50 protein-coding genes and 1 pseudogene (2 of these 51 only partly in view) are annotated in these 56,593 nt (G+C 71.6%); 35 read left to right on the forward strand and 16 right to left on the reverse strand.

Annotated elements, in window-relative coordinates; all coding sequences use genetic code 11:
• On the forward strand, positions 1 to 441 hold the 3' portion of the coding sequence (locus ACFW47_RS08120; RefSeq protein WP_386305171.1) for a DUF4245 domain-containing protein. 96 nt of this gene lie to the left of the window's left edge; 441 of the gene's 537 nt are visible here — the last part of the coding sequence; its start codon lies beyond the left edge, outside the window; the stop codon is at positions 439 to 441.
• An 89-nt stretch (positions 442 to 530) separates the two neighbouring features.
• Here ACFW47_RS08120 and ACFW47_RS08125 read toward each other — a convergent pair whose 3' ends face one another.
• Complete coding sequence (locus ACFW47_RS08125; RefSeq protein ID WP_386286959.1) at positions 531 to 1,121, reverse strand: malonic semialdehyde reductase; 591 nt, start codon at positions 1,119 to 1,121, stop codon at positions 531 to 533.
• 342 nt (positions 1,122 to 1,463) lie between these two features.
• Here ACFW47_RS08125 and ACFW47_RS08130 point away from each other — a divergent pair.
• From ACFW47_RS08130 to ACFW47_RS08140, 3 genes and pseudogenes are all read left to right on the forward strand, one after another.
• A pseudogene (locus ACFW47_RS08130) lies at positions 1,464 to 2,129 on the forward strand (glycosyltransferase family 2 protein); the annotation flags it as partial.
• Positions 2,130 to 2,194: 65 nt separating this feature from the next.
• Positions 2,195 to 2,554 carry a hypothetical protein gene (locus ACFW47_RS08135; RefSeq protein WP_386305173.1) on the forward strand — a complete coding sequence of 120 codons (360 nt, stop codon included), beginning with the start codon at positions 2,195 to 2,197 and terminating at the stop codon, positions 2,552 to 2,554.
• Between the two features lie 107 nt (positions 2,555 to 2,661).
• The gene (locus tag ACFW47_RS08140; protein WP_386286957.1) at positions 2,662 to 2,877 is read left to right on the forward strand and encodes a DUF4287 domain-containing protein; all 216 of its coding nucleotides are present in this window, start codon (positions 2,662 to 2,664) and stop codon (positions 2,875 to 2,877) included.
• 31 nt (positions 2,878 to 2,908) lie between these two features.
• Here ACFW47_RS08140 and ACFW47_RS08145 read toward each other — a convergent pair whose 3' ends face one another.
• From ACFW47_RS08145 to ACFW47_RS08155, 3 genes are all read right to left on the reverse strand, one after another.
• A complete protein-coding gene (locus ACFW47_RS08145) occupies positions 2,909 to 3,154 on the reverse strand; it encodes an exodeoxyribonuclease VII small subunit (protein ID WP_386305175.1) in 246 nt (81 codons plus the stop codon).
• A 9-nt stretch (positions 3,155 to 3,163) separates the two neighbouring features.
• Positions 3,164 to 4,372, reverse strand: coding sequence for an exodeoxyribonuclease VII large subunit (xseA, locus tag ACFW47_RS08150; protein ID WP_386305177.1), 1,209 nt, complete (start codon positions 4,370 to 4,372; stop codon positions 3,164 to 3,166).
• Positions 4,373 to 4,972: 600 nt separating this feature from the next.
• Entirely contained in the window at positions 4,973 to 6,376 is a 1,404-nt protein-coding gene (locus ACFW47_RS08155; RefSeq protein WP_386287811.1) for an APC family permease, read from the reverse strand.
• 116 nt (positions 6,377 to 6,492) lie between these two features.
• Here ACFW47_RS08155 and ACFW47_RS08160 point away from each other — a divergent pair, with 116 nt between their 5' ends.
• Positions 6,493 to 7,524: a 4-hydroxy-3-methylbut-2-enyl diphosphate reductase gene (locus ACFW47_RS08160; protein ID WP_386287812.1), complete on the forward strand. Its 1,032-nt coding sequence runs from the start codon at positions 6,493 to 6,495 to the stop codon at positions 7,522 to 7,524.
• A 29-nt stretch (positions 7,525 to 7,553) separates the two neighbouring features.
• The gene (gene ppgK, locus ACFW47_RS08165) at positions 7,554 to 8,318 is read left to right on the forward strand and encodes a polyphosphate--glucose phosphotransferase (RefSeq protein ID WP_386287814.1); all 765 of its coding nucleotides are present in this window, start codon (positions 7,554 to 7,556) and stop codon (positions 8,316 to 8,318) included.
• A 28-nt stretch (positions 8,319 to 8,346) separates the two neighbouring features.
• Here ppgK and ACFW47_RS08170 read toward each other — a convergent pair whose 3' ends face one another.
• The gene (locus tag ACFW47_RS08170; protein WP_386305179.1) at positions 8,347 to 8,985 is read right to left on the reverse strand and encodes a DUF6542 domain-containing protein; all 639 of its coding nucleotides are present in this window, start codon (positions 8,983 to 8,985) and stop codon (positions 8,347 to 8,349) included.
• Positions 8,986 to 9,157: 172 nt separating this feature from the next.
• On the opposite strand from ACFW47_RS08170, the gene ychF reads away from it, so the two are divergent.
• The gene (gene ychF / locus ACFW47_RS08175) at positions 9,158 to 10,246 is read left to right on the forward strand and encodes a redox-regulated ATPase YchF (RefSeq protein ID WP_386287818.1); all 1,089 of its coding nucleotides are present in this window, start codon (positions 9,158 to 9,160) and stop codon (positions 10,244 to 10,246) included.
• A 132-nt stretch (positions 10,247 to 10,378) separates the two neighbouring features.
• On the opposite strand, the gene ACFW47_RS08180 is transcribed toward ychF, so the two are convergent.
• Positions 10,379 to 11,137, reverse strand: a complete 759-nt coding sequence (locus tag ACFW47_RS08180; protein ID WP_386287826.1) for a TetR/AcrR family transcriptional regulator — start codon at positions 11,135 to 11,137, stop codon at positions 10,379 to 10,381.
• Positions 11,138 to 11,226: 89 nt separating this feature from the next.
• Here ACFW47_RS08180 and ACFW47_RS08185 point away from each other — a divergent pair, with 89 nt between their 5' ends.
• A complete protein-coding gene (locus ACFW47_RS08185) occupies positions 11,227 to 12,192 on the forward strand; it encodes an ATP-binding cassette domain-containing protein (RefSeq protein WP_386305181.1) in 966 nt (321 codons plus the stop codon).
• Entirely contained in the window at positions 12,185 to 12,928 is a 744-nt protein-coding gene (locus tag ACFW47_RS08190; RefSeq protein ID WP_386305184.1) for an ABC transporter permease, read from the forward strand. Before ACFW47_RS08185 ends, ACFW47_RS08190 begins: the two co-directional genes overlap by 8 nt.
• Before the next feature lie 73 nt (positions 12,929 to 13,001).
• Here ACFW47_RS08190 and ACFW47_RS08195 read toward each other — a convergent pair whose 3' ends face one another.
• Positions 13,002 to 13,502 (reverse strand): DinB family protein, encoded by a 501-nt coding sequence (locus tag ACFW47_RS08195; RefSeq protein WP_386305186.1) that lies wholly within the window; start codon positions 13,500 to 13,502, stop codon positions 13,002 to 13,004.
• Between the two features lie 31 nt (positions 13,503 to 13,533).
• Positions 13,534 to 14,160 carry a class I SAM-dependent methyltransferase gene (locus ACFW47_RS08200; RefSeq protein WP_386287832.1) on the reverse strand — a complete coding sequence of 209 codons (627 nt, stop codon included), beginning with the start codon at positions 14,158 to 14,160 and terminating at the stop codon, positions 13,534 to 13,536.
• Positions 14,161 to 14,284: 124 nt separating this feature from the next.
• On the opposite strand from ACFW47_RS08200, the gene ACFW47_RS08205 reads away from it, so the two are divergent.
• Complete coding sequence (locus ACFW47_RS08205) at positions 14,285 to 14,860, forward strand: helix-turn-helix domain-containing protein (RefSeq protein ID WP_386305188.1); 576 nt, start codon at positions 14,285 to 14,287, stop codon at positions 14,858 to 14,860.
• Between the two features lie 603 nt (positions 14,861 to 15,463).
• Positions 15,464 to 17,059 (forward strand): S8 family serine peptidase, encoded by a 1,596-nt coding sequence (locus ACFW47_RS08210; protein ID WP_386287835.1) that lies wholly within the window; start codon positions 15,464 to 15,466, stop codon positions 17,057 to 17,059.
• A 7-nt stretch (positions 17,060 to 17,066) separates the two neighbouring features.
• Here the strand turns inward: ACFW47_RS08210 and ACFW47_RS08215 are convergent, their stop codons facing one another.
• Complete coding sequence (locus ACFW47_RS08215; RefSeq protein ID WP_386305190.1) at positions 17,067 to 18,272, reverse strand: serpin family protein; 1,206 nt, start codon at positions 18,270 to 18,272, stop codon at positions 17,067 to 17,069.
• 119 nt (positions 18,273 to 18,391) lie between these two features.
• Between ACFW47_RS08215 and ACFW47_RS08220 the strand changes: the two genes are divergently transcribed.
• From ACFW47_RS08220 to ACFW47_RS08250, 7 genes are all read left to right on the forward strand, one after another.
• Positions 18,392 to 19,609, forward strand: a complete 1,218-nt coding sequence (locus tag ACFW47_RS08220) for a DUF4190 domain-containing protein (protein ID WP_386305191.1) — start codon at positions 18,392 to 18,394, stop codon at positions 19,607 to 19,609.
• A gap of 147 nt (positions 19,610 to 19,756) precedes the next feature.
• A complete protein-coding gene (locus ACFW47_RS08225) occupies positions 19,757 to 20,509 on the forward strand; it encodes a GntR family transcriptional regulator (RefSeq protein ID WP_386287838.1) in 753 nt (250 codons plus the stop codon).
• Between the two features lie 369 nt (positions 20,510 to 20,878).
• A complete protein-coding gene (locus tag ACFW47_RS08230; protein WP_073724533.1) occupies positions 20,879 to 21,070 on the forward strand; it encodes an SPOR domain-containing protein in 192 nt (63 codons plus the stop codon).
• Between the two features lie 68 nt (positions 21,071 to 21,138).
• The gene (locus tag ACFW47_RS08235; protein WP_386287839.1) at positions 21,139 to 21,561 is read left to right on the forward strand and encodes a (deoxy)nucleoside triphosphate pyrophosphohydrolase; all 423 of its coding nucleotides are present in this window, start codon (positions 21,139 to 21,141) and stop codon (positions 21,559 to 21,561) included.
• Positions 21,562 to 21,698: 137 nt separating this feature from the next.
• Positions 21,699 to 22,109: an ATP-binding protein gene (locus ACFW47_RS08240; RefSeq protein WP_386287840.1), complete on the forward strand. Its 411-nt coding sequence runs from the start codon at positions 21,699 to 21,701 to the stop codon at positions 22,107 to 22,109.
• A gap of 253 nt (positions 22,110 to 22,362) precedes the next feature.
• On the forward strand, positions 22,363 to 24,951 hold the full coding sequence (locus ACFW47_RS08245; RefSeq protein ID WP_386305193.1) for a SpoIIE family protein phosphatase: 2,589 nt from the start codon (positions 22,363 to 22,365) through the stop codon (positions 24,949 to 24,951).
• A 241-nt stretch (positions 24,952 to 25,192) separates the two neighbouring features.
• Positions 25,193 to 26,368: a hypothetical protein gene (locus ACFW47_RS08250; RefSeq protein ID WP_386305195.1), complete on the forward strand. Its 1,176-nt coding sequence runs from the start codon at positions 25,193 to 25,195 to the stop codon at positions 26,366 to 26,368.
• Here ACFW47_RS08250 and ACFW47_RS08255 read toward each other — a convergent pair.
• From ACFW47_RS08255 to ACFW47_RS08270, 4 genes are read right to left on the reverse strand one after another with little or no spacing between them, the layout of a single operon-like run.
• Positions 26,365 to 27,132, reverse strand: coding sequence for a succinate dehydrogenase/fumarate reductase iron-sulfur subunit (locus tag ACFW47_RS08255; RefSeq protein ID WP_386305196.1), 768 nt, complete (start codon positions 27,130 to 27,132; stop codon positions 26,365 to 26,367). The genes ACFW47_RS08250 and ACFW47_RS08255 overlap by 4 nt on opposite strands.
• A complete protein-coding gene (locus ACFW47_RS08260) occupies positions 27,129 to 29,072 on the reverse strand; it encodes a fumarate reductase/succinate dehydrogenase flavoprotein subunit (RefSeq protein WP_386305198.1) in 1,944 nt (647 codons plus the stop codon). The genes ACFW47_RS08255 and ACFW47_RS08260 overlap by 4 nt, the downstream gene beginning before the upstream one ends.
• Positions 29,072 to 29,908, reverse strand: coding sequence for a hypothetical protein (locus ACFW47_RS08265; RefSeq protein WP_386305199.1), 837 nt, complete (start codon positions 29,906 to 29,908; stop codon positions 29,072 to 29,074). The genes ACFW47_RS08260 and ACFW47_RS08265 overlap by 1 nt, the downstream gene beginning before the upstream one ends.
• Before the next feature lie 28 nt (positions 29,909 to 29,936).
• Entirely contained in the window at positions 29,937 to 30,227 is a 291-nt protein-coding gene (locus ACFW47_RS08270) for a hypothetical protein (RefSeq protein WP_073724518.1), read from the reverse strand.
• A gap of 302 nt (positions 30,228 to 30,529) precedes the next feature.
• Here ACFW47_RS08270 and ACFW47_RS08275 point away from each other — a divergent pair, with 302 nt between their 5' ends.
• The 12 genes from ACFW47_RS08275 (at position 30,530) to ACFW47_RS08330 (ending at position 47,836) form a co-directional block, all read left to right on the forward strand.
• Positions 30,530 to 32,833, forward strand: coding sequence for an ABC transporter family substrate-binding protein (locus ACFW47_RS08275; RefSeq protein WP_386305200.1), 2,304 nt, complete (start codon positions 30,530 to 30,532; stop codon positions 32,831 to 32,833).
• Positions 32,834 to 32,988: 155 nt separating this feature from the next.
• On the forward strand, positions 32,989 to 34,896 hold the full coding sequence (gene typA / locus ACFW47_RS08280) for a translational GTPase TypA (RefSeq protein ID WP_386305202.1): 1,908 nt from the start codon (positions 32,989 to 32,991) through the stop codon (positions 34,894 to 34,896).
• 852 nt (positions 34,897 to 35,748) lie between these two features.
• The gene (locus ACFW47_RS08285; protein WP_386287853.1) at positions 35,749 to 36,780 is read left to right on the forward strand and encodes an ABC transporter permease; all 1,032 of its coding nucleotides are present in this window, start codon (positions 35,749 to 35,751) and stop codon (positions 36,778 to 36,780) included.
• A gap of 112 nt (positions 36,781 to 36,892) precedes the next feature.
• A complete protein-coding gene (locus tag ACFW47_RS08290) occupies positions 36,893 to 38,692 on the forward strand; it encodes an ABC transporter substrate-binding protein (RefSeq protein ID WP_386305203.1) in 1,800 nt (599 codons plus the stop codon).
• Positions 38,693 to 38,804: 112 nt separating this feature from the next.
• A complete protein-coding gene (locus ACFW47_RS08295) occupies positions 38,805 to 39,782 on the forward strand; it encodes an ABC transporter permease (RefSeq protein WP_382721888.1) in 978 nt (325 codons plus the stop codon).
• 10 nt (positions 39,783 to 39,792) lie between these two features.
• Positions 39,793 to 40,854, forward strand: a complete 1,062-nt coding sequence (locus tag ACFW47_RS08300; protein WP_386287857.1) for an ABC transporter ATP-binding protein — start codon at positions 39,793 to 39,795, stop codon at positions 40,852 to 40,854.
• Between the two features lie 27 nt (positions 40,855 to 40,881).
• Positions 40,882 to 42,021 (forward strand): ABC transporter ATP-binding protein, encoded by a 1,140-nt coding sequence (locus ACFW47_RS08305; RefSeq protein ID WP_386287859.1) that lies wholly within the window; start codon positions 40,882 to 40,884, stop codon positions 42,019 to 42,021.
• A 226-nt stretch (positions 42,022 to 42,247) separates the two neighbouring features.
• On the forward strand, positions 42,248 to 43,876 hold the full coding sequence (locus tag ACFW47_RS08310) for an ABC transporter substrate-binding protein (RefSeq protein WP_386287861.1): 1,629 nt from the start codon (positions 42,248 to 42,250) through the stop codon (positions 43,874 to 43,876).
• Between the two features lie 9 nt (positions 43,877 to 43,885).
• Entirely contained in the window at positions 43,886 to 44,809 is a 924-nt protein-coding gene (locus ACFW47_RS08315; RefSeq protein WP_386305205.1) for an ABC transporter permease, read from the forward strand.
• On the forward strand, positions 44,802 to 45,785 hold the full coding sequence (locus tag ACFW47_RS08320; protein ID WP_386287865.1) for an ABC transporter permease: 984 nt from the start codon (positions 44,802 to 44,804) through the stop codon (positions 45,783 to 45,785). The genes ACFW47_RS08315 and ACFW47_RS08320 overlap by 8 nt, the downstream gene beginning before the upstream one ends.
• Positions 45,786 to 45,792: 7 nt before the next feature.
• The gene (locus ACFW47_RS08325) at positions 45,793 to 46,776 is read left to right on the forward strand and encodes an ABC transporter ATP-binding protein (RefSeq protein ID WP_386287867.1); all 984 of its coding nucleotides are present in this window, start codon (positions 45,793 to 45,795) and stop codon (positions 46,774 to 46,776) included.
• Positions 46,769 to 47,836 (forward strand): ABC transporter ATP-binding protein, encoded by a 1,068-nt coding sequence (locus ACFW47_RS08330; RefSeq protein ID WP_386287869.1) that lies wholly within the window; start codon positions 46,769 to 46,771, stop codon positions 47,834 to 47,836. Before ACFW47_RS08325 ends, ACFW47_RS08330 begins: the two co-directional genes overlap by 8 nt.
• A 128-nt stretch (positions 47,837 to 47,964) precedes the next feature.
• Here ACFW47_RS08330 and ACFW47_RS08335 read toward each other — a convergent pair whose 3' ends face one another.
• Complete coding sequence (locus ACFW47_RS08335; protein ID WP_386305206.1) at positions 47,965 to 50,091, reverse strand: prolyl oligopeptidase family serine peptidase; 2,127 nt, start codon at positions 50,089 to 50,091, stop codon at positions 47,965 to 47,967.
• A gap of 207 nt (positions 50,092 to 50,298) precedes the next feature.
• Between ACFW47_RS08335 and ACFW47_RS08340 the strand changes: the two genes are divergently transcribed.
• From ACFW47_RS08340 to ACFW47_RS08355, 4 genes are all read left to right on the forward strand, one after another.
• Complete coding sequence (locus tag ACFW47_RS08340) at positions 50,299 to 50,493, forward strand: hypothetical protein (RefSeq protein ID WP_043380305.1); 195 nt, start codon at positions 50,299 to 50,301, stop codon at positions 50,491 to 50,493.
• A 65-nt stretch (positions 50,494 to 50,558) separates the two neighbouring features.
• Positions 50,559 to 51,452 carry an N-acetyl-1-D-myo-inositol-2-amino-2-deoxy-alpha-D-glucopyranoside deacetylase gene (mshB, locus tag ACFW47_RS08345; protein ID WP_386305208.1) on the forward strand — a complete coding sequence of 298 codons (894 nt, stop codon included), beginning with the start codon at positions 50,559 to 50,561 and terminating at the stop codon, positions 51,450 to 51,452.
• Positions 51,449 to 51,871, forward strand: a complete 423-nt coding sequence (locus tag ACFW47_RS08350; protein ID WP_386305209.1) for a DUF6113 family protein — start codon at positions 51,449 to 51,451, stop codon at positions 51,869 to 51,871. Before mshB ends, ACFW47_RS08350 begins: the two co-directional genes overlap by 4 nt.
• 155 nt (positions 51,872 to 52,026) lie before the next feature.
• Entirely contained in the window at positions 52,027 to 54,288 is a 2,262-nt protein-coding gene (locus ACFW47_RS08355) for a hypothetical protein (RefSeq protein ID WP_386305211.1), read from the forward strand.
• Positions 54,289 to 54,382: 94 nt separating this feature from the next.
• Here the strand turns inward: ACFW47_RS08355 and ACFW47_RS08360 are convergent, their stop codons facing one another.
• Positions 54,383 to 55,267 carry a transglutaminase-like domain-containing protein gene (locus ACFW47_RS08360; protein WP_386287878.1) on the reverse strand — a complete coding sequence of 295 codons (885 nt, stop codon included), beginning with the start codon at positions 55,265 to 55,267 and terminating at the stop codon, positions 54,383 to 54,385.
• A gap of 30 nt (positions 55,268 to 55,297) precedes the next feature.
• Entirely contained in the window at positions 55,298 to 56,305 is a 1,008-nt protein-coding gene (locus tag ACFW47_RS08365; protein WP_386287880.1) for a GNAT family N-acetyltransferase, read from the reverse strand.
• 141 nt (positions 56,306 to 56,446) lie between these two features.
• Here ACFW47_RS08365 and fdxA point away from each other — a divergent pair, with 141 nt between their 5' ends.
• Positions 56,447 to 56,593: the 5' portion of a ferredoxin gene (gene fdxA / locus ACFW47_RS08370; RefSeq protein ID WP_005480604.1), read on the forward strand. 171 nt of this gene lie beyond the right edge of the window; only the first 147 of its 318 coding nucleotides appear in the window; the start codon lies at positions 56,447 to 56,449; its stop codon lies off the right edge, out of view.

The raw sequence follows: 56,593 nt of genomic DNA on the forward strand, positions 1-56,593 counted from the left end.
CCGCACGACGACGACGGCGGTCCCGACCTGAAGCGGGTCGACTACACGGTCGAGCTGACCACCGCTCGCCGCGCCGCGCCGTACCCGGTGGCGGCGCCCGAGGGGCTGCCCCAGGAGTGGAAGCCGACCTCCGTCCGCTACCGCGGCGCCGAGGACAACGCCTGGCACCTGGGCTACCACGCCCCCGACGGGGAGTACGTGGCGGTCGAGCAGTCGACGCGGAAGCCGGCCGAGTTCATCGAGGAGGCCAGCCAGGGCGCGCGGAAGACCGGGACCACCGAGGAGATCGGCGGCCGGACGTGGACCCGGTACACGGGCGGCCGGTACGAGGCGCTGGTGCTGCACGACACCGACGGCGTGAAGAACGCGACGACGGTCGTGGCGGGCACGGGATCGTTCGAGCAGCTGGGCAAGATGGCGGCGGCGCTGAAGCTGGCCTGAGCCGGCGCCGTACTCCGCGCACCGCGCGGACACGACGAAGCCCCCGGTGGCGCACCGGGGGCTTCGTTCTGTCCGCGCCGGGGCCGGCCTCAGACCGTGGTGACGACCTGCTCGTACGCCAGCCGCGGGGAGCGCGGGAACCAGGCGTCCGGGCCGGGACGGCCGATGTTGACGACCATCAGCGGGGTGTGGTCGTCGTCCAGGAACTCCTTGCGGACGCCCTCGAAGTCCAGCCCCGTCATCGGGCCGGCGGCCAGCCCGGCGGCGCGGACGCCGACGATGAAGTACGCGGCCTGCAGGGCGGCGTTCAGGCCCGCGGCACCCTCGCGCACCGGGCGCTCGCTGAAGAAGGCGTCCTTGATCTGCGGAGCGTGCGGCATGAGCTGCGGCAGTTCCTCGTGGAACTCGTTGTCCGCCGACAGGATGGCGACCAGCGGGGCGGTGGCCGTCTTGGGCCGGTTGCCCTCGGCCATGTGCTGGACCAGGCGCTCGCGGGCCTCGGGGGAGCGGACCAGGGTGATGCGCAGGGGCGACTGGTTGAAGGCGGTCGGGCCGTACTTGACCAGGTCGTAGATCGCCTGCACCTGCTCGTCGGTCACCGGCTCGTCGGTGAAGGTGTTCGCGGTGCGGGCCTCGCGGAACAGCAGGTCCTGGGCGGCGGGGTCAAGGACGAGAGACATACGTGATCTTCCTCGGGGGGTGTGCGTCGGCTCCGCACGGCCGGCGGGGAGCCGTTGACGAGGACGACGCTACGCGAAAGAAGTTCAACATTCAACCAAACTCCCCGTGCGGTGATCCGCTTCACAGGGCCGCCCGCGTGACGGAGCCCCGCGAGTCGGGGGAGCGGTGGGCGTGTCGGGTGAGGGGTGAGCGCGAGGAGTGCGCCTATATGACGATGTGAAAATCACCGCACAACGTGACGTAACCGGACTCACCGTCGCGGTCGTGGGGCTCGGCTACGTGGGACTGCCCACCGCACCACCTTCCTCAGGCTGGACGAGAACCTCGGCAAGAAGGGCGCGCTGGTCCGCGCCTGCGCCGTCGCCGACGGGGACGTCCTGCTGTTCACCGACTCCGACTGCGTCGTCGCACCGGACGCCGTGCGGCACTGCGTCACCGCCCTGGTCCGTCATCCGGAGCTGGGCGCGGTCAGCGGCCACTGCCGGGCGCTCAACGCCGACGCCGGTCTGCTGGCCCGCGTCCAGGACGTCTGGTACGAGGGCCAGTTCCAGATCACCAAGGCCGCCGAGGCCGCCTTCGACTCGGTGAGCTGCGTCTCCGGCCCGCTCGCCGCGTTCCGCCGCGAGGCCATCTGGAACTACCTGCCCGCGTGGGCCGAGGACCGCTTCCTCGGCGCCCCGTTCCGCTTCGCCACCGACCGTCAGCTCACCGGCTATGTGCTCGGCCAGGCCTGGCACGGCCGCGCGCTCAAGGAGCGGCACGCCGACTCCCCGTTCGCCCGCGACCACGACCATCCCGAGCTGCGCTGGGAGGTCGGCTACAGCCGCGCCGCCCGCGTCCGGACCCGGGTGCCGTCCCGGCCGTCCTCCTTCCTGCGCCAGCAGATCCGCTGGAAGAAGAGCTTCATCAGGAACCTCTTCTTCACCGGCCGCTTCATGTGGCGCCGGGGCCCGGCCGCCGTCGCGCTGTACTACGGGCACGTCCTGTGGGTGATCGCGGCCCCGGTCCTGGTCGTACGGCACCTGCTGTGGGCACCGCTGCACCTGGCCGCTCTGCTGACCCTGCTCTACCTGTGCGGCGTCGTCCTCAAGGGCTGTGCCTGGGGCATCGCCTACCGGCTCGACCGCCCCGGGGACCGGTCCTGGCGCTGCCGGCTGTTGGTGAGGATCGCCGTGAAGCGTTCGCGCAGCAGCGTGCGCTGCCGTACGCCCTGCTCACCCTGCGCCGCGACGTCTGGTCGAGCCAGGCCGGAACGCAGCAGGACAGCAGGCTCATCAGGGGCGCGGACCGGCCACTGCCGCCGGACCCGCGGTCGGGCGCGGACGGGCGGATTCAGCGCCTGGAGGTCATGCGGAACACCACCCCGGCCGCCCTGCTGCGGGACGTCGCCCACTGGTCCGCGGAGCTGCCCTCCACCCGCCCCGGCCGCTGACCCGGAGGCGGTGACGCAGGTCACTCGCTGCGGGCGGTCACTTCTCCCGCGCACCGGGGTCGTAAAGGGCAGCACACCGTCAACGGCACCGAGGGAGCACACGGAACATGACCGGCAGCGCAGTCAAGGGACCGGCCTCCTACTTCCCGTCGATCGAGAAGAAGTACGGGCGTCCGATCGCGGAGTGGAAGGAGCTGATCCGCTCCTCCCCGCTCACCAAGCACATGGAGCTCGTCTCCTGGCTCAAGACCGAGCACGGTCTGGGCCACGGACACGCCAACGCGCTGGTCGCGCACACGCTCGCCGAGGACAGCGGGAAATGAGCCGCGCCCGGCACGGCCAGGGGGTGGCGGGCTAGGGGGCGTCCTCGTCCGCCTCCGCCTCCTCGGCCAGCGCCGCGTCCAGGCGGGCGCGGGCGCCGTCCAGCCAGCGGCGGCAGACCTTCGCCAGCTCCTCGCCCCGCTCCCACAGGGCGAGGGACTCCTCCAGCGTCGTACCGCCCGCCTCCAGCCGCCGTACGACCTCGATCAGCTCGTCCCGCGCCTGCTCGTACCCGAGCGCCTCGGACACGGCCGTCGGCTGCTCCACATCGCTGGTCATCCACTCACCTTACGCATCGACTCGTACGGAGAAATCGCCCTCGGACACGCGGGCGCGCAGGGGCTCGCCCGGCTCCACCTCGCCGGGGTCACGGACGGCGTGCCCGTCGGCCCGCTGCAGCACGGCGTACCCGCGCTTCAGGGTCGCGGCGGGGGAGAGGGCCACCACGCGCGCGTGCGTGTGCGTCAGCTCGGAGTCGGCCCGGTCGAGGTGGTGCCGGAGCGTGCGGCGGCCCCGCTCCAGCAGGGCCGCCACCTGTTCGGCCCGCTCGTCGATCATCCGGTGCGGGTCCTGTATCGACGGCCGGGTGAGCGCGTGGGCCAGCCCCCGCTCCTCCCGGTCGACGAACGCGGCCACGCACCGCCGCGCCCGGTCCCGCAGCTGCCGCACCCGCTCGTACTCCTCGCCGACGTCCGGTACGACCTTCTTCGCGGCGTCGGTCGGCGTGGAGGCGCGCAGGTCGGCGACCAGGTCCAGCAGGGGGCTGTCCGGCTCGTGCCCGATCGCCGAGACGACCGGCGTACGGCAGGCGGCGACCGCCCGCACCAGCTGCTCGTCGGAGAACGGCAGCAGATCCTCCACGCTGCCGCCGCCGCGCGCGACGACGATCACGTCCACGTCGTCGATCGCGTCCAGCTCCTTCACCGCCTGCACCACCTGCGGCACCGCGTGCACGCCCTGCACGGGGACGTTGCGCACCTCGAAGCGGACGGCGGGCCAGCGGTGCCGGGCGTTCTCCAGGACGTCCCGCTCGGCCGCCGAGGCCCGCCCGCACACCAGTCCGATCAGCTGCGGCAGGAACGGCAGTGGCTTCTTCCGTTCCGCCGCGAACAGCCCCTCGCGCGCGAGCGCCTTCTTCAGCTGCTCCAGCCGCGCCAGCAGCTCCCCAACGCCTACCGGCTTGATCGCGGCCGCCCGCAGCGACAGCTGCCCGCGCGGCGCGTACCACTCCGGCTTGGCGTGCACGACGACCCGCGCGCCCTCACCGACCACGTCCGCCACCGCGTCGAACACCTGCCGGTAGCAGGTCACGCTCACGGAGATGTCGTACGACGGGTCACGCAGCGTCAGGAACACGACCCCCGCGCCCGGCCGCCGCGACAACTGCGTGATCTGCCCCTCGACCCACACCGCGCCGAGCCGGTCGATCCAGCCCCCGATCAGCCGTGACACCTCACCCACGGGCAGCGGGCTTTCGGGGGTCGAGTTAACAGCCATGCGCCCGAGCGTAACGGCCGGGTACGACAACCCCGGCCGGACGGGACGACACCGGCCCGGGCGCCGTGCCGGTACCTGCTCGCAGCACTTCGGGACCCGTGCCCGGCCACCCCACGGCGCGCCCCGGGACGCCAGGCCCGAGCACGGGAGCCCGGTTGCCGTGCCAATCGGCCGCAGTCCTTTTCCGGGTGGTGCACGACCGCGTGTCCCGCCGCGCCTGCGCGGCAGGGCTCCCGCCCCTGCCGGCTGGAGGCGCCACCCGGCCTGGCGGGCTTGCCTCGCATCGGTCGCCGTCCTTCTCGGTGCGGTGCACTATGGCGTGTCCGTCCGCAGGGGGCCTGACTCGTCCTGTTGGAGGTGCCATTTCGGGGCCGACGGGCCGCAGCCCGTCCCGCGCGGTGCACGACCGCGTGTCCAGCCGCCCCTGCGCGGTCAGGCTCCCGCCCCCGCCCTGTCGGACGCGCCCCCGGTCTGGCGGGCCCGCCATGCGTCGGTCGCCGTCTCTCCCCGCGCGGTGCACGACCGAGCGGCCCGCCACCCCTGCCCGCAGCGCCCGCCCCCGCCGTGCCGGACGCGCCACACCGGCCGCGCCAGCCCGCCTCACACCCCCGCCGTACGCCTCCCGCGCGCCTGCGCCGCCAGTACCGCCAGCCCCACCGCCAGCCAGATCGCCCCCACCACCTGGGCCGTACTCGACGCCTCCACGATCACGGCGATGGTGATCGCCGCGCCGAGCACGGGCACCAGCGCGTGGCGCCACCAGCTCACCGGGCCCCCGCCGCGACGGACCACGAACCAGCCCACCACGCTCGCGTGGAGCAGCGTGAACGCGGTCAGCGCGCCGACGTCGACGACCGACACGAGGTGGTCGAGACCGTCGTCCCGGCGGGCCGCCCACACCGCCGCCGCCATCGTGATCACGGCGGACACCAGCAGCGCCACGCGCGGCACCCCGGAATCCGTGCGTGAGAGCACCCCCGGCAGCCGCCGGTCGCGGCCCATCGCGAACAGCAGCCGCCCGGCAGCCGCCTGCCCGGCCAGCGCCGCGAACGCCGCGCCGATCGCCTTGCTCACCGCCACCAGGTCGTGCAGCCACGTGCCGACCGACGCGTCCACGGCGTCGTAGAACGCCGAACCCTGCCGCTCCGGCTCCGCCGCCAGCTGCGCCGACGACACCGGCTCCAGCAGCGCCACCAGATACGTCTGCGCCACGAAGAGCACACCCGCCAGCGCCAGACAGAACAACAGCGCCCGCGCGACCTTCGCCGAGCCGCCGGTGACCTCCTCCGCGAAGGTGGCGATCGCGTCGAAGCCCAGGTACGACAGCACCGCCACCGACACCGCGCCCACCACCGCCGACAGCGCGAACGCCCCCTGCGTGCCGTCCCCGGACAGCGGCGACAGCCAGTCGCGCGCGGCCCCGTCCCGCGCGAGGACCACGATCGCCGCCACCACGAAGACGACGAGGACCACGATCTCCATGGCGAGCACCAGGAAGCCCACCCGCGCCGCCGCACGGACCCCCCACAGGTTCAGCAGGGTGGTGACGACCACCGCGAGCGCCGTCCACACCCACCGCGACACCTCGGGGACCAGCGCCTCCATCGCGATGCCGGAGAAGAGGTAGGCCACGGCCGGGATGAGGACGTAGTCCAGCATCGCCATCCAGCCGGCGATGAACCCGGCACCGTTCCCGAGCCCCACGCGCGCGTACGCGAACACCGACCCCGCCTGCGGGACCACCCGCACCATCTGGGCGTAGCTGAACGCGGTGAACGCCATGGCGATCGTGGCGACGACGTAGACGAGCGCCACCGCGCCGTGCGACTTGGCGTCCAGGGTGCCGAAGACGCCCACCGGGGCCATGGGCGCGATGAAGAGCAGCCCGTAGACGACCAGGTCCCGGAAGCCCAGGCTGCGCTTCAGCTGCTGCTCCTGGTGTTCCGGGCGGTGCCCATGGTGTTCGCCACCGGCCCCCTGGGCCGCCGTACCGGTCTCGGACATCGTGCCTCCGCCAGCGCCTCGGACTCCGCCTCGGAACGTTCCCGTCCACGTCCCCGTCAGTCTCTCCGGCGAACCCGCACCCACGCGATCTCTGACCCGCCGAACGCGGCCTTACGATGGGTGCCATGACTGCTTCGCCTGGCCGCCGTGTCCTGCTCGCCGCCCCCCGTGGTTACTGCGCGGGTGTGGACCGCGCCGTGATCGCCGTCGAGAAAGCCCTGGAGCAGTACGGGGCTCCGGTGTACGTCCGCCACGAGATCGTCCACAACAAGTACGTCGTCCAGACCCTGGAGAAGAAGGGCGCCATCTTCGTCGAGCAGACGGAGGAGGTCCCCCCGGGCAACATCGTGATGTTCTCCGCCCACGGTGTGGCCCCCGTCGTCCACGAGGAGGCCGAGCGCGGGAAGCTCGCCACCATCGACGCCACCTGCCCGCTCGTCACCAAGGTGCACAAGGAGGCCGTCCGCTTCGCAGGCGACGACTACGACATCCTCCTGATCGGCCACGAGGGCCACGAGGAGGTCATCGGCACCTCCGGCGAGGCCCCCGACCACATCCAGCTCGTCGACGGCCCCGAGGACGTGGCGAAGGTCGAGGTCCGCGACCCGTCCAAGGTGGTCTGGCTCTCCCAGACCACCCTCTCCGTCGACGAGACCATGGAGACCGTCGACGCCCTCAAGGACAAGTTCCCGCAGCTCATCTCCCCGCCGAGCGACGACATCTGCTACGCCACGCAGAACCGCCAGCTCGCGGTCAAGCAGATGGGCGCCGAGGCCGACCTCGTGATCGTCGTCGGCTCCCGCAACTCCTCGAACTCCAAGCGCCTGGTCGAGGTCGCCAAGCAGGCGGGCGCGCGCGAGGCCTACCTGGTGGACTTCGCCGACGAGATCGACGCGGCCTGGCTGGAGGGCGTGACCACGGTCGGCGTCACCTCCGGCGCCTCCGTCCCGGACGTGCTGGTCGAGCAGGTCCTGGAATGGCTGTCGCAGCGCGGCTTCGAGGACGTGGAGATCGTCAAGGCCGCCGAGGAGTCGATCACCTTCTCGCTGCCCAAGGAGCTCCGCCGGGACCTCCGCGAGGAGGCCGCTTCCCTGGTGGCGGAGCGGGGCGGCTCCGGTACGACCGCCTCCGGTACGGCCGGGGCGTGACTGTCAGTCGCAGGCCGTAACGTGGTGCCATGCAGATCTTCGGCGTGGACATCGGCGGATCCGGGATCAAGGGCGCCCCTGTGGACCTCGACAGGGGCGACCTGGCCCAGGAGCGCTGCAAGGTACTGACCCCGCACCCGGCGACCCCCGACGGCGTGGCCGACGGGGTCAGGCAGGTCGTGGAGCACTTCGGCTGGACCGGGCCGGTGGGGCTGACCTTCCCGGGCGTGGTGACGGGCGGCGCCACGGTCCGCACGGCGGCCAACGTCGACAAGAGCTGGGTGGACACCGACGCGCGGGCCCTGTTCGGCGAGCGGCTGGGCGGGCTCGACGTGACGGTCGTCAACGACGCGGACGCGGCGGGCGTCGCCGAGATGCACTTCGGCGCCGGCCGCGGCCGCAAGGGCACCGTCATCCTGCTCACCTTCGGCACCGGCATCGGCAGCGCGGTCTTCACCGACGGCGTCCTCGTCCCCAACAGCGAGCTGGGCCACCTGGAGCTGGACGGCCACGACGCGGAGAAGCGCGCCTCCAGCAAGGTCAAGGACGACCACGACATGTCCTGGGAGCACTGGGCGCACCGCGTGCAGAAGTACCTCGCCCACGTGGAGATGCTGTTCTCACCGCAGCTCTTCATCATCGGCGGCGGGGTCAGCCGCAAGTCGCACAAGTTCCTGCACTACATCGAGGGCGTCCAGGCGGAGATCGTCCCCGCCCAGCTGCAGAACAACGCGGGGATCGTGGGCGCGGCGATGCGTGCCGCGGAGGGCGCGGGCCGGCCGGTCGCGGGCTGAGCGGGTCGCCGCGGGTCCGAGCCGGCCGTCACGCGGGCGTACGACCCCGGGCGGCGACGGCGGCGGCCCGACGCCGCCGCAGCATCCGCACCCGGCGCACCAGCACCGTCGACCCGGCGACCAGGGTCCCGCCGTACAGCCAGCCGGCCTCCGTGGCCAGCGCGGTCACCAGCCCCATGAGCCGCCCGCCCACTCCCTTGCCGCTCTCGGCGACCGTCACCAGCCCCACGGCGAAGGCGATCGGCACCACGACGGGGGCGGTGAGCAGGTCCCCCCTGCGCACCCAGAGGGCGGTGAGCAGGCACACCGGCAGGAACAGCACGCCGTACACCGTCAGGGACGCACCGAACAGAGCCTGGTCGAGGAAGCCGAGCACCAGCATCACCGCCGCGCAGAACAGTCCGCTGCCCAGCCCGGTCAGCCGCGGGTTGGGCATCCGGCGCAGGGCCCGCACCGCCCGCACCACCGGAGAACCGGACCTCGGTGCCGGCCGCGCCGCCGGTCCACGTGCCGCCGCCGGACGTGCCGGGACCGGACGTGCGGAGGCGGGCCTGCGCACCCCGCCGCCCGCCGGTCCGCCGCCCGCCGGTCCCCGCCCTTGCGGGGGCAGCGGCGCCCGGCCCCGTCGCGGTCCGTACTGCGCAGGTCGCGTCCTGTGTTGCTCCACTGGACCAACTTAGGTCGGTTTATGTGCCGAATAGCCCGACAGACACGCCGTGGGGGAGGGCTTGGTCCAAGCGTTCGACAGGGCGCACCGGCCGTACCGGCCACCCCGTAGACTGGTGGATCGGCCCGCCTGGCCCGCCCCCTCCGCATCCTCACGTACGGGAAGTCGCAACGTGTCGCTCACGATCGGAATCGTCGGTCTGCCGAATGTCGGCAAGTCGACCCTGTTCAACGCCCTGACCAAGAACGACGTGCTCGCGGCCAACTACCCGTTCGCCACGATCGAGCCCAACGTCGGCGTGGTCGGCGTCCCCGACCCCCGTCTGGCGAAGCTGGCCGAGATCTTCTCCTCCGAGAAGGTCCTCCCGGCGACCGTCGACTTCGTCGACATCGCGGGCATCGTGCGCGGCGCGAGCGAGGGCGAGGGCCTGGGCAACAAGTTCCTGGCCAACATCCGCGAGTCCGACGCGATCTGCCAGGTCATCCGCGCCTTCAAGGACGAGAACGTCGTCCACGTCGACGGCAAGGTCTCGCCCAAGGACGACATCGAGACGATCAACACCGAGCTGATCCTCGCCGACCTCCAGACCATCGAGAAGGTCCTCCCGCGCCTCCAGAAGGAGTCGCGCATCAAGAAGGACGTGGCTCCCAAGGTCAAGGCCGTCGAGGAGGCCAAGGAGATCCTGGAGAAGGGCGACACGCTCTTCTCCCAGGGCATCGTCCAGGGCACCGAGCGCGCGGAACTCCTCCACGACCTCCACCTCCTCACGACGAAGCCGTTCCTCTACGTCTTCAACGTCGACGAGGACGAGCTGACCGACGACGACTTCAAGAACGAGCAGCGCGCCCTGGTCGCCCCCGCCGAGGCGATCTTCCTCAACGCCAAGCTCGAGGCGGACCTCGCCGAGCTCGACGAGGACGAGGCCCTCGAACTCCTCCAGTCCGTCGGCCAGGACGAGCCCGGCCTCGCCACCCTCGCCCACGTCGGCTTCCGCACCCTCGGCCTGCAGACCTACCTGACGGCCGGCCCCAAGGAATCCCGCGCCTGGACCATCAAGAAGGACGCCACCGCCCCCGAGGCCGCCGGTGTCATCCACACCGACTTCCAGAAGGGCTTCATCAAGGCCGAGGTCATCTCCTTCGACGACCTGGTCGAGGCGGGCTCGGTCGCCGAGGCCCGCGCGAAGGGCAAGGCGCGCATGGAGGGCAAGGACTACGTGATGCGGGACGGGGACGTGGTGGAGTTCCGCTTCAACGTGTAGCAGGCGACGCATCACCACGTCGCTCCGGCGTACTCGCAGGTCAGTCAGGGCCCGGCTCTTCGGAGTCGGGCCCTTTCCCCAGGTACTCCTCGACGGGCGCGGGGGCCGCCCCCGAGGAGACCGCACCGCCCCTCATTCCCCCAGGTACGCCGCCACCCCGTCCAGCGCCCGCGCGAGTCCGAAGGCGAAGTCGTCGAAGTCGTCGGCCGAAGGCGCCGTGTCCGCGTCCAGGTCGTCGAAGGCTCCGTCCGTGACCGCCTCCCGCAGTGCCGGGAGCCGACCGCTCTCCGTCACCCGGCGCAGGAACTTCCCGTAGCCCGCCATCCGCCGCGCCGACCCCTCCGGGTCCTGGTGCAGCAGCGACAGGATGGTCAGCTCGCTCCGCACCTGGCCGCTGATCAGCAGTGACACCGCGATCTTCTCGCCGTGGCCGAGGCGCGTGTCCGCCAGCACTGCCAGGCACTGGTCCAGCCAGGCCAGTTGGTTCGGCGTCACCGGCGGTCCGTGTGCCGCCACCAGCGGGACCGCCCACAGGTGCCTGAGCAGGCAGTCGCGCATCGCCGCCGCCCAGTGCTCCAGTCCTGCCCGCCAGTCGCCCCGGGCGGTCTCCGGCAGCGGCACCGGCGGGCCGATCGCCGCGTCGACCATCAGCATGACGAGCTCGTCCTTGGTCGACACGTACCGGTACAGCGCCATCGTCGAGGCGCCGAGCTCCTTGGCCACCCGGCTCATCGACACCGCCTCGATGCCCTCGGCGTCCGCGACCGCGATGGCCACCGTCACGATGCCGTCCAGGGTCAGGCCGCGTTTCGGGCCCTTGTGCGGGCGGTCGCGCAGGCCCCAGGCGACCTCGAGGCCGGCGGGGAAGGGGTCCGGGGTCTTGCTCTCCATGACAGGCGAGTTTATGGCATACGCAGTTCCGTGTATGGTCTACGCAGTAACGCGTATGGCATACGCAGAAGAGTCGGCAAGGAGTCAGCGTGGAGAGTTCATCCGCCATTGAGGCCCGCGGCCTCACCAAGTCCTACGGAGACGTCCGCGTCCTGCGCGGCATCGACCTCGCCGTCGCCCCCGGCACCGTCTTGGCCCTGCTCGGGCCCAACGGCGCCGGCAAGACCACCACCGTCCGGATCCTCGCCACTCTCCTCGCCGCGGACGCCGGCGAGGCCCGCATCGCCGGGCGGGACATCGTCACCGAGCGTTCCGCGGTCCGCCGGACGATCAGTCTCACCGGCCAGTACGCCGCCCTCGATCAGGAGCTCACCGGCGCCGAGAACCTCCGCATGACGGCCCGGCTCGCCGGCCTGCCGCGCGCCGCCGCCCGCACCCGCGCCGACGAACTGCTCGCCCGTTTCCGGCTCACCGACGCCGCGCACCGGCGCGTGGGCACGTACTCCGGAGGCATGCGACGGCGCCTCGACCTGGCCGCCTCGCTCGTCGGCGAGCCGGCCGTCGTCTTCCTCGACGAGCCGACCACCGGGCTCGACCCGCGCAGCCGGCAGGAGGTGTGGGAGCTGGTCGCCGGGCTGGCGGACTCCGGGGTGACGGTCCTCCTCACCACGCAGTACCTGGAGGAGGCCGACCGCCTCGCCGACCGGATCGCGCTGATAGACGGCGGGCTGATCGTGGCCGAGGGCACGGCCGAGGAGCTGAAGCGGCGAGTGGCGGACGAGCGGCTGGATCTGACTCTCGCCGGCCCCGAGGCGTACGAAGCCGCCGAGCGGTTGCTCGGCGACCTCGTCGTGCGGCGCGATCCGGACGGCCTGCGAATCGGGGTGTCCACCAGCGGTCGCGCCGACCACGTGCGCGAACTCCTCGACGCCGTCGACCCGGAGCACCGCCTCGTCACCCGCTTCGCGGTCCACGGCACCACCCTCGACGACGTCTTCATGGCCCTCACGGGCAGCACGCACCACGACGCAGCCGAGGAGGCCGCACATGTCTGACGCCCTCACCATGGCCGGCCGCTCCGTCCGTCTCAGCGCCCGTACGCCCGACGCGCTGTTCACCGCGCTCGCGATGCCGGTGATGCTGATGCTGGTCTTCGTCTACTTCTTCGGCGGGGCGATCGAGACCGGCGGGAAGTACGTGCAGTACGTGGTGCCGGGTGTGCTCGTGCTCTGTGCCGGCTTCGGTGCCGGCAACACCGCGATGAGCGTCGCGAACGACATGCGGGGCGGGATCGTCGACCGCTTCCGGTCCATGGACGTCAGCGGTACGGCGATTCTGGCCGGACATGTCGTGGCCTCGGTGGTCCGCAATCTCGCCGCCACCGCCGTCGTCTTCGGCGTGGCCGCCGCGATCGGCTTCCGCCCGCAGGCGTCGGCGTACGGGTGGCTCGCGGCGGTCGGGGTGCTGGTCTGCTACGTCGTCGCGCTGTCGTGGCTGTCGGCGGCGGTGGGCCTGATCGCCAAGTCCCCGGAGGCGGCAGGGGGGTTCACCTTCTTCATCGCCTTCCTGCCGTATCCGTCCAGCGGCTTCGTGCAGATCGGCACGATGCCGTCCTGGCTCCGCGGCTTCGCCGAACACCAGCCGCTGACGCCGGTGATCGAGTCCATGCGCGGTCTGCTCCTCGGCCGGCGAGTGGGCGACGACCCGTGGCTGGCGCTGGCGTGGTGCGCGGGGATCACGGTGGTGTCCGTGGCGGCGGCCGGGGTTCTGTTCCGGCGCCGCACGCACTAGACCAGCGGAACGCCGGCGTATCGGCGGGCGGCTGACGCGGCTGTCGGGTCGCAGCCGCGTCGCAGCCGCGGAGTCACCGCCCCGTCGAGCCGTCGATCAGCTCGCGCAGGATGTCCGCGTGGCCGGCGTGGCGGGCGGTCTCCTCGATCAGGTGGGTGAGGGCCCGGCGGACGCTGGGGGCGGGCCGGCCCGGGCGGGGGCGGGGGAGCGGTTCGCCGAGGTCGGTACACGTGTCGAGTGCCCGGTTGGCGTGCTCGACGGTCTCCCGGTAGCGGGCGACGATCCCGGCCACGGTGTGCTCCGGCGCCGCGCGGAACGTGGCCTGCCAGTCCCGCACCTCCTCCCCGAGGAAGACCGCGCGCTCGACGTGGGTCAGGTGGTTGAGCAGCCCGGGCAGATTCGTGCCGGACGGCACCGCGGCCGTGCGTACCCGCGGTTCCGGGGCGCCGTCGACCTTGGCGGCGATCGAGTCCCGGAGGTGGTCGAGGAACCCGCGCAGGGTCTCGGTCTCGCTGCTGCCGGTGCGGGGCGGAGGGGTGTCCCGGTGGTGGGTGCGAGGCGGAGTGCTGGACATGGTGGCCTCCTTGAGAGGGCGGGCGTACGCGTCAGCGGTCGCGGCGGACGATCAGGACGTGGTCGACGACCTCCGCGGTGCGTCCGCCCGGGCCGGTCGCGGTCCGGCGCGGTGCGTCCGCCCGCTCGGCCCGCCACGTCGCCGGGTCGAGACGGAGGTCCGCCGCGACCTCCCGCGGCGTGGGGTACCGGGCGTCCGGGTCCTGGTTCCACGACCACGGCGCGGTCGAGCCGTGGTCGACGACCAGCAGCCGCCCGCCGGGGCGCAGCGCGTGCGCGGCCGTGCGCAGGACCGCCGAACGGTCCAGCTCGAAGGGGGTGTGGAGGTAGTGCGCGCAGATCAGGTCGAAGCGGCCCTCGGGGAAGGAGGCGCGCAGGTCGTGAGGGGTCGCGTCGATCAGGTCGCCGAGACCGTGTGCGCGGGCCCGCCCGGTCAGCCGCTCGGCCGCCACCGGCGAGATGTCGACGGCGGTGACGCGCCAGCCGCGGCGGGCGAGCCACAGCGCGTCGCCGCCGTCGCCGCAGCCGAGGTCCAGCACGTCGCCGGGCGGCAGATCCGCGACGGTCTCGACGAGCCGGGCGTTGGGGCGGGGGTCGGTGGTCGCCGGGCGGGCCGCGTACAGGCCGTTCCAGAAGGCGACCGCGTCCGTCGTGCTCATGGGAACTCCTTCGGTCGGGAGGAAGGGGGGGAAGCGGCGAAGGGAAACGGGAGGAGGCGCGGCCAGTCTCACCACCCGTGGCGGAACCCGGCACGCGAACTTGCCGTTGTGGCAAGCTGACCCCATGGGTGACGCCGGAACGGAAGACGTGCTCGACGCCGTGGGCCCGCGCCTGCGCACCCTGCGCCGCGAGCGGGGCATCACCCTCGCCCACCTCTCGGCGGCGACCGGCGTGTCCGAGAGCACCCTGTCCCGGCTGGAGAGCGGACAGCGCCGGGCGACCCTGGAACTGCTGCTGCCGCTCGCCAGGATCTACGACGTCCCCCTGGACGACCTCGTCGGCGCCCCGCGCACGGGCGATCCCCGGATCCACCTCAAGCCGATCCGGCGGTTCGGAATGGTCTTCGTGCCGTTGTCCCGGCGGCCGGGCGGCACACAGGCCTTCAAGATGATCATCCCGAGCCGCCCGGCGCCGCTCGAACCGACCCCGCAGACCCACGAGGGCTTCGAATGGCTGTACGTGCTCAGTGGCCGGCTGCGGTTGCTGGTAGGAGAGCGCGATCTGACCCTGTCGCCCGGTGAGGCGGCCGAGTTCGACACGTCCCTGCCGCACTGGCTGGGCAGCGCCGACGGCGGCGCGGTCGAACTGCTCGTCCTCTTCGGGCTGCAAGGGGTACGGGCGCATGTGCGCAGCGGTTGAGCGGCGACGCCCTTCCCGGCACCCCCGCCCCGCCGCCCGCCGGCACGCCTCCGCATGCCCCCGCGCCGACGCCCGCCCCCCGTCCTCCCGGCGCCGGACCACGGCGTAGCGGCTGGGGCTCGGTCCGCGGACCGGACGCCAAGGTGGCCGAAACCCGCGGGCTCGTCGCCGTCGGCGGCGGGAGCCGGCCGGGCGCCCCGCCAAGGCGGCGGCCCCCGTCCGCGCGGCCCTGGCGGCCGGGCGCACCCGTTGCGCCCGCCCCTCGGCGGCGACGGGGCCGGCGCGGTTCTCGGCCACCCCGGCCCCGTCCGCGAGGACGCGAGGCGTGGGAGAAGCGCACCCGGTCCACCGCCTCCGGGAGCTGAACGGAGGGTCAGCAAGCGGGACGTGAGGCGCCCCGCTCAAACGGCACAGGTACCCGCACATCCGTGCAGGGCCCTTGTGCAATTCCTCTGGAAGCCTCAATCTTTCGGCTGACGCACCAAAGCCGCCCCACGTTGTCATGGGCATGACTTACCCGTGTCCTGTCCATGTCCTGACGGGCGGTCTGCTCGGCGTGCACGAACCCCACCATGCACCACCCCCACCGAGGAGGACCCCTCAATGGCAGTGCTGCGTCACCACCCCCACCGCACCACCCGGCGAAGACTGGCCGCCGTCGGCGCCGTGGCCACCGCGGCCCTCACCGCGAGCCTCGTCTCCGCGCTCCCCGCCGGCGCCGCCCCGGCCGCCGCGGAGGGCCGCATCCAGTACCAGGACGCGGCGAACGCGGTCGCCGGCAGCTACATCGTGACCCTGAAGGCGGAGGAGGCGAGGTCCGGCTCCGCCGAGGGCCGCGCCGTGGCCAAGAAGTACGGCGCCGACATCGAGCGGACCTACACCAAGGCCCTCAACGGCTACGCGGTCGAGGCCTCGGAGACGGAGGCGAAACGTCTCGCCGCCGACCCGGCCGTCGCCTCCGTCGTCCAGAACCGCACCTTCCACGTCACCGGCACCCAGCCGAACCCGCCCTCCTGGGGCCTGGACCGCATCGACCAGCAGAACCGCCCGCTGGACAGCTCGTACACCTACCCGGACAGCGCCGGACGGGGCGTGACGGCGTACGTCATCGACACCGGCGTCCGCATCACCCACAGCGACTTCGGCGGCCGCGCCTCCTACGGCTACGACGCCATCGACAACGACAACACCGCCCAGGACGGCCACGGTCACGGCACCCACGTCGCCGGCACCGTGGCGGGCAGTGCGTACGGTGTCGCCAAGCAGGCGAAGGTCGTCGGTGTCCGGGTACTGAACAACTCCGGTTCCGGCACCACCGCGCAGGTCGTCGCCGGCATCGACTGGGTCGCCCGCAACGCCGTCAAGCCCGCCGTCGCCAACATGTCTCTCGGCGGCGGTGCCGACAGCGCCCTCGACACGGCCGTCCGCAACGCCATCTCCTCCGGCGTCACCTTCGTCGTCGCGGCCGGCAACGAGTCCACCAACGCCTCCACCAAGTCCCCGGCCCGGGTGACGGAGGCGATCACGGTCGGCGCCACCACGTCGAGCGACGCCCGCGCCAGCTACTCCAACTACGGCTCGGTCCTGGACGTCTTCGCGCCGGGCTCCTCCATCACCTCCGCCTGGAACAGCGGCGACTCGGCCACCAACACCATCTCCGGTACGTCGATGGCGAGCCCGCACGTCGCCGGGGCCGCCGCGCTCCACCTGGCCGACAACCCCTCGGCCACCCCCGCGCAGGTCGCCTCCGCGCTGACGTCCGCCGCCACCAGCGGCGTCGTCTCCAACCCCGGCACCGGCTCGCCCAACCGGCTGCTGTACGTCGGCGACGGCGGCACCACGCCCCCGCCGACCGGCGACCGCTTCGAGAACACCGGTGACTACACCATCCGGGACAACGCCACCGTCGAGTCCCCGGTGACCGTCTCCGGCGTCTCGGGCAACGCCCCCTCGGCGCTCTCCGTTGACGTGAACATCGTCCACAGCTACATCGGCGACCTCCAGGTCCAGCTGGTCGCCCCGGACGGCACGGCGTACACGCTCAAGTCGTACGGCACCGGCGGCAGCGCCAACGACATCAACACCACGTACACCGTCAACGCCTCCTCGGAGACCGCCAACGGCACCTGGAAGCTGCGGGTCAGCGACAACGCCTCGTGGGACACCGGGCGGATCGACGCCTGGGCCCTGCAGTTCTGACGGCTGATCAGTCGTAGGAACCGATGACCTCGTCCTCGCGGAACGGCTCCGGGTCGGTGACCCAGCCCGCCGCGAGGACGAGGCGCGTGTGCCGGTGGACGGCGAGGAAGCCGAAGGGGCGGTCGAAGACGGCCCGGACGGTGGTGCGCAGCCACCGCAGCTCGGGTAACCCGGCCCCCGCCGCGCCCATCGCCGTGACGGCGGCGGCCTCGAACCCCCGGGCGTCGAACCGGGCCAGCGCGGACTGCCGGGCCGACTCGATACACAGCGGGTACGAGCTGACGCCGGGGAAGTGACCGTGCACCGGCAGCCGCGCCGTCGCCAGTCCGAACAGCTCCGGGCGTTCCAGCAGGTCGTGCTCGGAGGTGACCGCGTACGGCGGCAGCGTCACGTCCAGCACCGGCGGCTCGGGCCGCATCGTGGGCTCCCGTACGACCTCGACCCCCGGGCCCGCCTCCCCGTACGGCAGGCGCGAACCCGGCGTCACCGGGTGCCGGCGCGCGAGGACACCGATCCCCGCTTCGAGCACCTGACCGGGGGGCATTTCCGCCTCGCCGAGCAGCAGATGGACGTCCACGGCGGTGTCGCCCAGTACCTTCAGCTCGGTGACGTGGCCGTCCGGCGTGTCCGCCACGCCGATCCGGTCGAGCAGCGTGCTGTGGCGCCACAGGCCCGCCAGTTCACGCCCCTGCCAGGGGCCGGTCTCCGGGGTGAGCCACCCCTCCTCGAAGGGCTTCAGCCACCGGGTGCGCAGCGCCAGCGCGCTCGCCAGCACCATCTCGGTGTCCCGCGTCGTCCGCACCGGCATGCGCTCGATCAGCCCGTCCGTGCGCTTCGCCGCCCAGGCGTCCAGCGCCGCCCCGTCGGCCTCCGCGTCGCCCGTGAGCACGCCGTGCGTGTCGGCGGGCAGCCCGGCCTCCCACCGCTCGCGCAGTTCCAGGGTGCGCTTGGTCCACAGCCCCAGGGCGCTCTCCAGGCCGCGCACCGAGCCGAGGCCGGTGAGCAGTTCGCGGGCCGCCACGGCCGCCCGGCCGGCGGGCACGCCCACCGCCTCCTCCAGCTCCGACCGGGCCGCGCCCGCCGCGCCGTCGGCGAGCAGGGCCAGCAGGGGCCACACGCCCACCGCCGAGAGCACCGTGCTCCCGTCGGTGGCGGACGCCCAGCGTGCCGTGAGCCCGTTCACCGCCTGGACCGTCGTGCTCGTGACCCGCATGCCGTCCCCGCCCTCCGCACGCTTACCATCGCTCAGTGATCGGCCGGCCACCCGAGGGAAGGCCCGCCCCAGCCCCGCGGCGCCTCCGCGTCACCGCCCGAAACAGGAGCACGGTACACGTGTCCATACCGCCGCCGCCCGGCCCCCAAGAGCCCTTCCCTCAGGGGCAGTCCCCGCAGCAGCAGGCCCCGCAGCAGTATCCCCAGGGGCACCACTGCGCCCAGGGCCCGTACCCGCCGCCGCAGCCGCAGTACCCGGGCGGAGCCTGGGGTCGGCCCTACATGGCCCATCCCCGGCAGCCGCCCGTCAACGGGTTCGCCATCGCCGCCTTCGTGCTGGGCGTCCTCTGCTGCGTGCCCGCGGTCGGGCTGGTGCTGGGGCTGGTCGCGCTGGCCCGCATCAGGAAGCGGGGCGAGCGGGGCAAGGGCTTCGCGGTGGCCGGTTCCGTACTGTCCTCCGTGGGGCTGGTCCTGTGGGCGGTGACGCTCTCCACGGGTGCCGCCGCCGACTTCTGGGACGGCTTCCGGGACGCCGCGCGGGGCGAGGGCACCGCGTACGCGCTCGAGAAGGGCGAGTGCTTCACCACCCCCAGCGGCTCCCTGCAGGGCGTGACGTACGACGTCGACCAGGTGCCCTGCGCGCGGGAGCACGACGGCGAGGTGTTCGCCGTGTTCGACCTGCCCGGCGGCGCCTACCCCGGCGACGCGGAGATCACCCGGGTCGCCGACGAGCGGTGCTACGCCCTCCAGGACTCCTACGCCATGGACCGCTGGGCCCTGCCGGCCGACGTGGACGTGTACTACCTGACGCCGACCGCGCAGAGCTGGCGCGGCGGCGACCGCGAGGTCACCTGCCTGTTCGGGAACACGGACGAGCGGAGCACACTGACCGGCTCCCTGCGCATGGACGCCACGACCCTCGACGCCGACCAGCACGCCTACCTGTCGGCGGAGGGCCACCTCCAGCGCGCCATGGACGAGATCCCGGCCACCGAGACCGTCGAGGAGGACCTCCCCGGATACCGGGCCTGGGCGGGGAAGGTGTCGCAGGCGCTCGCGGAGGAGGCCGGGATGCTGCGCGGGCACGACTGGCCGGCGGAGTCGGAGCAGCCGCTCGCCGCGCTGGTCGAGGACCTGGAGGCGGCGACGCGGGAGTGGAGCCTGGCGGCCGGGGCCGCCGACGTCGACACGTACTACGAGCACCTCGACAAGGGCTACACGCTCATCGAGGGCGACACCACGGTCACCGCCCGCGAGTCCCTGGGGCTGGACACCACGCCGCCGGTCTACGACGAGTCCGGTGACGGTGGGGCAGAGGGCCCCGGCATGGAGGTGTGACGGCGGCTATAGCGGGGAGAAAGTGCCTGCGTAAAGCCCTCCGACGGCACAAGTCATCACTTCGAGTGATTCTCTGGCCTTTGCTTGCCTGGCACAACCTACGGTTGCCACGCTGTTGCTGTCTGTACAACCTGATGGGAGCGGCCAGTGACATTCGGTGAGCAGCCGGCGTATCTCCGCGTCGCGGGTGATCTCCGCAAGAAGATCACCGACGGACTGCTGCCGCCCCACACCCGCCTCCCGTCCCAGGCGCGGATCCGCGAGGAGTACGGCGTCTCGGACACCGTCGCGCTGGAGGCGCGCAAGGTGCTGATGGCCGAGGGGCTGGTCGAGGGCCGGTCCGGTTCCGGGACGTATGTGCGTGAGCGGCCCGTGCCCCGGCGCATCGCCCGGTCCGGGTTCCGGCCGGCGGGCGGTGCCACGCCCTTCAGGCAGGAGCAGGCCGACGGTGAGGCGCGCGGCACGTGGGAGTCGCGCAGCGAGCAGGCCGAGGCGAGCGGCGCCGTCGCCGAGCGGCTGGGGATCAAACCCGGGGACCGGGTGATGTGCACCCGGTACGTCTACCGGGACGGTGGCGAGGCCATGATGCTCTCCACCTCCTACGAGCCGCTGGACCTCACCGGCCGTACGCCGGTGATGCTGCCCGAGGAGGGGCCGCTCGGCGGCATGGGCGTCGTCGAGCGGATGGCCGCCATCGACGTCGTGGTCGACAACGTGACGGAGGAGGTCGGCGCCCGCCCCGGCCTCGCGGAGGAGCTGCTCGCCCTCGGCGGCGTCCCCGGGCACGTGGTGCTGGTCGTCCAGCGCACCTTCTACGCCTCGGGCCGGGCCGTCGAGACGGCCGACGTGGTCGTTCCCGCCGACCGGTACCGGGTGGCGTACCACCTGCCCGTCAAGTAGCGGCGCCGCCGGGGGAGTTCACGCGCCCCCGGTCGTGTGAGATGGCGCACGCCTCTCGTGCGCCTCCCGCGCCCCTTTTCCGTGTCCGTGCGGACGTCCGCCCCCTCGCCGACGTCGGCACGGTGCCGCGATCCGGCCGTTCCCGCAGGTCGTCTCCACGTCCTCGGCATGGCTCCGAACCGAAGCATCGGCGCGCGCACGGCGCACTCCGCGTCGTGCGCCCCCACCGTTCTGGCCGGTTGGGTACCTCTTTGTGTAAAGCCGTATTCGCTGCGTGAAGGTTAGGCGTAGGCTCGGGCATATGCGGATTGCGGTTTCCTTGGCAGGCGGGGCGCGGCGCGGGCCGTGGACGGGAAGTGGAGGGGCGCGATGAACGACGGCACGGTCACTCTTCCCTGGCTGGTCTTCCGGCAGGACGACAACGGCAACCGCTACCGCGTGGGCAGGTACGCGACCCGGGCCGAGGCCCAGAGGATCGCGGACACCCTCGACGGTCGCGGCCACCAGCAGCTCTACTGGGTCGAGAAGCTCGGCGCGGGCGGCACGGGCGCGGCGGACTGACCGCGCCGCGCGAGCGGCCGGCGGGACCGCTGGGCCGTCGCCCCGGGAAGAGCCGTAGGCTCCCGCGCATGACGGAACGGATCGTGGTGGGCGCCGCCCTGGTCGACGACGGACGCCTGCTCGCGGCGCGCCGCAGCGCGCCGGCCGAGCTGGCCGGGCGCTGGGAGCTGCCCGGCGGCAAGGTGGAGGCGGGGGAGAAGCCCGAGGCGGCCCTCGTGCGCGAGCTGCGCGAGGAACTGGGCGTGACCGCAGAGCCCGGTGAACGGGTCCCGGGGCAGTGGCCCCTGCGGGCCCCCTTCGTGCTCCACGTGTGGACCGCGCGCCTGCTCCCCGGTTCCGCGGCCCCCGCACCGCTCGAGGACCACGACGACCTGCGCTGGCTCACCCCCGCCGAGGTCTGGGACGTGCCGTGGCTCGACCAGGACGTACCGGCCGTCGAGCGGACGCTCGCCCACCTCGGACTGGAGGCGCCGGACGCGCGCGGCGCGTGAGAACGGCCCGGCGTGAGCGCCTTGTGCGCCGTGAGTGCAACTGTGCGCCCTCCTCGACGGTACCGGCGCCCGAGAACCGGGTATGTGCCCATTAACCCCACGAAACCGGACATGGGTGGGAGTCGCCGGCCGGGGAAGTGATCGGCGTGATCGACAGCGAAGGCGGCTGTGCCGAGTGGGTCTTTCCCGCGGTGCCGGACGCCGTGCGGACCGCTCGCTCCCGCGTCCGCGGCGCCCTTCGCGAATGGGGCCTCGACGACGTCGGCGACATCGCCGCCCTGCTGGTCAGCGAGCTGGTCACCAACGCCCTGCGGCACGCCACCGGGCCCATCGGCGTCCGCCTGGTGCGCCGCCGGGCCGGGCCGGACGGCATCCTGCTGGTGGAGGTCTCCGACCCGCTTCCGGACCCGCCCCGTGTCCGCGTCGCCCGGCCCGGCGACGAGGACGGCCGCGGCCTGCAACTCGTGGCCTCCTCCGCGCGCCGCTGGGGGACCCGGCCCGGGGAGGCGGGCAAGACGGTCTGGTTCGAACTCGCCGTGCCCGAGTGACGGAACGGCCGGGTGACGCTCCGTTTTCCGCCCACCAACTGGTTCAGGCCAGTGGCAGTTGTCGAACTGCGTGATTCGATGCCGTGTCCGCTGGTTAGAAGACTGGAAGTGTTGTCACGGTCCGGACCGAAAACCATCGGGACCGTGCTGTGATCGTGAACACCGTGTCGTGCGGCGCCGTAGTGCTGGATACTGCGGGCAGCCGCTGCCGGTGACCGGTGCCGGACGCGGTGAGCTGGAGGGGACGGTTCGCGTGAGCGAGATACCAGCGAGGGCCACGGGGTCCGAGGGCCCGTCGGGCGGCGCGCCGTTCGGTGACGCGGTGTGGCAGAGCAGCCCGCCCGGCTCCATCTACGACTACATCAAGGTCGCGTCCTTCTCCATCGGCCCCGACGGTTTCGTCGACCAGTGGAGCCTGCGCGCCGAGCAACTGCTCGGCATCCGGGCCGAGCAGGCCGTCGGCACCGACCCCATCGAGGCCTTCATCGACCCCGACCTGCGGGAGCGGGGCCAGCGCAAGATGGCCGAGATCCTCGACGGGCGGGAGTGGACCGGCGTGGTGCCCTTCCGGGTGCCGGACCGCGGTACCGAGGGCGGCGGCCGGCGCGGAGGCGGGCAGCGTGGGCTCGCCGAGGTGTACGTCATGCCGACGCGGACGGGCGACGGGGAGAAGGCCGCCGTCTGCATCGTCGTCGACGTCCGCGTGCTGCGCAGCATCGAGACCGACCTCGCCGCCTCGCAGGCCATATTCGGCCAGTCTCCGTTCGGCTTCCTCCTGATCGACCCCGACCTCAGGGTGCGCCGCGCCAACGAGCGGTTCGCCTCCGTCTTCGGCGGCACACCGGACGACCACCGGGGCAAGGGCGTCCACGACTACCTGCCGCGCGCCGAGGCCGACCGGGTCTCCGCGACCCTGCGCCGGGTGCTGGAGACCGGCGACTCCATCACCGACATGCACGTCACCGGCTTCACCCCGGGCACCGAGGACCGCCGCCACTGGTCGGTCAACCTCTACCGCGTGCACAGCGGTTCCGGGCGCCCCATCGGCGTCGCCTGGCTCGGCACCGACATCACCGCCCGCCGCGAGGCCGCCCGCGAGGCCGCTGCCGCCCGGCGCAACCTCGCCCTGCTCAACGAGGCGGGCGCCCGCATCGGCAACTCCCTCGACCTGGAGACCACCGCCCGCGAACTCCTCGACGTCGTCGTCCCCGGCTTCTGCGACCTGGCCACCGTCGACCTGTACCAGGGTCTGCTGGTGGGCGACGAGACCCCGCCCGGCCTCGCCGACGGCAGCGCGGAACTGCGCCGCGTCGCCTTCTCGAGCGCCGTCTCCGACGCGCCCTTCCACGGCACCGGCGAGCGGGTCAAGCTCGGCGCCGTCCACCACTACCCGTTCAACTCGCCCTGCGCGGACGCCCTGCGCACCGCCCGGCCACGCACGGTCCCCGCCGAGGACGGCGGCCTCGTGCAGTCCACGCTCGCCGTCCCGATGGTCGCCCACGACACCGTCGTCGGGCTCGCCCAGTTCGCCCGCACCAAGGGCAGCGAGCCGTTCGGCGACCGCGACCGCGACCTCGCCGTGGAACTCGCCGCGCGCGCCGCCGTCTGCATCGACAACGCCCGCCTCTACCGGCGCGAGCACGAACGCGCGCTGATACTGCAGCGGTCCCTGCTGCCGCCCGGCGACCCCGAGGCGTCCGGCCTGGACATCGCCTGCCGCTACCTGCCCGGCAACGCGGCCACCGGCCGGCCCAGCGAGGTCGGCGGCGACTGGTTCGACGTCATCGAACTGCCCGGTCACCGCACCGCGCTGGTCGTCGGCGACGTCATGGGCCGCGGCCTGCGCGCCGCCGTCGCCATGGGCGAACTCCGCACGGCCGTCCGCACCCTCGCCGGACTCGACCTCGAACCGGCCGAAGTGCTCTCCCAGCTCGACGAGATCGCCCGCGGCCTCGGTGCTCCCGGCGGCGTCCAGCAGGCCACCCGGGCCGCCCGCCGCCCCCGCGAGGCCGACCTCTCCGAGGTCTACCTGGCGACCTGCGTCTACGCCGTCTACGACTCGGTGACCCGGCGCTGCACCTTCGCCAACGCCGGCCACCTGCCGCCCGTCCTGGTCGAGCCCGGCGAGTCCGCGCTGATGCTGGACGTACCGCCGGGCCTGCCGCTCGGCGTCGGCGGCGAGCCCTTCGAGGAGGTGGAGGTCGAACTGCCCGAGGGCGCCCTGCTCGCCCTCTACACCGACGGTCTGGTCGAGAGCCGCGACCACCCCCTCGACGAGGGCCTCCAGGCGTTCGTCGGCGCGCTCACCGACCCCGCGCGCCCCCTGGAGGACGTCTGCGACCAGGTCCTCAACACCCTCGACAGCCATCACGGCGAGGACGACATCGCCCTGCTCATGGCCCGCGTCCAGGGGCTGCCCAGCGAGTCCGTCGGGGACTGGACCCTGCCCCGCGAGCCGCGCAGCGTCGGCCGGGCCCGCGAACTGGCCCGCGCCAAGCTGCTCGACTGGGACATGGAACCGCTGGTCGACACCACGGAACTGCTCGTCAGCGAACTGGTCACCAACGCCCTCAGGTACGGCGAGGGCGAGATCAGGCTCCGCCTCCTCCTCGACCGCACCCTGGTCTGCGAGGTCTGGGACTCCGGCCTGGTCCAGCCCCGCAGGCGCCGCGCCCGCGACACCGACGAGGGCGGCCGCGGACTGCAACTGGTCGGCCTGCTCAGCGCGGCCTGGGGCTCACGCCGTACGCCGCGCGGCAAGACGGTGTGGTTCGAGCTGCCCCTGCCGGGCGGCGACACCCAGCTCACGGACCCGGCGGAGGCGTTGCTGAGCCTGTTCTGACCCGGCCCGGAGTCGTACGGTTCCGGGCCCGCCGGGTGCGGCGCACACGGCCGTACCCCGCCAGCAGCAGGGCCGCCCCGGCCGCGACCAGGGGCGGCACCAGATCGGCGGAGATCACCGCCACGCACCCCTGACCGCAACCGGAACACCGGTTCGAGCCGTCCTCGCTGGCAACACGCAGCGAGCGTACGCACGTGAACCGGCCACCGCGACCGGGGACGGGCCACAGGGAGGGGACACCGTGGAGGACACGGAGCCGAGAAACACCGACCCGCACGAGAAAGCCGCCGGCGGCGATCACCCCCCACAGGGGCCACCCGCACCCGACGACGAAAGCCGCACGGGCAGTGCGGGTGGGAACCGGAACGCCGAAGGCGGGGCCGAGGCCACCAAGCGAACCCGAACCCGCACCCGCGTCCGCCGCGCCGCCCTCGCCGTCCTCCTGGTCCTGCTCCTCCCCCTCCTCACCGCCGAGACCGCCCTCCGCGTCAACTACATGGGCGACCCCGCCGACGGCACCCACACCAGGAACCGCGACGCGATGTGGCTCGGCCACGCCTGGGTCGACGGCCGCAAGGACGACGCGGACCTCGCCGCCTTCGCCGCCCGCCTGAAGACCACCGGCATCCGCGACCTGTACGTCCACACCGGCCCGCTGGAACACGACGGCACCCTGCCGAAGGCCCGCTACCCCAAGGCCCGCTGGCTGATCGACGCCGTCCACCGCGAACTGCCCGGCGTCCGCGTCCAGGCCTTCCTCGGCGACGTCCTCGTCACCGAGGGCCCCGACGGCATGCACCTGGACCGCGCCGACACCCGCGCCGCCGTCGTCGGCTCCGCCCGCCAGGTCCTGGACGCCGGCTACGACGGCGTCCACCTCGACCTGGAGCCCCTGCACTCCGGCGACCGGAACTACCTCTCCCTCCTGGACGACCTGCGCGCCGTCACCCGCGACGAGGACGCGCAGCTGTCCGTGGCCGCCCACCAGATCGACCCGCTGCCCGCCCTGCACACCGTCTTCGGTGTCTTCACCGAGAACCCCAAGTGGTGGTCGCAGGAGTTCTTCGGCCAGGTCGCCCGCCGCGTCGACCAGATCGCGGTGATGACGTACGACACCGCGCAGCCGCTGGAGGGCACCTACGGCGGCTACGTGGCCCAGCAGACGTCCCTCGCCCTGGAGGTCACCCCGCCCACCACCCACCTGCTGATGGGCCTGCCCTTCTACCACGAGAGCAACTTCGACCACTGGGGTCACGCCGAGACCGTGGAAGCCGCCGTACGCGGCGTCCGCCTCGGCCTCTCCCGGACGGACGCCGACCGGGAGCTCTTCGGCGTCGCCCCGTACATCGACTTCGCGGCGACCGAAACGAACTGGAAGGAATACCGCGAGGGCTGGGTCCGCCAGGACCCGAACTAGGACCGGCGCCGGATCTTCGACCCCAGCCACACCAGCGGGTCGTACCTGCGGTCCACAACCCGTTCCTTCAGCGGGATCAGCGCGTTGTCCGTGATCTTGATGCCCTCGGGGCAGACCTCCGTGCAGCACTTGGTGATGTTGCAGTAGCCGAGGCCGTGCTCGTCCTGGGCCGTGCGACCGCGGTCCAGGCCGGTGTCCCCGGCCGCGTCCAGCGGGTGCATGTCCAGCTCCGCGACGCGCATCAGGAAACGCGGGCCCGCGAAGGCCGGCTTGTTCTCCTCGTGGTCACGGACGACGTGGCAGGTGTCCTGGCAGAGGAAGCACTCGATGCACTTGCGGAACTCCTGCGAGCGGTCGACGTCCTCCTGCATCATCCGGTACTCGCCCGGCCCCAGGTCGGCGGGCGGCACGAAGGCCGGGACCTCCCGGGCCTTGGTGTAGTTGAAGCCGACGTCCGTCACCAGGTCCCGGATCACCGGGAAGGCCCGCAGCGGCGTGACGGTGATCGTCTCCTCGCGGGTGAAGACGGACATGCGGGTCATGCACAGCAGCCGCGGACGCCCGTTGATCTCCGCCGAGCACGAACCGCACTTGCCCGCCTTGCAGTTCCACCGCACGGCGAGGTCGGGGGCCTGGGTGGCCTGGAGGCGGTGGATGATGTCGAGGACCACCTCGCCGTCGTTCACCTCGACGCGGAAGTCCTCCAGGCCGCCGCCCTCCACGTCACCCCGCCACACCTTGAAGCGGGCCTCGTAGCCGCTCATTCGGACAGCTCCTCTTCGGCGAGGTACTTGACCAGCTCCTCCTTGTCGAACAGGGCGAGCAGGTCGGGACGGATGGGTTCGGCGGCCTCGCGGGTCAGGGCGATCTGGCCGCGCACCGGGTCGGTGGCCGCCAGACCCCCGGTCGGGTCGGTGAGGGAGCACAGCAGGTTGACGCCCCGCCAGGCGCGGTCCATCGCCGCGTGGTCCTCACGGGTGTGCCCGCCGCGCGACTCGGTCCGCTCCAGTGCGGCCCGCGCCACGCACTCGCTGACCAGCAGCATGTTGCGCAGGTCCAGGGCGAGGTGCCAGCCCGGGTTGAACTGCCGATGCCCCTCCACCCCGGCCCGGCGGGCCCGGAGCCGCAGCTCGGCCAGCTTCTCCAGGGCCTGCTTCATCTCCGGCTCGCGGCGGATGATGCCGACCAGGTCGTTCATGGTCTGCTGGAGTTCCTGGTGGAGGGTGTACGGGTTCTCCGGCGGGCTGTCGTCGGGTTCCGCCGGCTCCGCCTCCGCGGAGAACGGCCGCAGGGCCTCCGCGGCGGCGGCGTCGACCTGGGCGTCGGCCACCCGGGGTCGCGCCCCGTCGTCCTGCCCCGCCGCGTACTCGGCCGCGTGCCGGCCCGCCCGGCGCCCGAACACCAGCAGGTCGGAGAGCGAGTTGCCGCCGAGCCGGTTGGAGCCGTGCATGCCGCCGGCCACCTCACCGGCCGCGTACAGCCCCGGCACCCCGCGCGCGGCGGCCGTGTCGGAGTCGACGGCGATGCCGCCCATCACGTAGTGGCAGGTGGGCCCGACCTCCATCGGCTCGGCCGTGATGTCGACGTCGGCCAGCTCCTTGAACTGGTGGTACATGGACGGCAGCCGGCGCCTGATCACCTCGGCGGGCATCCGCGTCGACACGTCGAGGAAGACGCCGCCGTGCGGTGAGCCCCGGCCCTCCTTCACCTCGGCGTTGATGGCCCGCGCCACCTCGTCCCGGGGAAGCAGCTCCGGGGGCCGCCGGTTGTGGTCCGGGTCGTCGTACCAGCGGTCGGCCTCCTCCTCCGTCACCGCGTACTTGTCCTTGAAGACGTCCGGGACGTAGTCGAACATGAACCGCTTGCCGTCGGAGTTCCGGAGCACGCCGCCGTCGCCGCGCACCGACTCGGTGACGAGGATGCCCTTCACCGACGGCGGCCAGACCATGCCGGTCGGGTGGAACTGCACGAACTCCATGTTCAGCAGCGGCGCCCCGGCCAGCAGTGCCAGGGCGTGGCCGTCGCCCGTGTACTCCCACGAGTTCGACGTCACCTTGAAGGACTTGCCGATGCCGCCCGTGGCGATCACCACCGAGGGCGCCTGGAGCACGAAGAAGCGGCCCGTCTCGCGCTCGTAGCCGAAGACGCCGCAGACCTGGCCGCCCTCCTTGAGGACGCGGGTGACCGTGCACTCCTGGAAGACCTTCAGCCGGGACTCGTAGTCGCCGGTCTCCCGGAAGTCCTCCTGCTGGAGCGAGACGATCTTCTGCTGGAGGGTGCGGATCAGCTCCAGGCCCGTGCGGTCGCCGACGTGGGCGAGGCGCGGGTACTCGTGGCCGCCGAAGTTGCGCTGCGAGATCCGGCCGTCCTCCGTACGGTCGAACAGCGCGCCCCAGGTCTCCAGCTCCCACACCCGCTGCGGCGCCTCCTGGGCGTGCAGTTCGGCCATCCGCCACTGGTTGAGGAACTTGCCGCCGCGCATGGTGTCGCGGAAGTGGACCTGCCAGTTGTCACCGGAGTTGGCGTTGCCCATGGCGGCCGCGATGCCGCCCTCGGCCATCACGGTGTGCGCCTTGCCGAACAGGGACTTGCAGATCACGGCCGTACGGGCGCCCCGCTCGCGGGCCTCGATCGCGGCGCGCAGTCCCGCACCGCCCGCGCCCACCACGACGACGTCCCATTCCTGCCGGTCGACCACGGACATCAGAACAACCTCGGATCGTCGAAGGCACCGGACGCGACGAGATACACGTAGAAGTCGGCGAGCGCCACGCTCACCAGCGACGCCCAGGCGAGCTGCATGTGGCGCGCGTTGAGCTTCCCGGCCCACTGCCACATCCGGTAGCGCACGGGGTGCCGGGAGAAGTGCTTGAGCTTGCCGCCGACGATGTGCCGGCAGGAGTGGCAGGAGAGGGTGTACGCCCAGATCAGCACGATGTTGACGAGGAACACCAGGGTGCCCAGGCCCATGTGGCCCCACGCGTAGTCCTCGTCGCGGAAGGCGAGCACGGTGTCGTAGGTGAGGATCAGCGCGACCAGGAGGGCCGCGTAGAAGAAGTACCGGTGGACGTTCTGCAGGATCAGCGGGAAGCGGGTCTCGCCGGAGTACTTCTTGTGCGGCTCGGCCACCGCGCAGGCCGGCGGGGACGCCCAGAAGCCCCGGTAGTAGGCCTTGCGGTAGTAGTAGCAGGTCAGGCGGAAGCCGAGCGGGAAGACCAGGATGATGATCGCGGGGGAGATGCCCCACCAGCTGCCGAAGACCTCCCAGTTGGGCCCCGCGCGCATCGGCTCGCAGTTCTCCGCCAGGCAGGGGGAGTAGAAGGGCGAGACGTAGGGGGCCGCGTAGTAGTCCGCGCCCGCGAACGCCCGCCAGGTCGAGTAGACGACGAAGGCCAGCAGTCCGGCGGCGGTGGCGGCCGGTGCCAGCCACCAGCGGTCGGTGCGCAGGTGCGGGGCGCGGATGGCGGCGCGCGTCGGGCTGTGGACGCCGCCGCCCGGGGGATGGGGGTCGGTGGCTGGGGGTTCCGTGCCAGTGGCCACTGGGCGACTCCGGTCGGTCGGGTCGGGTTCAGGGAGCGCGGCGGTCGCGGGCGCCGAGGCCCTCGTCGTCCGAGTCCGTCCACAGCGAGCCGTCGTACGGCGTGTCGGGGATCGTGACGAGGTCCGGACGCCTGGGCGCGTCCGGCGCGGCTGCCGCCGCCCGCAGCAGCGCGACGCTGTCGCGCAGGTGGTCGGTGTCGGTGCGGACCCGGCGGACCTCCAGGCCGCCGCTGCCCAGCTGCTGCTCCAGCCGGGCCACCGACCGGGAGAGGTCGTCGAGACTGCGTTGGATCGATGACAGGTCGTCGTGCACGGACATGACGTGACCTCGCTTCCGCCGGCCGCGGCGCGGAACGGCCTTGGTGGTGACGTTCATGCGCCTGAGAGTGTCGCGCGTCACACCTGTCGCTGGGAAGGGACGTGCAGCGATTGGCCGGGGCGTGTCGGTGCATCGCGGGTGGCGTTGCGCCGCACGGGTGGGCTTGCGCACCGTCACCGCCGTGTCTCCCGGCATGGCCGAACCGTTTCCTCTTCAGTGGCCGCATCCCGTCCGAATACAAATGATCAACTCCAAATACCGCCAAAAGCGACAACGCCCGCGGCCTTCCGGAGGTAGCAGAGATGTCCCACGTCGGCGTCGGACCGCGCGCGGTCATGCGTTCGGTCGCCTTCCTCACCGCGGGCGCGCTCGCTCTCCCCGCGATGGCCGGCTGCACCTCCGAGGACCCGGCGGGCAAGCCGCTCGCCGAGCAGGACGTCGCCGCCGCGGCCCGGGCCCGCATCGCCGACGGCGGCACCCTGCGCTGGGCCGTGGACTCCGTACCGGAGACGCTGAACGCCTTCCAGTCCGACGCCGACGCCACCACCACCCGCGTCGCCCAGGCCGTGCTGCCCTCCATGTACCGGATGGACGAGCGGGGCCGTCCGGTGCGCAACCCCGACTACCTGGAGTCGGCCGAGGTCGTGGAGACCGAGCCCAAGCAGGTCGTCGTCTACAAGCTCAACCAGCAGGCCGTCTGGAGCGACGGCCGGGAGATCGGCGCCGCCGACTTCGCCGCCCAGTGGCGCGCCCTGTCGGGCAAGGACACCGCCTACTGGACCGCCCGCAACGCCGGCTACGACCGCATCGAGAAGATCGAGCGCGGGGCGAACGACCTGGAGGTCAGGGTCACCTTCGACCGGCCCTACGCCGACTGGAAGTCGCTGTTCACGCCGCTGTACCCGAAGGACGTCACCGGTTCCCCCGACGCCTTCAACGACGGCGCCCGGCGGGAGCTCGACGTCACCGCCGGACCCTTCGCCGTCAAGAAGGTCGACACCAAGGCCGACGAGGTGGTCCTCACCGGCAATCCCCGCTGGTGGGGAGAGCCGGCCAAGCTGGACAAGATCGTCCTGCGTGCCGTGCCGCGCGACGAGCGGGTCTCCGAGCTGGTCGCCGGCGAGCTCGACCTGGCCGAGATCGACCCGGACACCGCCGAACAGGTCGCCGTGGCCGCCGGCCCCCGGGACGCCGGCACCGGCACCCCGCTCATGGGCCCGGACGGCACCCCGGCCCCGGGCTCGGGCACCTCCGCGCTCCCGGGCCCGCAGGGCAGGTCCGCCGCCGAGGCGCTGCGCTCCTGGGCGGTCGCCAACGGCTCCGACGAGGAGGCCGCCGAGGAGGAGATCCTCGCCCGGGAGAAGCGGCGCAAGGCCGAGGCCAAGGCGGAACGCCGGCGCAAGGCCCTGAGCGGCTTCGAGGTCCGCAAGTCCCTGGAGCCGGCGTACACCCAGCTCGCCCTCAACGGCGCCGACGGCCCCCTCGCCGACGAACGCGTCCGCCGCGCGGTGGCCCGGGCCCTGGACCGGGAGAAGCTGGCCGCGGCGGTGCTGAAGCCGCTGGGTCTGCCCGCCGAGCCGGTCGGCAGCCACCTCGCGCTGTCCGGCCAGCCCGTCTACGCCGACGGCAGCGGCGCCCTCGGCGACCAGGACGCCAAGGAGGCCCGGGCGCTCCTCGCGGACGCCGGGTGGGTGCCCGGCGGACCGGTGAAGAAGACCGAGGACGGCGAGGAGGCGGCCGGCGCGGAGAAGTCCGCGGACGAGAAGGACGAGAAGGACGAGAAGAAGTCCGACGGCGGCGACGACGGCACGTACATCGTCGGCGAGGACGACAAGGCCACGGACGACAAGGCCACGGACGACAAGGCCACGGACGCCGGGGACCGGGGCGAGAAGGACGCCGACGACGCCGACGACGCCGACCAGGAGACCGGCGAGAGGCACAGCAGCGGCAAGAACACCGCGCAGGGCGGCGCCCCCGGCGCCTACGCCCCCAAGGGCACCGCCGCCCCGGCCGGCGCCGCGGCGGCCCCCGTCGCCAAGGACGGCAAGGCGCTCACCCTCAGTTTCGTGGTCCCCTCCGGCCCCGGCTCCAAGGCCCTGCGCACCGTGGCCGACCGCATCTCGGACATGCTGGAGAAGATCGGCATCGGTACCGAGATCACCAAGGTGCCGGACGAGAGCTACTTCAAGGACCACGTCGCCTCCGGCGAGTACGACCTGGCGCTCTACTCCTGGCCCGCCTCCGCCTTCCCCGCCACCGACGCCCGCCCCATCTACGCCAAGCCCGTCCCGGCCGCGGACGGCTCCCTGAACGTGGCGCAGAACTACACCCGGGTCGGCACCGACCAGGTCGACCAGCTCTTCGACCAGGCCATGGGCACGCTGGACCAGGACAAGGCACGGGATCTGCTGCGCAAGGCCGACTCGCGGATCTGGGCGGCGGCCGGCTCCGTCCCCCTCTACCAGCGCCCCCAGCTCGTGGCGGCCCGCGAGAACCTCGCCAACGCCGGCGCCTTCGGCTTCGAGACCCCGGTCTACGAGGACATGGGCTTCCTGAAGAAGGGCGCCCGGGGCGCCGAGGCCCCGGCGAGCCCCTCGAAGTGAGCGGGCGTCCCCGGCCCGTGCGCCCCCGCCCCGGCAAGCCGCAGCCCCCGGGGCCCCGTACCATGGGGTGAGGCCGTGGCATGTACCGCCCGGCAGGCCCGCGTGACACGGACGTGCGCGAGGCCGACCTCACACTTCCGGGAGTACGCCTCACTATGGCCACGCGCCACGACATCCGCAACGTCGCCATCGTCGCCCACGTCGACCACGGCAAGACCACCATCGTCGACGGAATGCTCAAGCAGGCCGGTGCCTTCGCCGCGCACCAGCTCGACTCCGTCGACGACCGCATGATGGACTCGAACGACCTGGAGCGTGAGAAGGGCATCACGATCCTCGCCAAGAACACCGCGGTGAAGTACCACCCGAAGGACGGCGGGGACCCGATCACGATCAACATCATCGACACCCCCGGCCACGCCGACTTCGGCGGCGAGGTCGAGCGCGGTCTGTCGATGGTCGACGGTGTCGTGCTGCTCGTGGACGCCTCCGAGGGTCCGCTGCCGCAGACCCGCTTCGTGCTGCGCAAGGCGCTGCACCAGCGGCTGCCGATCATTCTCTGCATCAACAAGACGGACCGTCCGGACGCCCGGATCGACGAGGTCGTCAACGAGACCTACGACCTCTTCCTCGACCTGGACGCCGACGAGGAGCAGATCGAGTTCCCGATCGTCTACGCCTGCGGCCGGGACGGCGTCGCCTCCCTCACCAAGCCCGACGACGGCACGGTCCCCGCGGACTCCACCAACCTGGAGCCGTTCTTCTCCACCATCCTGGAGCACATCCCGGCGCCGACCTACGACGAGGACGCCCCGCTCCAGGCGCACGTGACCAACCTCGACGCCGACAACTTCCTCGGCCGCATCGCCCTGCTCCGCGTCCACCAGGGCGAGCTGAAGAAGGGCCAGACGGTCGCCTGGATGAAGCGCGACGGCTCGGTCAGCAACGTGCGCATCTCCGAGCTGATGATGACCGAGGCGCTCACCCGCAAGCCCGCCGAGAAGGCCGGCCCCGGTGACATCTGCGCCGTCGCAGGCATCCCGGACATCATGATCGGCGAGACCCTGGCCGACCAGGAGAACCCGGTCCCGCTGCCGCTGATCACGGTGGACGAGCCCGCGATCTCCATGGTCATCGGCACCAACACCTCCCCGCTGGTCGGCCGCGGCGCCACCGGCAAGGGCGCGGACAACAAGGCGGCCGTCAAGGACCGCAAGGTCACCGCCCGTCAGGTCAAGGACCGCCTGGACCGCGAGCTGATCGGCAACGTGTCGCTCCGCGTCCTGGACACCGAACGCCCGGACGCCTGGGAGGTGCAGGGCCGCGGTGAGCTGGCGCTGGCCATCCTGGTCGAGCAGATGCGCCGCGAGGGCTTCGAGCTGACCATCGGCAAGCCGCAGGTCGTCACCAAGGAGGTCGAGGGCAAGACGTACGAGCCCGTCGAGCGGATGACGATCGACGTGCCCGAGGAGCACATGGGCGCGGTCACGCAGCTCATGGGCGTGCGCAAGGGCCGGATGGACAACATGTCCAACCACGGCTCGGGCTGGGTGCGCATGGAGTTCGTGGTGCCGTCCCGCGGTCTGATCGGATTCCGGACGGAGTTCCTGACCCAGACCCGCGGCACCGGCATCGCCCACTCCATCCACGAGGGCCACGAGCCCTGGTTCGGCACGCTGCAGACCCGCAACAACGGCTCGCTGGTCGCCGACCGCTCCGGTGCCGTCACCGCGTTCGCGATGACCAACCTCCAGGAGCGCGGCGTGCTCTTCACCGAGCCCGGCACCGAGGTGTACGAGGGCATGATCGTCGGCGAGAACTCCCGCGCCGACGACATGGACGTCAACATCACCAAGGAGAAGAAGCTCACCAACATGCGGTCGTCCACGGCCGATGTGACCGAGTCGATCGTCCCGCCGCGCAAGCTCTCGCTGGAGCAGTCGCTGGAGTTCTGCCGCGACGACGAGTGCGTCGAGGTCACGCCGGAGGCCGTCCGCATCCGCAAGGTGAACCTGGACGCCCGCGAGCGCGCCCGCGCCGCGAGCCGCGCCAAGCACGGCTGACACCCCGTTCCAAAACGGCACCGGGCCCCACGTGAACACGTGGGGCCCGGTGCCGTTTCGGGTCAACTCTAGGGAAAACCCTCGATTCGGAGGCGGAACGCCGCCCAGCGGCCGGAACCGCACTAACCTCCGCGGAAGCATTTCGCCCGGCCCGCCGGCGCGGCGTGCCGAACGCAGGACAGTCCTGCACGGGACTCTGCACTGCGGACGCGTTACGCGCAATCACTTTTCGTCACACCGGCGTTCGCTATGCGGACAGTGACCACCGCCAGATGTGTAACAAGTCCGTTTCGCAGTGATCTCTCACCAAACCCTTTGTCCGGATTTTGAAAGATCTAGCCCCTATCTGTGATCGAACCGAGACCTCAAGAGTGTGGTTCGTTCCCCTGCGGATGGCAGATAGTTAGGCGCGTAAAGCTCGAATGAACGGGTCACGCGCTGAGGGCGAAGACTCGCGAGCGCGGGGGCACCAGACGATTTCCGGCACCGCGAGGTGGCCGGGATGAGTCATGTGCTCCTCTTTGCGGTGAACCAGCGGATTCATGAGGAGGAACCCATGCGAGGTGCCACAAGCGCCATATGGGTCGCATCGTCCCCGATGGCGGCTGAAGGCCCCGCGGGCGCGTCCTGTGCCGTCACGGTGGTTGCGGTAGCGACGCGACGTCGCGAACTCCCTTGACGACTCGTTCCGTCGGTCGGTAGGCCCCGACCGCGAGCCAGGGTTCCCCAGGGGTGGTGACGCCGCCCCTCCGTCGTTGTTCCCCTCGCGCGCTGCGAATGACGTACGCCGTGCGAAGGCCGTCGGACCGCAGTGCGCCCCCGACGACCTCCAACCTGTGAAACGGACGAATCATGACGAGTCCAATCGAGCTTGAGGGTGCTGAAGCCTCTTCCGTCTTGGACAAGGAGAGCGCGCCCAAGGGCGACGCCGACAAGCCGAAGGAGCCGGTGGGGCAGAAGCCGGGGCAGTTGATGTGGGCGCGCTTCAAGCGCGACCGGGCCGGTGTGATCTCGGCATGCGTCGTCCTCTTCTTCTTCGTGATCTCCGCCGCGGCGCCCCTGATTTCTAAGGTCTACGGCAAGGACCCGTACACGCTCTACGGGCAGGAGCGGCCCGAGCTGCTCGACATGTTCACCATGCCGGCGGCGCCGTTCGGCGGCATCGACGGGGAGTTCTGGTTCGGCATCGAACCGGGCCTGGGCCGCGACGTGTTCACGCAGCTGCTGTACGGCATGCGCAACTCGATCGCCACCGCGCTGGCGGCGACCCTCATCATGACGATCCTGGGCGTGCTGATCGGTCTCACCGGCGGCTACTTCGGCGGGAAGATCGACTACTGGCTCGGCCGGGTGACCGACTTCTTCATGGCGCTGCCCAGCCAGCTGTTCTTCGTCGCCGCGATGCCCGTCATCACCACGGTCTTCGTCGCCCCGGACAAGGAGACGCCCACCTACGTGCGGGCCGCCGCCATCATCATCGTCCTGTCCTTCCTGGGCTGGATGAGCATGGCCCGCATCGTCCGCGGCGCCACCCTCTCCCTGCGCGACCGGGAGTTCGTCGAGGCGGCGCGCATCTCCGGGGCCTCGCCCTGGCGCATCATCCGCAAGGAGCTGCTGCCCAACATCGTCACCCCGACGCTGGTACAGGCGACGCTGACGCTGCCGAGCACCATCCTGAGCATCGCGTTCCTCTCCTTCGTGGGCGTCGGCTACGTCGAGCCCACGCCGGACTGGGGACGGATGTTCGCCATCGGCGCCAACATCGTCGAGCAGGACCCGTACTACATGCTCTTCCCCGGAGTGGCCATGGTGGTCTTCATGGTGGCCTTCAACCTCCTCGGCGACTCGGTGCGGGACGCCTTCGATCCCAAGTCGAGCCGCTGATCCCCCAGGGGAATCCCCCCACACCCCCGCCCGGCCGGACCGGCGCCGCTCAGCCCGCCCTCGGCCAAGTACCAGCAGTGTTCACTACTCACAGGCAGGTGGATTCGTCCCTATGAGCATCTTCCGTAACCGCACCGCCACGGCCGCGATAGTCGCGGTCGCGGCCGGCGCACTCACCCTCACCGCCTGCGGTGGTGGCGGCAGCGACAGCTCCTCCAAGGACAAGAGCAAGACCAAGGAGGACGCCAAGTCGCAGTCGAAGCCGGTCCAGATCGGTGACGCGCAGGCGTCGACCGGTCCGGCCCCCGAGGTGCCGGGCGCCAAGCCGGGCGGCACCGTGACGGTCTACCAGGAGGCGGACTTCTCGCACCTGGACCCGGGCCAGATCTACGTCTCGGACGGCAAGCTGCTCAGCCGCCTCATCTTCCGCGGCCTGACCCAGTACGACGAGGACGACCAGGGCAACCTGACCGTCGTGGGCGACCTCGCCACCGACGCGGGCAAGACGTCGGACGGCGGCAAGACCTGGACGTACACCCTGAAGGACAACCTGAAGGACGAGAACGGGAACCCGATCAACTCTGCGGACATCCGCAACACGGTCGAGCGCCTGTACTCGAACTACATCACCGACGGCCCGACGTACCTGCAGCAGTGGCTGTCCGGTGCCGGCACCACCTACCGCGACGCGTACCAGGGCCCGGACAAGGGCAAGCACCTGCCCGACTCCGTCCTGGAGACGCCGGACGACAAGACGATCGTCTTCCACTTCAAGGAAGCGCGCCCCGACCTCCCGCAGATGCTGACCATGCCCGGTTACAGCGTCGTCCCGGAGGAGACGGACACCAAGGCGAAGTACGACTCCGACCCGGTCTCCGTCGGCCCGTACAAGATCGCCGACTTCAAGCCGGGCAAGTCCATGCAGCTGGTCAAGAACGACCAGTGGGACCCGAAGTCCGACTCCGTGCGCCACCAGTACGTCGACGGCTTCAACATCTCGATGAACTCCGACGACGAGAACCAGACCAAGACCCTCCTCGCCGACCAGGGCGAGGCCAAGAACGCCATGATGTTCACGGGTCAGGTCGCCACCACCCAGCTCCAGAAGGTGGTGAGCGACAAGGAGGCGATGAAGCGCACCATCCAGGGTTACGCGCCCTACGTGTGGCAGCTCAACTTCAACATGGACCGCGTCAAGGACAAGAAGCTCCGTGACGCCATCACCATGGCGATGCCCTCCGACTCCGTCTTCAAGGCCGACGGCGGTGCCTACGGCGGTGAGGTCGCCAACTCGCTGATCTCGCCCACCACTCCGGGCTACGACGCGGAGTTCGACCCGTTCAACCGGCTGAAGAAGCCCAACGGCGACATCGAGGCCGCCAAGAAGCTGATCAAGGAAGGCGGCTTCGAGGGCAAGAGCCTGGTCTACGCCTACGCGAACACGCCGACCCGCCAGAAGCAGGCCGTGCTGATCGCCGACGCGCTGGAGAAGATCGGTCTGGACATCCAGAAGAAGGAGATCGACTCCGCCACCTGGTACGAGCAGGTCGGTAAGGTCAAGAACGGCTACGACCTGTACATGACCGGCTGGGGCCAGGACTGGCCGTCCGCCTCCACGGTCATCCCGCCGGTGTACGACGGCACGCAGATCCAGGACGGCGCGTCGAACTACTCGCACATCAACGACGACCACGTCAACTCCGAGATCAAGCGCATCGAGAAGATCACGGACACGGCCGAGGCCACCAAGGCGTGGGCCGAGCTGGCCAAGTACATCTCCACGGAGGTCAACCCGGCCGCCCCGCTGTACTACACCAAGGTCTTCCAGATCTTCGGTTCGAACATCGGCGGCATCCGCTACAGCCACGACTCCAGCTACGTGGACGTCACGCGGATCTTCCTGAAGAAGTAACCCGCTCGGTCGGGAATCCGGTGGTGGGCGCGCGGCGGAGCGCCCACCACCGGCCCCGGACCCCTCCCAGCCTCCCACCCGACTGCCGCCGTCCTGAGAGCAGCTGTCTGCCATGCTTCAATTCCTCATTCGCCGGACGTTCGGCGCGGCGCTGATCCTCCTGCTGATCAGTGCGTTCACGTTCTTCATGTTCTTCGCGATCCCGCAGGACCCGGCCATGCTGGCCTGTGGCAAGAACTGCACTCCGGACGCGCTGGCGATCATCCACAAGAACCTGGGCCTCGACAAGCCGGTCACCGTCCAGTACTGGGACTTCATGGTCGGGATCTTCGCCGGCCGTGACTTCGCCGTCGGGCACTGCCCGGCCCCCTGCTTCGGTGTGTCCTTCGCCAACGACCAGAACGTCTGGGACACCATCCTGGACCGCTTCCCGCTGACCATCTCGCTGACCGTCGGCAGCCTCCTGGTCTTCCTCACCGTCGGCCTCGGCGCCGGTCTGCTGGCCGCCAAGTTCCGCGGCACCTGGATCGACAAGACCTTCAGCTCCAGCTCCCTGGTCATCAGCTCCCTGCAGATCTACTTCCTCGGCCCGCTGGTGATGATCCCGCTGGTGTACTCCACCGGCTGGCTGGAGAAGCCGAAGTACGTGCCCTTCTCCGAGGACCTCGGCGGCTGGTTCATGGGTCTGCTCATCCCCTGGCTGGTGATGGCGACCATCTTCACCGCCAACTACACCCGGATGAGCCGCTCGTCGATGATCGAGCAACTGCAGGAAGAGCATGTGAGAGCGGCCCGCGCCAAGGGCATGTCGGGCAACTACACCTTCTTCCGCTACGCCTGGCGCGGCTCCCTCATCCCCATCGTCACCATCCTCGGCATCGACCTGTCGGCGCTGATGGGCGGCGGCATGGTCACGGAGATGACGTTCGGCCTGGCCGGCATCGGCCGGCTCGCCCTGGACTCCGTCACCAACAAGGACCTGCCGATGCTGATGGGCGTCATGCTCGTCAGCGCCGCGCTCATCATCGTCTTCAACCTGATCGTGGACGCCATGTACGCCGTCATCGACCCGCGCGTGCGCCTGTCCTAGGAGAACCACCGTGACCACTCAGACCAAGCCCGAAGAGGCCGCTGCCGCCGCCTCGGGGGACGCCTTCCTCTCGGTGCGCGACCTCAAGGTCCACTTCTCCACCGAGGGCGGCGTCGTCAAGGCGGTGGACGGGCTCTCCTTCGACCTGGAGCGCGGCAAGACCCTCGGCATCGTGGGCGAGTCCGGCTCCGGCAAGTCGGTGACCAACCTGGCCGTCCTCGGCCTGCACGACCGCCGGAAGACCGCCATCGACGGGTCGATCACGCTGGACGGCCAGGAGCTGACCGGCGCCGGTGAGAAGCAGCTGGAGTCGCTCCGCGGCAAGAAGATGGCGATGATCTTCCAGGACGCGCTGACCGCGCTGTCGCCGTACTACACGGTCGGCCGGCAGATCGGTGAGCCGTTCATGAAGCACACCGGCGCCTCCAAGAAGGACGCCCGGGTGCGCGCCATCGACCTGCTGGAGAAGGTCGGCATCCCGCACCCGCAGAAGCGGGTCGACGACTACCCGCACCAGTTCTCCGGCGGTATGCGGCAGCGCGCCATGATCGCCATGGCGCTCGCCTGCGACCCGGACCTGCTCATCGCCGACGAGCCGACCACGGCACTCGACGTGACGGTGCAGGCGCAGATCCTCGACCTGCTCAAGGACCTGCAGCAGGAGTTCGGCTCCGCCATCATCATGATCACCCACGACCTCGGCGTGGTCGCCAACATGGCCGACGACATCCTCGTGATGTACGCGGGCCGGGCCGTCGAGCGCGGGACGGTGCGCGAGGTGCTCAAGACGCCTCAGCACCCGTACACCTGGGGGCTGCTGGGCTCCATGCCGAGGCTCTCCTCCGACGTGGACGAGCCGCTGCTGCCCATCCCCGGGTCGCCGCCCTCGCTGCTCAACCCGCCCTCGGGCTGCGCGTTCCACCCGCGGTGCGCCTTCACCGACAAGGTGTCCGGGGACCGTTGCTCCGGTGAGCGGCCGACGCTCGCCGCCGGGCGGGCCGCGGCCTGTCACCTGACGGGGGAACAGCGGCAGCAGGCGTTCATCGAGAAGATTCAGCCCCGGCTGGGCTGAGCGGAAACCGGCGACTGGGGCATCACCATGAGCGACAACAGCAAGACCACCACGGCGGTGGCCGACCCGATCCCGCAGCAGCGGGACGGCGACGGCGGCCCCCTCCTCAAGGTCAGCGGCCTGACGAAGCACTTCCCGATCAAGGGCGGCTTCCCGATCAAGCGCACCGTCGGCCACGTCAAGGCCGTCGACGGCGTCGACTTCGAGGTCTACCCGGGCGAGAGCCTCGGCCTGGTCGGCGAGTCCGGCTGCGGCAAGTCGACCACCGGCCGGCTGCTGACCCGGCTGTACGAGCCCACGCAGGGCACCATCCAGTACAAGGGCCAGGACATCAGCCGGGCCAGCCGCAGGCAGCTGGCGCCGATCAGGTCCGAGATCCAGATGATCTTCCAGGACCCGTACGCGTCGCTGAACCCGCGGCAGACGGTCGGCACGATCATCTCGGGCCCGATGGAGATCAACGGGATCAACCCGCCCGGCGGCCGTGAGAAGCGCGTCCGGGAGCTCCTGGAGATCGTCGGTCTCAACCCGGAGCACTACAACCGCTTCCCGCACGAGTTCTCCGGCGGTCAGCGCCAGCGCATCGGCGTCGCGCGCGCCGTCGCCCTGGAGCCGAAGCTGATCGTCGCGGACGAGCCGGTCTCGGCCCTGGACGTGTCGATCCAGGCCCAGGTGGTGAACCTGCTGCAGGAAGTGCAGCGGGAGATGGGCATCGCGTTCGTCTTCATCGCCCACGACCTGGCGATCGTGCGTCACTTCTCGCAGCGCGTCGCGGTGATGTACCTCGGCAAGATCGTGGAGATCGCGGACCGGGAGTCGATCTACACGCGGCCCCGGCACCCGTACACCCACGCGCTGCTGTCCGCGGTGCCGGAAGCCGACATCGACGGCGACAAGAGGGAGCGCATCCGCCTGGAGGGCGACGTCCCGTCGCCGATCGCCCCGCCGTCCGGCTGCCGGTTCCGCACCCGGTGCTGGAAGGCGCAGGACAAGTGCGCGACCGAGGAGCCGCCGCTGGTCCGCATCGAGGGCAGCAGGGCGGGTCACCTGACCGCCTGCCACTTCCCGGAGGAGCCCACCATCGAGGCGCGGGCCGAGGACGTGGTGATGGACCCGGGGCTGAAGGCCCTGGAGGACGACGGCGGCAAGCGGGTCGCCAAGGGCTGAGCCGGCCACCGGCACGGCACCCCGGAACCGGGGCGGGAGCACGGGCTCCCGCCCCGGTTCCCGTGTGTCCGGCACCCCCGTCCGGAGCAGTGCCGTACCCGTACGGACCGGGCGAACGGGCGTTTTCGTGCCCGCCCCCTGATGCTGGCCGGTAATGGATCAGCGGAGAGATCAGCGGACGCGTCGGGGAACGAGCCGGACGGGTCAGGGCGCGAGGAGGCACCCCATGCGCGGAGTCAGGCACGCCAAATGGGCCGCTTGCGCGGCGGCGGCAGTCCTCGCGGCGGCGGGCTGCGGAGGCGGGGGCAAAAGCGGCGGGGGAGACGCCGGCGCCGTGCTCAGCTCCTCCTGGGGCGACCCGCAGAACCCGCTGGAGCCGGCCAACACCAACGAGGTGCAGGGCGGCAAGGTCCTCGACATGATCTTCCGGGGGCTGAAGAAGTACGACCCGGAGACCGGCGAGGCGCAGAACATGCTCGCCGAGAAGATCGAGACCTCCGACTCGCAGAACTTCACCGTCACCGTCAAGGACGGCTGGACCTTCTCCAACGGTGAGAAGGTCACCGCCCAGTCCTTCGTGGACGCCTGGAACTACGGGGCCAGCCTGAAGAACAACCAGCGCAACGCCTACTTCTTCGCGTACATCGACGGCTACGACAAGGTGCACCCCGAGAGCGGCGAGCAGAGCGCCGACACCCTCTCCGGGCTGAAGGTCACCGGGCCGCTCACCTTCACCGTCAGGCTCAGCCAGAAGTTCTCCACCTTCCCCGACACCCTCGGCTACCCGGCCTTCGCGCCGCTGCCCCGGGCCTTCTTCGACGACCACGACGCCTGGCTGAAGAAGCCCGTCGGCAACGGCCCGTACATGGTGGACAACTACACCCGCGGCTCCCAGATGTCCCTGCGCAAGTGGGAGGAGTACCCCGGCCCGGAGAAGGCGCAGAACGGCGGCGTCGACCTCAAGGTCTACACCGACAACAACACCGCCTACACCGACCTGATGGCGGGCAACCTCGACCTCGTCGACGACATCCCCGCCGCCCAGCTCAAGAACGTCAAGAGCGACCTCGGCGACCGGTACATCAACGCCCCCGCCGGCATCATCCAGACCATCGCCTTCCCGTTCTACGACAACGACTGGAGCAAGCCCGGCTCCGAGAAGGTCCGCAAGGGCCTGTCCATGGCGATCGACCGCAAGCAGATCACCGACACGATCTTCCAGCAGACCCGCACCCCGGCCACCGACTGGACCTCACCCGTCCTCGGTGAGGACGGCGGCTACAAGGCCGGTCTGTGCGGCGAGGCCTGCGAGTACAAGCCCGACGAGGCCAAGAAACTGATCAGGGACGGCGGCGGCCTCCCCGGCGGCCAGGTCAAGATCACGTACAACGCCGACACCGGCTCCCACAAGCAGTGGGTCGACGCGGTCTGCAACTCCATCAACAACGCCCTGGACAACGACCGCGCCTGCGTCGGCAACCCGGTCGGCACCTTCGCCGACTTCCGCAACCAGATCACCGACCAGAAGATGAGCGGCCCCTTCCGCGCCGGCTGGCAGATGGACTACCCGCTCATCCAGAACTTCCTCCAGCCGCTCTACTACACGGGCGCCTCCTCCAACGACGGCAAGTGGTCCAACGAGAAGTTCGACGACCTCGTCGACCAGGCCAACGCCGAGACCGACACCGCCAAGGCCATCGACCTCTTCCAGCAGGCCGAGGAAGTCCTGAGGGACGAGATGGGCGCCATCCCGCTCTGGTACCAGAACGGCAGCGCCGGCTACTCGGAGCGGCTGTCCAACGTGGAGCTCAACCCGTTCAGCGTCCCGGTCTACAACGAGATCAAGGTCGGCTGAGGGGGCGCCATGGGACGCTACGTCGTCCGGCGGCTGCTCCAGATGATCCCGGTCTTCATCGGGGCCACGCTGCTGATCTTCCTGATGGTCAACGTGATGGGCGACCCCATCGCGGGACTCTGCGGCGACCGGGAGTGCGACCCGGCGACGGCCGCGCAGCTGCGGCACGAGTTCGGCCTCGACCAGCCCGTGTGGCAGCAGTACGCCACCTACATGGGCAACCTCTTCACCGGCGACTTCGGCACCGCCTTCAACGGCCAGCCGGTCACCGAGCTGATGGGCACGGCCTTCCCGGTCACCATCCGGCTGACCGTCGTGGCGATCCTCTTCGAGATCGTCGTCGGCATCATCCTCGGTGTCGTCACCGGTCTGCGCCGCGGCCGCCCCGTCGACACCGGGGTGCTGCTCCTGACCCTCGTCGTCATCTCCGTCCCCACCTTCGTCACCGGCCTCCTCCTCCAGCTCCTGCTCGGCGTCAAGTGGGGGTGGATCGACCCGGCCGTCTCCACCGAGGCACCCTTCCGCGAGCTGATCGTCCCCGGCCTGGTCCTCGCCTCGGTCTCCCTGGCGTACGTCACCCGCCTGACCCGCACCTCCATCGCGGAGAACCGGCGCTCCGACTACGTGCGCACCGCCGTCGCCAAGGGCCTGCCGCGCCACCGGGTCATCACCCGGCACCTGCTGCGCAACTCCCTCATCCCCGTCGTCACCTTCATCGGCACCGACATCGGCGCCCTGATGGGCGGCGCCATCGTCACCGAGCGGATCTTCAACATCCACGGCGTCGGCTACCAGCTCTACCAGGGCATCCTGCGCCAGAACACCCAGACCGTGGTCGGCTTCGTCACCGTCCTGGTCCTCGTCTTCCTCGTCGCCAACCTCCTCGTCGACCTCCTGTACGCCGTACTCGACCCGAGGATCCGCTATGCCTGACCACCAGCAGCCCTACGAGCCCGAGCGCGCCGTCGCCGGCACCGGCATGGGCGGGCAGATGGACCTGGGCGCGAGCGAGGCGGTCACGCTGGAGCAGCCGCCGGAACCGGACGGGGCGGACCCGCGGGACAAGCCCCGCAGCCTCTGGTCCGACGCCTGGCACGACCTGCGCCGCAACCCCGTCTTCATCATCTCGGCCCTGGTGATCCTCTTCCTGATCGTGATCTCCATCTGGCCGTCCCTGATCGCCTCCGGCAGCCCCCTCAAGTGCGACCTGGCCAAGGCCCAGGAGGGCTCCCAGTCCGGCCACCCCTTCGGCTTCAACGGCCAGGGCTGTGACGTCTACACCCGCACCGTCTACGGCGCCCGTACGTCGGTGGCGGTCGGCGTCCTCGCCACGCTGGGGGTCGCCGTCCTCGGCAGCGTGCTGGGCGGGCTCGCCGGCTTCTTCGGCGGCGCGGGGGACGCGATCCTCTCCCGGATCACCGACGTGTTCTTCGCGATCCCGGTGGTCCTCGGCGGCCTGGTCCTGCTCTCCGTCATCACCAGCAACACCGTCTGGCCGGTCATCGGCTTCATCGTGCTGCTCGGCTGGCCGCAGATCTCCCGCATCGCCCGCGGCTCCGTCATCACCGCCAAGCAGAACGACTACGTCCAGGCGGCCCGCGCGCTCGGCGCCTCCAACTCCCGGCTCCTGCTGCGCCACATCGCGCCCAACGCGATCGCGCCGGTCATCGTCGTCGCCACCATCGCGCTGGGCACCTACATCTCCCTGGAGGCGACCCTGTCCTTCCTCGGCGTCGGCCTCAAGCCGCCCAGCGTCTCCTGGGGCATCGACATCTCCGCCGCCGCCCCCTACGTACGCAACGCCCCGCACGCCCTGCTCTGGCCCTCCGGAGCCCTCGCCGTCACCGTCCTCGCGTTCATCATGCTCGGCGACGCGGTGCGCGACGCCCTCGACCCGAAGCTGAGGTGAGCCCCGCATGCTGCTCGAAGTGCGCGACCTGCACGTGGAGTTCCACACCCGCGACGGCGTCGCCAAGGCCGTCAACGGCGTCAGCTACGGGGTCGACGCGGGCGAGACCCTGGCGGTCCTCGGCGAGTCCGGCTCCGGCAAGTCCGTCACCGCCCAGACCGTCATGGGCATCCTCGACATGCCGCCCGGCCGGATCACCGCCGGCGAGGTCCTCTTCGAGGGCCGGGACCTGCTGAAGCTGAAGGAGGAGGAGCGCCGGAAGGTCCGCGGCGCCGAGATGGCGATGATCTTCCAGGACGCGCTGTCCTCGCTCAACCCCGTCCTCACCGTCGGCGACCAGCTCGGCGAGATGTTCACCGTCCACCGGGGGATGTCGCGCAAGGACGCCCGCGCCAAGGCCGTGGAGCTGATGGACCGGGTCCGCATCCCCGCCGCGAAGGAGAGGGTGCGGCAGTACCCGCACCAGTTCTCCGGCGGCATGCGCCAGCGCATCATGATCGCCATGGCGATGGCCCTGGAGCCGAAGCTCATCATCGCCGACGAGCCCACCACCGCCCTCGACGTCACCGTCCAGGCCCAGGTGATGGACCTGCTCGCGGAACTCCAGCGCGAGCTGCACATGGGCCTGATCCTGATCACCCACGACCTCGGCGTCGTCGCCGACGTCGCCGACAAGATCGCGGTGATGTACGCGGGCCGGATCGTCGAGTCCGCCCCCGTGCACGACATCTACAAGGCGCCCGCCCACCCCTACACCCGCGGCCTGCTGGAGTCGATCCCGCGCCTGGACCAGAAGGGCCAGGAGCTGTACGCCATCAAGGGCCTGCCGCCCAACCTCACCCGCATCCCGCCCGGCTGCGCCTTCCACCCGCGCTGCCCAATGGCCCAGGACGTCTGCCGCACCGACGTGCCTCCCCTCTACGACGTCACGGAGTCCGACGCCGAGCGGGGCAGCGCCTGCCACTTCTGGAGGGAGTGCCTGCATGGCTGAGACCACCGAGCCGATCCTCGAAGTCCGCGGCCTGGTCAAGCACTACCCGCTGACCTCCGGCATCCTCTTCAAGAAGCAGGTCGGCGCGGTGAAGGCCGTCGACGGCGTCGACTTCACGCTGGCCCGCGGGGAGACCCTGGGCATCGTCGGCGAGTCCGGCTGCGGCAAGTCCACGGTCGCCAAGATGCTGGTCAACCTGGAGAAGCCGACGGCCGGCGAAATCCGCTACAAGGGCGAGGACATCACCCGGCTGTCCGGAAAGGCCCTGAAGGCCGTACGCCGCAACATCCAGATGGTCTTCCAGGACCCCTACACCTCCCTCAACCCGCGCATGACGGTCGGCGACATCATCGGGGAGGCGTACGACATCCACCCGGAGGTGGCCCCGAAGGGCGACCGGCGGGGGCGGGTCCAGCACCTGCTGGACGTGGTCGGCCTCAACCCGGAGTACATCAACCGCTACCCCCACCAGTTCTCCGGCGGCCAGCGCCAGCGCATCGGCATCGCGCGGGGTCTCGCCCTGCGCCCGGAGATCATCGTCGCCGACGAGCCGGTCTCGGCGTTGGACGTCTCCGTGCAGGCCCAGGTGATCAACCTGCTGGGCCGCCTCCAGGACGAGTTCGACCTCTCCTACATCTTCATCGCCCACGACCTCTCGATCGTCCGGCACATCTCCGACCGGGTCGGCGTGATGTACCTGGGCCGCATCGTGGAGACCGGCCGCGACGCCGAGATCTACGACCATCCGACCCACCCCTACACCCAGGCGCTGCTGTCCGCCGTGCCCGTGCCCGACCCGGAGGCCCGGGAGCACCGGGAGCGGATCATTCTGGCCGGTGACGTCCCGTCGCCGACCAACATCCCGTCCGGCTGCCGCTTCCGCACCCGCTGCTGGAAGGCGCGGGAGCGCTGCGCCCTGGAGGTGCCGGCGCTGGCGGTGCCCGCCGAGTTCCGGGGCGTCCAGGGCCCCGCCGCCCACGACTCGGCGTGCCACTTCGCCGAGGAGAAGCAGGTGGTGCCGGAGACGGAGGACGGCGGACACGGCAGCGGGCCGGGGTGACATGGCGCTCCCCGGCCCGCTCACGGCACCCGCACGGCCGTACGCCGATCAGCGTGCCGCGTCCGTATATCGGGACCGCGTCGGTGAAGTTGCCCGCGTGTTAAGGCGGTCGGCGCACACGGGTGACGTCAGGTGCGCGGCATGTTCAGCGACCGCTTGAGGAAGTCCACCTGGAGCAGCAGCAGGTTCTCGGCGACCGACTCCTGCGGGGTCATGTGCGTGACGCCGGACAGCGGCAGCACCTCGTGCGGGCGGCCGGCGGCCAGCAGGGCCGAGGACAGCCGCAGGGAGTGGGCGACCACGACGTTGTCGTCCACCAGCCCGTGGATGACCATCATGGGCCGGTGCGGCTCTGCGGCGTCGACGAGTCCCGCGTCGTCGATGACCGAGTTGCGGCGGTAGACCTCCGGTTGCTCGTCGGGGTGGCCGACGTAGCGCTCCTGGTAGTGGGTGTCGTACAGCCGCAGGTCGGTGACCGGGGCGCCGACGACGGCGGCGTGGAAGACGTCCGGCCGGCGCAGCGCGGCCAGCGCCGCCAGGTAGCCGCCGAAGGACCAGCCCCGGATGGCCACGCGGCTCAGGTCCAGCGGGAAGTCGGCGGCGAGGGCGTGCAGGGCGTCCACCTGGTCCTGGAGGACGACGGCGGCGATGTCGTCCTTGACGGCCTTCTCCCAGGCGGGGGAGCGGCCCGGGGTGCCCCGTCCGTCGGCGACGACCACCGCGAACCCCTGGTCGGCGAACCACTGCGAGGTGAGGTGGGCGTTGTGCGCGGCCACCACACGCTGGCCGTGCGGGCCACCGTACGGGTCCAGGAGGACGGGGAGGGGGGTGTCACCGTGGTAGTCCCTTGGCATAAGCACGGCGCACGGGACACGGCGTGCGCCCCCTTCGGTGAGCGTCACGCGCGGGGACAAACCGGGGTCTTCGGCATAAGTGGCGACGGTCGCCACCGGCTTCCCGTCCCGCAGGACCTGCACCCGGGCCCCCGGCCGGTCGAGCGTCGCCGAGACCAGAACGGTCACGTTGCCGGCGCGCACCGCGGAGTGCACGCCGGGCTCCTGGGAGACGCGCTCCACGCCGAGTTCGTTCACCCGGTAGACGTGCACTTCGCCCGTCTCGGGGCCCTCCGCCTCCTCACCGGCCGACGCGCAGACCAGCACGTCGTCGCCGGACACGTCGAGCACGGCCCGCAGGTGCAACTGGGCTCCGGTGAGCGGCCGTTCACCGACCGCCAGGACCCGCGCGCCGCCCTCGTCGGCGATCCGCACGAGCTGTCCGGAAGGGCTCCAGCAGGGGACGCCGGGGAAGAGTTCCAGCCAAATCGGATCTTCGTCGGCGTGCACCATCCGGGTCGCCCCGGACTCGGTGTCAACGGCCAGGAACAGCTGGCTGCGCTGGTCGCGCGCCTGTACGAGGAGGAGCGGGGCACCCGCCGCTGACCAGTGCACTCGCGCCAGATACGGGTACCGGGCCCGGTCCCACAGGACCTCCGTGCGCCCCCCGTCCAGCCCGACCACGAACAGCCGTACGTCCGCGTTGGCGGTGCCCGCCGCCGGATACGGCACGTGGTGTGGGTCACGGTCGGGGTGGGCGGGATCGGAGATCCACCACCGCCGCACCGGCGTGTCGTCCACGCGCGCCACCAGCAGCCGGTCCGACTCCGGCCCCCACCAGAAGCCCCGGCTGCGGCCCATCTCCTCGGCGGCGATGAACTCGGCGAGCCCGTACGTGACGCCCTCCGCCTCCGCCTCGGCCAGCGCCCGGTCCTCGCCGCCCTCGGCACCGACGACGCGCAGGGCACCCCGGGCGACGTAGGCGATGTGCCGGCCGTCGGGGGAGGGGCGCGGGTCGATCACCGGCCCGGGGACGGACAGTTCGCGGGCGGTCCCGGCCCGCAGCTCGGCCGCGAAGAGGCGCCCGGACAAGGCGAAGGAGGCCAGCTCCAGGGCCGCGTCGGTGGCGTAGCCGACGATGCCGGCGCCACCTTCGCGGCTGCGCTCCCGACGTGCCCGTTCCTCGGGCGGCAGATGCTCCTCGGCGCCGCCCAGGAGGGCGCGCGGGTCGGCGGCGACGCGCTCCCCGCCCTCGTCGACGTCGAGGATCCACAGCGAGTTGGCCCGGTCCGTACCGGAACCGGAGCGCAGGAAGGCGACCCGTGAACCGTCGGGCGCCACGGCGAACGAACGCGGCGCGCCGAGCGTGAACCGCTGGGTGCGGGCGTGCCGTTTGGGGAAGGAGTCGGACTCGGTCGTCATGCCTTGACCATATTGGCCATGCGCCCCCTTGTGCGGCCGTGCGCCGAGAGATGCGCGCGCACGGATAGTTATGATCACTAGCGCATAGTGGGTATCAACCGGGTGCCCGCTGCGTGGATTTATCTGCCCCAAGGTTCGACTGCGACCGATCGCGTTCGACTGCGTCCGACCCCCCCATGTCCCTGGGCTTATTGGAGGTGAGCCGCCGTGGCACTCTCGATTTCGGCGGTTGTGCTGCTGGCGATCATCGTCTTCCTGCTGGTCAAGAAGTCAGGCCTGAAGGCGGGGCATGCGGTCGTCTGCATGCTGCTGGGCTTCTACCTGGCCTCGTCGACCGTCGCGCCCACGATCAGTGAGCTGACGACGAACATCGCGGGGATGATCGGAAGCATCAGCTTCTGACGACGCCGGGCGGCCGCGGTCGGGGCGTGTCGTGGTCAGGGCGGCGGCCTCTTAGGGTGGAGCCCATGACGGAACTGCCCTCCCGGCGTCTGCTGCTGGTGCACGCGCACCCGGACGACGAGTCGATCAACAACGGCGTCACCATGGCCAGGTACGCGGCCGAGGGCGCCCACGTGACGCTGGTGACCTGCACCCTCGGTGAGCGGGGCGAGGTCATCCCGCCCGGGCTCGCGCACCTGACCGGAGCCGCCCTCGGCGGACACCGCGCTCAGGAGCTGGCGGCCGCCATGCGCGCGCTCGGCGTCGAGGACTTCCGGCTGCTCGGCGGGCCGGGCCGGTTCGCGGACTCCGGGATGATGGGCCTGCCCGACAACGACGACCCCGGCTGCCTGTGGCAGGCCGACGTCGACCGGGCCGCCGAGCTGCTCGTCGAGGTGATCCGCGAGGTGCGGCCGCAGGTCCTCGTCACCTACGACCCGGACGGTGGCTACGGCCACCCCGACCACATCCAGGCGCACCGCGTCGCCATGCGGGCGGTGGAACTGGCGGCCGAGACCGGATGCCCCGTCGCCAAGGTCTACTGGAACCGCGTACCGCGCTCCGTCGCCGAGGAAGCCTTCGCCCGGCTGGACGAGGAGCTGCCGCTCCTGCCCTTCGAGAAGGCGGCCGGCGTCGGGGACGTACCGGGCGTCGTGGACGACGAGCTGATCACCACCGAGATCCGCGGCGAGGGCTTCACGCACGCGGCCAAGGCCGCCGCCATGCGCGCGCACGCCACGCAGATCACCGTCGACGGCCCGTACTTCGTCCTCTCCAACGAACTGGCCCAGCCGCTCTTCACCACCGAGTACTACGAACTGGTGCGCGGCGAGCGCGGCCCCGGCGGCGGGGACGGCGGGCGCGAGAGCGACCTCTTCGCCGGAATCGAGAACGGCACCGGCATCCAGGAGGCGTCGTGAGCGGCCGCACCCAACCGACGAACTCCGCCCTGGCCCAGCCGCTGCGTCCGCCCTCCCTCGGGCGGGCCGCCCTCTACCTCGGGCTCTTCGCGCTCGGTGCCGTGGTCGGCGTGGCGGGCGCACTGGTGCAGCCGGCGTGGTTCCCGGGCGGGCTGCTGCTCGCGCTGGCCGCCGAGGCGGGCCTCTGCCTCGGCGCGGGCCGGGCCGTGGGGCGCCGGGGCGGAGCCGTCGCGCCCGCCGCCGGCTGGGCGCTCGCCGTGGTCCTGCTCACCACCAGCCGGCCGGAGGGCGACTTCCTCTTCGCCGCCGGCAGCGGCTCCTATCTCTTCCTGCTCGGCGGCATCGCCATCGCTGTGATGTGCGCCACCCTCGCACCGGTGCGGCGGCCGGACGGTGACGCCGTCCGGCTCCACAAGTGACGTACGGCTTCGCCGTGGCGCCGGCGTGCGAGTCCGGTGTGGGTTTCCCCAGCGGTCAAGGGATACACGCGAGAGGTGGCCAGTATGGTGGTGCGCGCCGCCGAGCCGCCCGCTGAAGGTGTGACGGGCGGCGGAGCCAACCGGGAGAACCTGCCTTGAGTCGTGAAACTGACAGTTCGTCCTCCGGGCCCCACGGGCGCGGCGGAGCCGCCTACCCGTCGGGCACCCCGCCCTACGGGACACCCACGGCTTCCGACGCCGGTGCGGACGCGGGCCGTTCGGCCTCGCGGCCCGAGGAGCGCAAGACCGAGACGACGCTGACGACCCGTATCAAAATCAACATCCCCGGGTCGCGTCCCATCCCGCCGGTCGTCGTGCGCAAGCCCGTCGCGGACGCCGGGACCGACGCCGGTGACACGGAGACGGCCGGGCGGTCCGAGCCGAGCGCCTCCGCGCCGGCCCCCGGCGTCGCGGAGGCTCCCGCCGAGCCCGAGCAGCACGCCGGGCCCGCCGAGGACAAGCCGACCAGCGACTGGTTCGCGCCGCGCAAGTCCGGTCCGGGCAAGGGTGCTCAGGGTGGTGGCTCCGTCAACGGTGCCGGTACGGCCGGTGGTTCGGGGACCGCGCCCGGTGCGCCGGGCGCCTCCGGCCCGGGAGCCGGTGCGGGTGCCGGTGCCGGTGCGGGTGTTTCCGGTGCGGGCGCGCGGCCGGGCGGCGGGAGCGGCCGTCCCGGTGGCGTCGTCGGCTCCATGAACGCCCCGGGCGGCTCCCGGAACGGTTCCGCGGGCGGCGCCGGCCGTTCCGGTGCGACCGGCGGTCCCGTGGCGCCCGGCCACGGCGGCGGCACGGGCTCCTTCGACGTCACCGAGGCACTGGCGGCGGGGCCGCTCGGCAACGGCAACGGCACCCGTCCGGGCGGCGACGACCTGCCGTACTTCGCGGGCGACGGGCAGGACGGCCGGGCTCCCGGCCCCCGCGAGCGGCAGCACGGACCGAACGGACAGTCCCCGTACGGCGGTCCCCAGGGCACCCAGGCCCCCGCGGGCCCGACGGGCGGCCCGGTCACCGGCGACAGCGCGCTGGCGTCGCCGGCCGGTGGTCCCGGTCTGCCCGGCGGCCCCGGCGTGCCGGGCGGCCAGCGCGGTCCCGAACCCAACGGCCTGCGCGGCCCGGGCAGGCCGCAAGGCCCCGGCGCCGGTCCCGGCAGCGCCCGGCTCGGTCCCGGCGGCGGGCTCAGCGACGACACCGCGATCCTCACTCCGCAGAAGCCCGCGCCGGAGCCCGGCACCCACGGCCACGGCAACCCGGACAACGTCTCCGGCAACACCGTCACCAGCGGCATCCCCGTCGTACCGTCGGAAGGCACCGCGCCGTTCCGGGGCGCTCCTGTCGACGGGACGTCGCCGCACACGCCCCCGAAGCTGCCCCAGCCCGTCTCCGCGCCCCCGGCGAGCTCCGCCAAGCCCGCCAAGAAGAAGGGACGCGGGAAGCTCCCGCTGCTCGTCGGCGGCCTGGTCGTCGTCGCCGGTGTCACCTACGGCGCCGGCCTGCTCATGAACCGCTCCGACGTGCCGAAGGGCACCACCGTGCTCGGCGTCGACATCGGCGGCAGCACGCGCGACGACGCCGTCGAGAAGCTGGACGAGGTCCTCGGGGCCCGCGCGGCCAAGCCGCTCAAGCTCGAGGTGGGCGGCGAAACCGTCTCCCTGAAGCCGGACCAGGCGGGGCTCCAGTTCGACACGCAGGCCACGGCCAGCAACGCGGCGACCAGCGACTACAACCCGGTCTCCGTGATCGGCTCGCTCTTCGGCCAGGAGCGGGTCGTCGAGCCGGAGATGCCCGTCGACGAGGAGAAGCTGCACGCCGCCCTGGAGGACGCCGCGGGCGGCGCCGGATCGGTGACCGAGGGCACGATCGAGTTCGAGTCCGGCAAGGCCGTCCCCGTGTACGGCAAACCGGGCCAGGGCATCGACGTCGCCAAGTCCACCGAGGCCGTGCGGGAGGCGTACCGAGCCCAGGTCGAGACGGGCACCGCCACCCCGGTGAACGTGCCGACCACGACCCAGCAGCCCACGGTCTCCAAGGCCGAGGTCGACCGGATGATGAAGGAGTTCGCCGAGCCGGCGATGTCCGCCAAGGTGACCGTGCAGACGGACCCGGCGCACAGCATCGCGTTCAGCCCCGAGAAGTCGCTGTGGAAGTTCCTCAGGGTCACCGCCGTCAACGGCAAGCTCGTCGACAAGCCCGACCTGAACGCCCTCAAGGGCCTGTACGGACAGACCTTCGACGGCGTGCTCATCGGCCGGGCCAACGGTGAGAAGACGGCCGTCACCCCGCAGGACGTCTACGGCGCCCTGCGGCAGGCCCTGAAGAGCGAGACCGACCGCGTCGCGGTCATCGAGACCAACCCCAGCTGACGGCCCACCGAGCAGGAGGAGGGCGGAGGGGCGCCCGGCACTCGCCGGGCGCCCTTCGCGTCGTACGACGCCGCCCCCAGTGCCTGTCCGGCGTTCAGTTCAGCATCGCCCGAGCCCCCCGAGCCTCTTCCCGGACCCGCTCCGCGGCCTCCTCGTCGACCGCCCCCACGACCTCCGCGTACGCCTCCAGCTCCCCGGCCCCCGCCGAGAACTCCCCCCGCTGCACCAGCAACCGCGCCCGCTCGTACCGCAGCCGCGCCGGATGCGCCGGCAGCAGCAGTGCCAGCTCGATCGCCCACAGCCCGACCGCCGACTGCTCCGGCCGCCCCGCCGCCCACGCCCGGATGTTGTTCAGGATCCGCGCCACCACGTCCAACGGCGCCGCGGGCTCCAGCATCGACGGCTGCAACCCCGCCCCCGTCGCCCCGGCGACCAGCACCTCCGCGTCGTTCCCCTCGAGCAGCCGGCCGCCGTCGAACGGATCGGCGAGCACCCGCTCCTCCTCCGACCCGAACGCCGGACCCAGCTCCGACCCGAAGCCGACCACGAAGTGCCCCGGCAGCGCGACCCCGTAGACCGGCGCCCCCGCCCGCCGGGCCACCTCCAGCCACACCACCGACAACAGGATCGGCAGTCCGCGCCGGCGCCGCAGCACCTCGTGCAGCAGCGACGACTCCAGCCGCTGGTAGTCGGCGGCGGCCCCGTGGAACCCGTACCGCTCGCCCAGCAGGTCCCGCAGCGCCACCGCCCAGGCCCGCGGCGAACCGGGCCGGAACGGCAGCTCGCCGGCCAGCCGGTCCAGCTCCACCTGCGCGGCGTCCAGACCCGCCTCGTCCAGCGCCCCGTCCGCCTCCGCCCCCACCAGCAGGCACAGCGTCGACAGGTCGGGCCGCTCGGAACGCGCCTCTTCGGCGAACCGCCGCCGCACCTCGGCGGAGCGTTCCGGCGACGGGGGCTGCGGAGAACGTGGGTGACGCATGACTGGCTCGTGCCCTTCCACGGCGATCGGTTACCGGTCCGTACCGGCGTCCGCCGGCTCCCGGTAGTGGTGGTACGCGTGGTGCGCCGCGAAGCCCATCCCGGTGTACAGCGCCCGCGCCGCCGGGTTGTCGGCCTCGACCTGGAGCCACGCCGCCGACGCGCCCTCGTCGAGCGCCCGCCGGGCCAGCGCGGCCATCACGGCGGTGGCGAGCCCCCGGCGCCGCTGCGCGGGATCGACCTCGACGGCCGCGAAGGAGGCCCACCGCCCGTCCACGACACAGCGGCCGATGGCCGCGGGTGAGTCGGTGCCGGGCACCGTCGCGAACCACACCGACGGACCGGAGCCCAGCACCCGCAGGGCCACGTCGCTCACGCCCTTGCGCTGGTAGCGCGACAGCCACCCCTCGTCCGCCTCCCGGGACAGGACGGCACCGGTGCCCTCCGCCCGGTCGGCGACCGGCGCGAGCCCGCCGGTCCACACCTCGGCCGTCACCTCCCGCACCCAGCCCCGCCGCTCCAGCTCCGCGCACAGCAGCTCCTGTGTGCCCTCGGCACCGGTGGCGGTCTGGACGTACGCGGGCAGGCCGCGGTCGCCGTACCAGCGGCGTACGGCCGTCAGCGCCTCGCCGAGCGGCATTCCCGGATCACCGAGCGGCAGCACGGAGTTGGCCCGCCGCGTGAACCCGCCGGCCGCCCGCAGCTCCCAGCCGCCGAGGCACTCGCTCTCCACCGGCCGCCAGGCACGCGAGGCGACGCGCGCCAGTTCCTCGTAGGAGGCGGCGGGACCGCGGCGACGCGCCGGAGCCGACGGCACCACTTTGCCCGCGACCAGCGAGGATTCGGGTATGCGGACGCTTTCGCCACTCTTCCGTGTGATCAGCAGCACACCGTTGTCCCATGATGTGAGAACACCAACCGTGTCGGTGAACTTCTCCGTCGCGGCACCGGCTTCGTTCAAGCGCCGTACGGAGACTCGTTTGCCCACGTCAGCAGCGGTGATGCGGACTTCGAGACGGCCTGCGGCAGAGATTTCCACGGGTCGGTGCACCCCTCCTGTTCGGATCATGCCCAAGAACGGAGATACTAGGGGCGGGCATCGACGACGCCGCGCTCCCGCGCGCCAGGCGGCGGAGCCTGAGGAGGCCCGCCAGCGCCCGTATCGAGGAGGAACGACAGCGTGACCTACGTCATCGCGCAGCCTTGTGTCGACGTCAAGGACAAGGCGTGCATCGAGGAGTGCCCGGTCGACTGCATCTACGAGGGCCAGCGGTCCTTGTACATCCACCCGGACGAATGCGTCGACTGCGGTGCCTGTGAGCCGGTC

The sequence above is a fragment of the Streptomyces sp. NPDC058796 genome (assembly GCF_042745235.1).
In the GTDB taxonomy this organism is placed as follows: Bacteria; Actinomycetota; Actinomycetes; order Streptomycetales; family Streptomycetaceae; genus Streptomyces.

What these genes read in the sequence shown, in the direction of transcription:
- ACFW47_RS08255 (WP_386305196.1), bottom strand. Translation starts at nt 27,132, where the DNA reads ATGAGCGGCTACGAGGCCCGCTTCAAGGTGTGGCGGGGTGACGTGGAG.
- ACFW47_RS08305 (WP_386287859.1), top strand. Translation starts at nt 40,882, where the DNA reads ATGAGCGACAACAGCAAGACCACCACGGCGGTGGCCGACCCGATCCCG.
- ACFW47_RS08160 (WP_386287812.1), top strand. Translation starts at nt 6,493, where the DNA reads ATGGGTGCCATGACTGCTTCGCCTGGCCGCCGTGTCCTGCTCGCCGCC.
- ACFW47_RS08140 (WP_386286957.1), top strand. Translation starts at nt 2,662, where the DNA reads ATGACCGGCAGCGCAGTCAAGGGACCGGCCTCCTACTTCCCGTCGATC.
- ACFW47_RS08145 (WP_386305175.1), bottom strand. Translation starts at nt 3,154, where the DNA reads ATGACCAGCGATGTGGAGCAGCCGACGGCCGTGTCCGAGGCGCTCGGG.
- ACFW47_RS08180 (WP_386287826.1), bottom strand. Translation starts at nt 11,137, where the DNA reads ATGGAGAGCAAGACCCCGGACCCCTTCCCCGCCGGCCTCGAGGTCGCC.
- ACFW47_RS08230 (WP_073724533.1), top strand. Translation starts at nt 20,879, where the DNA reads ATGAACGACGGCACGGTCACTCTTCCCTGGCTGGTCTTCCGGCAGGAC.
- ACFW47_RS08335 (WP_386305206.1), bottom strand. Translation starts at nt 50,091, where the DNA reads ATGACGACCGAGTCCGACTCCTTCCCCAAACGGCACGCCCGCACCCAG.
- ACFW47_RS08260 (WP_386305198.1), bottom strand. Translation starts at nt 29,072, where the DNA reads ATGTCCGTGGTCGACCGGCAGGAATGGGACGTCGTCGTGGTGGGCGCG.
- ACFW47_RS08270 (WP_073724518.1), bottom strand. Translation starts at nt 30,227, where the DNA reads ATGTCCGTGCACGACGACCTGTCATCGATCCAACGCAGTCTCGACGAC.
- ACFW47_RS08215 (WP_386305190.1), bottom strand. Translation starts at nt 18,272, where the DNA reads ATGCGGGTCACGAGCACGACGGTCCAGGCGGTGAACGGGCTCACGGCA.
- ACFW47_RS08330 (WP_386287869.1), top strand. Translation starts at nt 46,769, where the DNA reads ATGGCTGAGACCACCGAGCCGATCCTCGAAGTCCGCGGCCTGGTCAAG.
- ACFW47_RS08285 (WP_386287853.1), top strand. Translation starts at nt 35,749, where the DNA reads ATGACGAGTCCAATCGAGCTTGAGGGTGCTGAAGCCTCTTCCGTCTTG.
- ACFW47_RS08190 (WP_386305184.1), top strand. Translation starts at nt 12,185, where the DNA reads ATGTCTGACGCCCTCACCATGGCCGGCCGCTCCGTCCGTCTCAGCGCC.
- ACFW47_RS08320 (WP_386287865.1), top strand. Translation starts at nt 44,802, where the DNA reads ATGCCTGACCACCAGCAGCCCTACGAGCCCGAGCGCGCCGTCGCCGGC.
- ACFW47_RS08200 (WP_386287832.1), bottom strand. Translation starts at nt 14,160, where the DNA reads ATGAGCACGACGGACGCGGTCGCCTTCTGGAACGGCCTGTACGCGGCC.
- ACFW47_RS08360 (WP_386287878.1), bottom strand. Translation starts at nt 55,267, where the DNA reads ATGCGTCACCCACGTTCTCCGCAGCCCCCGTCGCCGGAACGCTCCGCC.
- ACFW47_RS08295 (WP_382721888.1), top strand. Translation starts at nt 38,805, where the DNA reads ATGCTTCAATTCCTCATTCGCCGGACGTTCGGCGCGGCGCTGATCCTC.
- ACFW47_RS08275 (WP_386305200.1), top strand. Translation starts at nt 30,530, where the DNA reads ATGTCCCACGTCGGCGTCGGACCGCGCGCGGTCATGCGTTCGGTCGCC.
- ACFW47_RS08195 (WP_386305186.1), bottom strand. Translation starts at nt 13,502, where the DNA reads ATGTCCAGCACTCCGCCTCGCACCCACCACCGGGACACCCCTCCGCCC.
- ppgK (WP_386287814.1), top strand. Translation starts at nt 7,554, where the DNA reads ATGCAGATCTTCGGCGTGGACATCGGCGGATCCGGGATCAAGGGCGCC.
- xseA (WP_386305177.1), bottom strand. Translation starts at nt 4,372, where the DNA reads ATGGCTGTTAACTCGACCCCCGAAAGCCCGCTGCCCGTGGGTGAGGTG.
- typA (WP_386305202.1), top strand. Translation starts at nt 32,989, where the DNA reads ATGGCCACGCGCCACGACATCCGCAACGTCGCCATCGTCGCCCACGTC.
- mshB (WP_386305208.1), top strand. Translation starts at nt 50,559, where the DNA reads ATGACGGAACTGCCCTCCCGGCGTCTGCTGCTGGTGCACGCGCACCCG.
- ACFW47_RS08315 (WP_386305205.1), top strand. Translation starts at nt 43,886, where the DNA reads ATGGGACGCTACGTCGTCCGGCGGCTGCTCCAGATGATCCCGGTCTTC.
- ACFW47_RS08310 (WP_386287861.1), top strand. Translation starts at nt 42,248, where the DNA reads ATGCGCGGAGTCAGGCACGCCAAATGGGCCGCTTGCGCGGCGGCGGCA.
- ACFW47_RS08325 (WP_386287867.1), top strand. Translation starts at nt 45,793, where the DNA reads ATGCTGCTCGAAGTGCGCGACCTGCACGTGGAGTTCCACACCCGCGAC.
- ACFW47_RS08290 (WP_386305203.1), top strand. Translation starts at nt 36,893, where the DNA reads ATGAGCATCTTCCGTAACCGCACCGCCACGGCCGCGATAGTCGCGGTC.
- ACFW47_RS08155 (WP_386287811.1), bottom strand. Translation starts at nt 6,376, where the DNA reads ATGTCCGAGACCGGTACGGCGGCCCAGGGGGCCGGTGGCGAACACCAT.
- ACFW47_RS08210 (WP_386287835.1), top strand. Translation starts at nt 15,464, where the DNA reads ATGGCAGTGCTGCGTCACCACCCCCACCGCACCACCCGGCGAAGACTG.
- ACFW47_RS08235 (WP_386287839.1), top strand. Translation starts at nt 21,139, where the DNA reads ATGACGGAACGGATCGTGGTGGGCGCCGCCCTGGTCGACGACGGACGC.
- ACFW47_RS08125 (WP_386286959.1), bottom strand. Translation starts at nt 1,121, where the DNA reads ATGTCTCTCGTCCTTGACCCCGCCGCCCAGGACCTGCTGTTCCGCGAG.
- ACFW47_RS08205 (WP_386305188.1), top strand. Translation starts at nt 14,285, where the DNA reads ATGGGTGACGCCGGAACGGAAGACGTGCTCGACGCCGTGGGCCCGCGC.